This window comes from Streptomyces sp. ID05-39B, from assembly GCF_033794725.1.
GTDB classification, from domain to species: domain Bacteria; phylum Actinomycetota; class Actinomycetes; order Streptomycetales; family Streptomycetaceae; genus Streptomyces; species Streptomyces bobili.
Genome location: NZ_JARGEF010000033.1, coordinates 1 through 47,412 on the forward strand (window position 1 = coordinate 1; position 47,412 = coordinate 47,412).

The window sequence follows — 47,412 nt, forward strand, 5'->3', positions numbered from 1 at the left end:
CCCGGGGATGCCGCGGGCGGGGTGGGCCGCAGCCGGGCCTGGGCGGTGGCGGCGGCCTGCTCAGCGGCGCGCCGCGCCTCCTCGGCCCGCAGCAGCGCCTCCTCGGCCTTGCGCTGCTTGTCCAGGCGCCGCGCCTCGGCCTCGGCGCGCAGCCGCGCCTCTTCCTCGGCCTGCTTGCGGCGCCGCTCCTCCTCCGCCTTGCGGCGGGCCTCCTCCTCGGCGCGGGCCTTCTCCTCGGCGAGGAGCCGCACCCGCTCCTCCTCCGCACGCCTGCGTGCCTCCTCGGCACGCTGGCGGGCCTCCTCCGCCTGCCGCTCGGCCTCGCGGCGCTGCGCCTCCTCCAGCTCGCGGCGCTTACGCTCCTCCTCCTCGGCGCGCAGCTTGGCGAGCTGTTCCTGGCGCTCCCGCTCCAGGCGCTCTTCCTCGGCCTTGCGGGCGGCCTCCTCCTCGGCCTTGCGGCGGGCCTCCTCCTCGGCCTTCTTCCGCGCCTCCTCCTGGGCCCTGACCTCGGCCTCGGAGAGCGGCAGCATCCGGTCGAGCCGGTGGCGGACGACGGTGGTCACGGCCTCCGGTTCCTGGCCGGCGTCGACGACGAGGTAGCGGCCGGGGTCGGCGGCGGCCAGCGTGAGGAATCCGGAACGCACGCGCGTGTGGAACTCGGCGGGCTCCGACTCCAGGCGGTCCGGCGCCTCGGTGAACCGCTCGCGGGCGGTCTCGGGGGAGACGTCCAGCAGGATCGTCAGGTGCGGTACGAGCCCGTTCGTCGCCCAGCGCGAGATCCTCGCGATCTCGGTCGGGGAGAGGTCTCGGCCGGCGCCCTGGTAGGCCACGGACGAGTCGATGTACCGGTCGGTGATGACGACCGCGCCGCGCTCCAGGGCGGGCCGCACGACGGTGTCGACGTGCTCCGCGCGGTCCGCGGCGTACAGCAGCGCCTCCGCGCGGTGCGACAGACCGGCGCTGGAGACGTCGAGCAGGATCGAGCGCAGCCGCTTGCCCACGGGCGTGGCCCCCGGCTCGCGGGTGAGGACGACCTCGTGGCCCTTGGCCCTGATCCAGTCGGCGAGCGCCTCTGCCTGGGTGGACTTCCCGGCGCCGTCGCCGCCCTCCAGGGCGATGAAGAAGCCGGTCGGCATCGGCGCCTGCTCCGGGTCGTCGCCACCGAGCAGCGCGTCCCGCAGGTCGTTGCGCAGGGGAACGCCGGAACGGTCGTCGACCTTGGCGAGCACCAGCGCGGCCACCGGCAGCAGCAGCGCGCCGACCAGCATCAGCGTGAACGCGGCGCCGCCGTGGGCGAAGACGAACTTGCCGCTCTCCAGGCGGTGCGGTCCGATGAGCGCCGCCACCAGCGGGGCGATCAGCGCGCCGAGCGCCACCAGGATCCGTACGACCGCGTGCAGGTGTTCCGTCATGCGCGTGCGGCGCTGGTCCTCGGTCTCCTGGTCGAGCAGCGCGTGCCCGGTGTTGGCGGCGACGCCCGCGCCGACGCCGGCCAGGGCCGTGATCAGCAGCACGGTGGTGACGTCCGGGACCAGCCCGGCCGCGAGCAGGGCCACGCCGGTGAAGGCGATGGCCAGCGCGAGCAGCCGGCGCCGCGACAGCGTCACCAGCACCTTCGGTGCCGTACGGACGCCGACGGCGACTCCGCCGGTCAGCGCGAGCACCAGCAGGCCGTACGTCACCGGGCCGCCGCCGAGGTCCTTGGCGTGCAGCACCGCCACGGCGACGGCGGCGGCGATCGCCCCGGCCACGGCCGCGCAGGCGAGCACCAGCACCGGGATGACGCCCGTGCGGCCCGTTTCGACACCGGCGGCCGTGCGCGGGCGGCGCAGGCCCTCGAGCGGGGACCGCGCGCGCGGGGTGCGGGTGCCGGGCAGCTCCAGGAAGACCACGACGGACAGGGATCCGGCGAACAGCCCGCCCGCCACGTACGAGGCGAGGGCCGCCTGGTGCTGGCCGAACCAGTCGATGCCGGCACCCAGGAGGTTGTTGAACAGGGCCGCGACGACCAGGGTGGCGGCCGCCAGCGGGATCGCGAGGAAGTTCGTCCGCAGGGACAGCCGGCGCAGGGCGTCGATGTGATCGGGCAGCGGCCGTACGGTCGCGCCCTCCAGGGGCGGGGCCGGCAGCAGTGCGGGGGCCGCGCTCTCGCGGGCGACCGTCCAGAACCGCTCGGCTACGCCGGTCACGAAGACGGTGACCAGCAGCAGCGCCAGGGCATCGTCCGGCATCCAGTCGATCCACAGGGGCGCCACGAGCAGCAGGGCGGCCCGCACACCGTCCGCGCCGACCATGGTCCAACGGCGGTCCAGCGGGCCGTCCGGCGAGGTCAGTGAGGTCAGCGGACCAAGGAGGACGGCACCGAAGAGCACGGTGGCGAGCACCCGGACCGCGAAGACGATCGCGACCGCGAACGCCACGCCCCGGTAGCCGCCTCCGAAGGAGCCCTCGGCGATGGCCGCCTGGAGGGCGAGGAGGACCAGCACCAGGAGGGCGAGGGCGTCGCCGACGCCGCTCACCAACTGTGCGCTCCACAGGCGCCTCAGCTGGGGCTCACGCAACAGGGCGCGCACGGCGCGCTCGCGGGAGTCCACCACCAGGGCGTCGTCCGGGGCCGGGTGGTGGGCCGTTGGCTGCTCGGCTCGCGTCATGCTTTCAGCCTATCGGCAGCGACTGACAGCCCGGAGCGCCCGTCCATACGTACGCACGCCCCGACATCAAAGTGATGCCGGGGCGTGCGTTTTGTGATCCGGTACCGGGGAACCGCGGCGCGGCTCAGTCCTCGGCAGCCGCCTTCGAAGCGGTCGCCTTCTTCGTCGCGGACTTGGTCGCGGTCTTGGTCGCGGTCTTCTTCGCGGCCGTGGTCGTCTTCGCGGCGGTCTTCTTGGCAGCCGTCTTCTTGGCCGGCGCGGCCTTCTTCGCCGCCGCCTTCTTCGCGGGTGCCTTCTTCGCCGTCTTCTTGGCGGGCGACTTCGCCCGCTTCTCGGCGAGCAGCTCGTAGCCGCGCTCGGGGGTGATCTCCTCGACGCTGTCGTCGGAGCGCAACGTCGCGTTGGTCTCCCCGTCGGTGACGTACGGCCCGAAGCGGCCGTCCTTGACGACGACCGGCTTCTGGCTGACCGGGTCCTCGCCCAGCTCCTTCAGCGGCGGCTTGGCCGCGGCCCGGCCGCGCTGCTTGGGCTGGGAGTAGATCTCCAGCGCCTCTTCGAGCGTGATCGTGAAGAGCTGGTCCTCGGTCTGGAGGGACCGCGAGTCCGTGCCCTTCTTCAGGTACGGGCCGTAGCGGCCGTTCTGCGCGGTGATCTCCACGCCCTCGGCGTCCGTGCCGACGACGCGCGGCAGCGACATCAGCTTGAGGGCGTCCTCGAGCGTGACCGTGTCCAAGGACATCGACTTGAACAGCGAGGCCGTACGCGGCTTGACGGCGTTCTTGCCGGTCTTCGGGGTGCCCTCGGGGAGCACCTCGGTGACGTAGGGGCCGTAGCGGCCGTCCCGGGCGATGATCTGGTGGCCCGTCGACGGATCGGCGCCCAGCTCGAAGTCGCCGCTCGGCTTGGCGAGCAGTTCCTCCGCGTACTCGACGGACAGCTCGTCGGGAGCCAGGTCCTCCGGCACGTCCGCGCGCTGGTGGTTCTCCGAGTCCTTCTCGCCGCGTTCGACATAGGGGCCGTAGCGGCCGACGCGCAGCATGATGTCGTTGCCCACCGGGAACGACGAGACCTCGCGCGCGTCGATCGCGCCCAGGTCGGTCACCAGTTCCTTGAGGCCACCGAGGTGGTCCCCGTCGCCGTTGCCCGCCTCGGCGGCTCCGCCGACGGCCGGACCCGCGGCGCCCTCGCCGAAGTAGAACCGCTTCAGCCACGGCACGGCCTTCGCCTCACCGCGGGCGATGCGGTCGAGATCGTCCTCCATCCTGGCGGTGAAGTCGTAGTCGACGAGCCGCCCGAAGTGCTTCTCCAGGAGGTTGACCACGGCGAAGGAGAGGAACGACGGGACGAGCGCCGTGCCCTTCTTGAAGACGTAACCGCGGTCGAGGATGGTGCCGATGATCGACGCGTACGTCGACGGGCGGCCGATCTCGCGCTCTTCCAGCTCCTTGACCAGCGAGGCCTCGGTGTAGCGGGCCGGGGGCTTGGTGGCGTGCCCGTCGACCGTGATCTCCTCGACGCCGAGCGCGTCGCCCTCGGCGACCTGGGGGAGACGGCGCTCGCGGTCGTCCAGCTCGGCGTTCGGGTCGTCGGCGCCTTCGACGTAGGCCTTCAGGAAGCCGTGGAAGGTGATCGTCTTGCCGGAGGCGCTGAACTCGGCGTCCCGGCCGTCGGAGGCGGTGCCGCCGATCTTCACCGTGACGCTGTTACCGGTCGCATCCTTCATCTGGGAGGCGACGGTCCGCTTCCAGATCAGCTCGTACAGACGGAACTGGTCGCCGGTCAGGCCGGTCTCGGCGGGGGTGCGGAAACGATCACCCGAGGGGCGGATCGCCTCGTGCGCCTCCTGCGCGTTCTTGACCTTCCCGGCGTACGTGCGCGGCTGCGGCGGCAGGTAGTCGGCGCCGTAGAGCTGCGTGACCTGGGCACGGGCGGCGGTGATCGCCGTCTCCGACAGGGTCGTGGAGTCCGTACGCATATAGGTGATGAAGCCGTTCTCGTACAGCTTCTGAGCCACCTGCATGGTCGCCTTCGCACCGAAGCCGAGCTTGCGCGAGGCCTCCTGCTGGAGCGTCGTCGTACGGAACGGGGCGTACGGCGAGCGGCGGTACGGCTTCGACTCGACGGACCGCACCGAGAACCGGGTGCTGTCCAGGGCGGCGGCCAGCGCGCGGGCGCCGGCCTCGTCGAGGTGGAGGGTGTTCGCGCTCTTGATCTGTCCCAGGGAGTCGAAGTCGCGGCCCTGCGCGACCCGCCTGCCGTCGACGGTCTGGAGGCGGGCGACCAGCGACGACGGGTCCGACGCGTCCCCCGCGCGGCCGGACGGGGATCCCCCCGCTCGAGCGAAGTCGAGAGTGGGGGAGAAGGTGCCCGTCAGGTCCCAGTACTCAGCGGAACGGAAAGCGATGCGCTCGCGTTCCCGCTCCACGACGAGCCGGGTGGCGACCGACTGGACGCGGCCGGCCGACAGGCGGGGCATGACCTTCTTCCACAGGACCGGCGAGACCTCGTAGCCGTAGAGGCGGTCGAGGATGCGGCGGGTCTCCTGGGCGTCGACCAGCTTCTGGTTCAGCTCGCGCGGGTTGGCGACGGCGGCCTGGATCGCGGCCTTGGTGATCTCGTGGAAGACCATCCGCTTGACCGGGACCTTGGGCTTGAGCACCTCCTGGAGATGCCAGGCGATCGCCTCGCCCTCGCGGTCCTCATCGGTGGCGAGGAAGAGTTCGTCGGAATCCTTCAGCAGGTCCTTGAGCTTCTTGACCTGGGCCCTCTTGTCGGCGTTGACGACGTAGACGGGCTGGAAGTCGTTGTCGACGTCCACCCCGAGGCGGCGCACCTCGCCGGTGTACTTCTCGGGCACCTCCGCGGCGCCGTTGGGGAGGTCGCGGATGTGCCCGACGCTCGCTTCGACGACGTAGCCGGGGCCGAGATAGCCCTTGATCGTCTTCGCCTTGGCAGGCGACTCGACGATGACGAGTCGGCGGCCGCCGTGTGCGGTGTCGCTGGTCGGGGACAACTTCGCTCTTCTCTCCGGTCGACGCTGGGGTGTCTCCCCAGGCCTTGGCTCCCGGGGTCGGGTCATGCTGACGCTGCGGAGTGTGACGGTACATCCCGCCCCCGTGTCAAACGGGAAAAGCCCGCAACGGCCACTCGAACGGTAACCCGACTACCGCCATTCCTGCCGCCCGGAGTGTCCACCGGCTCTTTTTCGCCCCACCGGAGCGGCGCCTCTCAATTATCCGCCCCGATCCCCGGGCGCAGTTCTCACAGGCTTCCGGCAAGATCCCGGACGCAGTTCAGAGGCGGGTGAAGCACCACGCGCCGACGGTCAGCGCGACCACCGCGACGAGTGTCGCGACGGTCGCCGATGCGACAGGGCTCACACCGAGCGCGACGGGCTGCCGCTGCCGCACGCGTACCGCGGTCCATGCCAGCAGACCGCCTCCGAACAGCGCGAACATCATTCCGGCGAAGACCGCCGGCCCACTCTCCATGATCGCCCGCGCCCCTTGTCTCCACCCGCGCGTGTCCCGTCGCCGGGAGACTGGCACGCACGGGCGGCGACCGGACGAACCCGAGGTGAACGCCGGACCTACGAGCGGGGTCGGCGGGCCACCGGCAGGTGATACGGCGCCGGGCGCTGCCGTCCGGCACGAGCGGCCCGTGCGACGGGCCTCACACCACGTCTGGCGCGCGGCCCTGGTCGCCGTCCGGCGAAACGGTCGGCGAAACGGTCGGCGAAACGGTCGGCGTCACATCCGGAACGGGGTGAGCGCCCGCACGACGTCGAATTCGGCGCCGCGGATCCCGGTCGTCCGGTGACTCCGTTCTCCCCCGCGGTTCCTCTCCCGTCGTTCTTCTCCCACATCCTTCTCTCGCATCCGCTCTCACCGCTCTCACCCGCCTTTTCGCAATGCGTGCGGGCGGCTTTTCGGGCGTGCTGCTGTGAGGCCACCGGTAAGAGAAGGATGTTGGCCTGTTTCGCTCTCAGGCCGGCTCCAGGAACCCCTGCTCCACCAGCAACCGGATCTGCGCGGGCGTACGGTCACGCAGCAGGACCGGGTCCTCGCCGACGAGCTGCGCGATGGCGTCCAGGATCCGGCCCGCGCTCAGCGAGCCGTCGCACACGCCGGCGAATCCCGCCCCGATCGTGTCCACCTTGGTCGCGCGGCGCATGCCACGGTTCTGGCGCAGCACCACGTGCTCCGGGTCCTCGGCTCCGGGCAGCCCGACCTGCTCCTGCACGACCTCCGCCGCGAGCCTGAAGCTCTCCGCGAGCAGGGCCGCGTCATCGTGCTCGCGGAGATGGTCGACGCGCTCGAAGTGGGCCCTCACCGTGTCGCCGAGCGGCTGCTCGACGGGGTGCGGCCACTCCTCCACGGTGATCGTGGGCTCGTCGGACGCGGTCCTGCGCAGGGTGATCCAGCCGAAGCCGACGGCCTTCACCTTGCGTGCCTCGAACTCGTCGAGCCACGCGTCGTACCGCGCGCGGTACTCCGCCGGGTCGCCCTGGTGGTCACCGGCGTCCCTGAGCCACAACTCGGCGTACTGGGTGATGTCCTGTACCTCGCGCTGCACGATCCACGCGTCGCAGCCGCGCGGCACCCAGGACCTGAGTCTGTCCTGCCAGTCCTCCCCCTCGACGTGCTGCCAGTTGGCGAGGAACTGTGCGAACCCGCCCACGTTCAGCCGTTCCCCCGCTCCTTGAACGAGCGAGCGGCACAGATCGTCCCCGCCCATTCCGCCGTCGCGGTACGTCAGCCGAGCGCTGGGCGAGATGACGAACGGCGGGTTGGACACGATCAGGTCGAACGTCTCGTCGTCCCGGACGGGTTCGAACAGCGAGCCCTCGCGCAGATCGGCGGCTGGCGCGCCGGACAGGGACAAGGTGAGCGCGGTGATGTGCAGGGCGCGCGGGTTGAGGTCGGTCGCCGTCACGCGCGTGGCGTGCCGAGCGGCGTGCAGTGCCTGGATCCCGGAGCCGGTGCCGAGGTCCAGGGCGGTGGAGACAGGGGTGCGGACGGTGATCCCGGCGAGTGTCGTGGACGCCCCGCCGACGCCCAGGACGACGCCCTCGGCGCTGCTGCCGATTCCGCCGGCCCCGCCGACGGCGCAGCCCAGGTCGGACACGATGAACCAGTCCTCGCCGTCCGGCCCGCCGAAGGGCCGGACGTCCACGGTGGCGGCGACGTCGTCCGTGCCGGAGCGCGTCAGCCAACCGGCCTCCACGCACGCGTGCACGGGCAGGACGTGCTCCACGCGCGCGTGGGGAACCGGCTGCTGGAGCAGGAAGAGACGGACGAGCGTCTCCAGCGGCGTGTCCCCGCGGGTGGCGCGCAGCGCCGGCACGGTCTCGCTGCGCGCGAGGGCCGCGTACGCGGGAGCGCCGAGCAGGTCGAGGAGGCCGTCGGCGGTGAAGGAGGCCGCGAGCAGGGCCTCGCGCAGCCTGGCGGTGACGTCCGGGTGGCCGACGGAGGGCAGGGGGGGCTGGGTGGCGTTACTCACGCCCCCATTGTGTCCCTCCGTGACCGGCTCAGCTGTCGGTGGCCGACGCGGACGCGGCGGCCTTCTTGCAGCCGGCCTGCTTGGCCACGGCCTCCTTGACGTCGCCCTGCTCCAGGCTCCGCAGTGCGGCGACCGCGCCCTTGTACTGCTGGGAGACGTCCTTCATCTGCTTCGAGACGTCGTCCAGACCGGTGGCGAACTTCCCCTGGTCCTTCGTGTCGAGCGCGTCGACCTGCTTCTTCAGATCGGCGTAGGACTCGGACAGGACGGTGAGCTTCTGGACGGCGTCCTGCTGCTTCTTCTCGCTGCCCTCGACGCCCGGAGGCGCACCAGCGCTCTTGAGGGCGCTCGCGCGCCCCTTGAAGCCGTCGGACAGGTCCTGGAATGCCTGGGAGTCGGTCTTCTGGAGGTCTTCCGGCGCGCCGTTCTTGGCGACCTTGGCCAGCGCGTCGTAGGCAGCCACGATCTTCGCCTGCTGGGCCGGGACCGTCTGGCAGACCTGCTTGGCCCAGGCGTCCAGCTCCTTGTTGTCCTTCTCCTCGCTGCATCCCGACAGCGCCACCACGAGTACCGCACCGCCGGACAGTGCGGCCGCGAGCTTCTTGTTCACCGGTTTGGCCCCTTCCATGGCTCTCGGCCCCGGAACATACACGCCGACCAGGTGACAACCCAGACTCGATATCCGCTTTACATATATATATGACTGTTTGAGCCAAGAGAGAGAAGGCTCACGGCCAGGGCGCACACACAGCAGGCGGGCGGCCGACGCGTCAACACGCGCCGTCCGCCCGCCCTTTGATCCGCGAGCTCGATCCCGGCTCCTACGAAACCACCGCAGGATCCGTCGACTTGGCCGACTCGTCGGCGTCGCCCTCGTCCCCCATGGCGATGCCGCGCCGCTTGGAGACGTAGACCGCCCCGACGATCACCGCGAGCGCGAGCACCGCGATCGCGATCCGTACGCCGAGGCTCTCGTCCTCGCCGTAACTGAACTGGATCACCGCGGGCGCGATGAGCAGCGCCACCAGGTTCATGACCTTCAGCAGCGGGTTGATCGCGGGTCCCGCGGTGTCCTTGAAGGGGTCGCCGACGGTGTCGCCGATGACGGTCGCCGCATGTGCCTCGCTGCCCTTCCCGCCGTGGTGGCCGTCCTCCACGAGCTTCTTGGCGTTGTCCCAGGCGCCGCCGGAGTTGGCGAGGAACACGGCCATCAGCGTGCCCGTGCCGATAGCGCCGGCGAGGAACGAGCCGAGCGCGCCGACGCCGAGCGTGAACCCGACGAAGACCGGCGCCAGCACCGCGAGCAGTCCGGGCGTGGCCAGCTCCCGCAGAGCGTCCCTGGTGCAGATGTCGACGACCTTGCCGTACTCCGGCGTCTCGCTGTAGTCCATGATCCCGGGCCGCTCCCGGAACTGCCGCCGCACCTCGTAGACCACCGAACCCGCCGACCGCGACACCGCGTTGATCGCCAGCCCCGAGAACAGGAAGACGACCGCCGCGCCCGCGATCAGGCCGACCAGGTTGTTGGGCTGCGAGATGTCCATCATCAGCGTCATCGGCGCGCCGTCCCCGGAGAGCTTCTCGCCGACGTCGCGCGCACCGGTGGTGATGGCGTCGCGGTACGACCCGAAGAGCGCCGACGCCGCCAGCACGGCCGTGGCGATGGCGATGCCCTTGGTGATGGCCTTGGTGGTGTTGCCGACGGCGTCGAGGTCGGTGAGCACCTGAGCTCCGGCCCCCTGCACGTCCCCGGACATCTCGGCGATGCCCTGAGCGTTGTCCGAGACGGGTCCGAAGGTGTCCATCGCGACGATCACGCCGACCGTGGTGAGCAGGCCGGTGCCGGCCAGGGCCACCGCGAACAGCGCCAGCATGATGGACGTGCCGCCGAGCAGGAACGCCCCGTACACGCTCAGGCCGATCAACAGGGCCGTGTAGACGGCCGATTCGAGGCCGATGGAGATTCCGGCGAGGACGACGGTGGCCGGGCCGGTGAGCGAGGACTTGCCGATGTCGCGCACCGGGCGGCGCGTGGTCTCGGTGAAGTAGCCGGTGAGTTGCTGGATGACGGCGGCCAGGAGGATGCCGATCACCACCGCGACGAGGGCGAGGATGCGCGGGTCGCCGCTCTTGCCCTGGATCGCCGCGTCGGTGACGCCGTCGAGGTCGGCGTACTTCCCGGGGAGGTAGACGAACACGGCCACGGCGACCAGCACGAGCGAGATCACCGCGGAGATGAAGAAGCCCCGGTTGATCGCGGACATGCCGCTGCGGTCGGAGCGGCGCGGCGCGACCGCGAAGATGCCGATCATGGCCGTGATCACACCGATGGCGGGCACGAGCAGCGGAAACGCGAGGCCGGCGTCGCCGAAGGCCACCTTGCCGAGGATCAGCGCGGCGACCAGCGTCACGGCGTACGACTCGAAGAGGTCGGCCGCCATGCCCGCGCAGTCGCCGACATTGTCGCCCACGTTGTCGGCGATGGTCGCGGCATTGCGCGGATCGTCCTCCGGGATGCCCTTCTCGACCTTGCCGACCAGGTCGGCGCCGACGTCGGCGGCCTTGGTGAAGATGCCGCCGCCGACCCTCATGAACATCGCGATGAGCGCCGCGCCGAGACCGAAGCCCTCCAGGACCTTCGGCGCGTCGGCCGCGTACACCAGCACCACACAGGAGGCGCCGAGCAGACCGAGCCCCACCGTGAACATGCCGACCACGCCGCCCGTGCGAAATGCGATCTTCATCGCCTTGTGCGAAACGGCGGTGAGATCCTTTTCCGGTTCGCCTTCCGCCGGAGTCGCTTCCCGGGCCGCCGCGGCGACACGCACATTGCTGCGCACGGCGAGCCACATGCCGATATAGCCGGTGCCCGCCGAGAACGCCGCGCCTACCAGGAAGAAGATCGATCGTCCGGCGCGTAGATTCCAGTCGTCCGCGGGCAGCAGCATGAGCAGGAAGAACACCACGACGGCGAATACGCCGAGTGTGCGCAACTGCCGGGTGAGATAGGCGTTGGCGCCCTCCTGGATCGCCGCCGCGATCTTCTTCATGCCGTCGGTGCCCTCGCCCGCCGCGAGCACCTGGCGCAGCAGCACGCCCGCGACCACGAGCGCGGCCAGTGCGACGATCCCGATGACCACCACGAGGAGTCGGTTGCCGTCGGTCAGCACTGCGGCCGCGAAGGTTGTGGAGTGGTCCAACCGATGAGGGGTAGAAAGCCCCGCCATTCGTCCTCCTTGACGCTTGGGCTGAGCTCAAGATGTGGACGGATTGTAGGTACCGGAACCTGATCAAAACAGTGTGCGGTAAACGGAATTTGCCTTCGCACGCAAATCGTCACAGTAATGCCTTCGAAGCATTGTTGTTCGTGAACGAATTCACGAATTCGCGGCAAGATTCACTTCTCCGCGCAAGCAAGATTCACTTCTTCAAGATTCACTTCCTGGGACCACTGTAAGCGCGCCCTCGTACCTGCGCACATGCCGAAGGGCCCCACCGGAGTGGGGCCCTTCGGGTACGTGTCTGTCCAGTGGGGCCGGACGGGTGACGCCGGGGTCAGCCGAGCGCGGTGGCCGGCGGAGCCGTCGGCCAGGTCATACGGATCAGCCCGCCGTGTTCGCCGGCGGTGACCTCCACGTCGTCAACGAGGCCGCTGATGACCGCGAGGCCCATCTCGTCCTCCTCGGCGTCCACGTCGATGTCGCCGGAACCCGGCACCCGGTCACCGGGCGCGATCCTCGGGGCCTCGTCCCCCACCTCGATGGAGAACTGCTTCTCCTCCTCGATGAGCGACACCTTCACCGGTGCGGTGATGCCGCCGCTCTGATGGAGTCCGACGGCACGAGTGCAGGCCTCGCCGACGGCGAGCCTGACCTCGTCGAGCACGGCCTCGTCCACTCCGGACCTGCGCGCCACCGCCGCCGCCACCAGTCGGGCGGTCCTGACGTGCTCGGGCAGCGCGCTGAAGCGGAGTTCAACGGTGGCCATGCATCCCCCTCGGAACTACGGGCGTGCTGTCGGGGGGCCGGGCTGCCGAAAGCCCGGTACCCCGGAGTTCAACTGGGCCGTCCGGGCCACAAGGGCCCGGACGGAGTGGTCAGTCGGTGGCTGCGACCGCTTCGTCGACCGAGGTGTGAATCGGGAACACCTTGGTCAGACCGGTGATGCGGAAGATCTTCAGAATGCGCTCCTGGTTGCACACCAGGCGCAGCGAGCCCTCATGGGCACGCACCCGCTTCAAGCCACCGACCAGCACGCCGAGTCCGGTGGAGTCGAGGAAGTCCACGCCCTCCATATCGACGACAAGGTGGAAATTGCCATCGTTCACCAGCTCGACCAGCTGCTCGCGCAACTTGGGCGCGGTATATACGTCGATTTCGCCACCGACCTCGACGACCGTACGATCGCCGACGGTACGGGTCGACAGGGACAGGTCCACGGATCCTCCAGCACCTTGCTATCGAGCGGTCGTCCCTCGGAACACCTGGGCAGGAGCCCCCGGGACGGTACGCCAGCCGCGATGGCATTCAATCACTTACCGGCAGGCGTGCACGACGCCTTGGCTCCATTGTCCGTCACGCCAGTGACACACTCGGTGCCGATGGCCAAGAATCACCGATCCGATCGACCCTCTGCACAGCCCGCGTCCCGCCTGTCTCCGGGCCAGATCCTGGACCGGCTCGCCCCGGGACCGAGCCGGGCGTCGCGCATCACTCATACGGAGCATGTGCCCCCGCGCGCGGGTCGCCATGCCGTTTGGCCTGACCGGATTCGTTCGGAAGTCATCGCGGCCGTGCAGGCCCGCGGCATCGAGCACCCCTGGGCACACCAGGCCGCCGCCGCCGAGCACGCCCTGGACGGCCAGTCGGTGGTCGTCGCGACCGGCACGGCCTCCGGCAAGTCGCTGGCATACCTCGTGCCGGTCCTGTCGGCCCTCCTGGACGGCTCACAGGCCCCGAACGGCCGCGGCGCCACCGCGCTCTACCTCGCGCCCACCAAGGCCCTGGCAGCGGACCAGTGCCGATCCGTGAAGGAACTTTCACACCCGCTGGGCACCGCGGTACGCCCGGCCGTGTACGACGGCGACACCCCGGTCGAGGCACGCGACTGGATCCGCCAGTACGCCAACTACGTCCTCACCAACCCCGACATGCTGCACCGCGGCATTCTCCCGTCCCACCCGCGCTGGTCCTCCTTCCTGAAATCCCTGAAGTACGTCGTCATCGACGAGTGCCACACCTACCGCGGTGTGTTCGGCTCCCACGTGGCCCAGGTGCTGCGCCGCCTGCGCCGCCTGTGCGCCCGCTACGGCGCCTCCCCCGTCTTCCTGCTGGCCTCCGCGACGGCCGCCGAGCCCTCGGTGGCCGCCGGCCGCCTCACCGGCCTCCCCGTGGTCGAGGTGGCGGACGACGCCTCACCCCGGGGTGAACTGGTGTTCGCCCTCTGGGAGCCCCCGCTCACCGAGATGCGCGGCGAGAAGGGCGCTCCCGTCCGCCGCACCGCCACCGCCGAGACCGCCGACCTGCTCACCGACCTCGCCGTCCAGGGCGTCCGCACGGTCGCCTTCGTCCGCTCCCGGCGCGGCGCCGAGCTGATCTCCCTCATCGCCCAGGAGCGCCTCGCCGAGGTCGACCGCTCGCTGGCCCGGCGTGTCGCGGCCTACCGGGGCGGCTACCTCCCCGAGGAACGCCGCGCCCTCGAACAGGCGCTGCATTCCGGCGAACTCCTCGGCCTGGCCGCCACGACCGCCCTCGAACTCGGCATCGACGTCTCCGGCCTGGACGCCGTCCTCATCGCCGGATACCCGGGCACCCGCGCCTCACTGTGGCAGCAGGCGGGACGGGCGGGACGGTCAGGACAGGGCGCGCTGGCCGTGCTGATCGCCCGCGACGACCCGCTGGACACCTTCCTCGTCCACCACCCGGAGGCCCTGTTCGACCGCCCGGTGGAATCGACCGTCCTCGACCCCGACAACCCCTACGTCCTCGCCCCGCACCTGTGCGCGGCCGCCGCCGAAATCCCCCTCACCGAGGACGACCTGGCGCTCTTCGGACCCGAGACCGAGACCCTGCTCCCTCAACTGGAGGCCGCGAAGCTGCTGCGCCGCCGCACGAAGGCCTGGCACTGGACCCGCCGCGAGCGTGCCGCCGACCTCACCGACATCCGCGGCGGGGGCGGCCGGCCGGTCCAGATCGTGGAGTCCGGCACCGGCCGGCTGCTCGGCACGGTCGACGAGGGTGCCGCGCACTCGACCGTCCACGAGGGAGCGGTCCATCTGCACCAGGGCCGCACCTACCTGGTGCGGTCGCTGGACCTGGAGGACTCGGTGGCTCTCGTCGAGGAGGCCGGCCCGCCGTATTCGACGGTCGCCCGCGACACGACAGCGATCACCGTCCTGGAGACGGACGTCGAAATTTTGTGGGGCGACGGCCGGTTGTGCTATGGCTCCGTCGAAGTCACCAACCAGGTGGTCTCCTTCCTGCGTCGACGCGTCATCACCGGTGAAGTACTGGGCGAGTCGAAGCTCGACCTCCCTCCTCGTACGCTGCGCACCCGTGCCGTGTGGTGGACGGTCACCGAGGACCAACTGGACGCCGCCCGCATCAACCCCGAGATCCTCGGCGGAGCCCTGCACGCCGCGGAACACGCGTCGATCGGCATGCTGCCCCTCTTCGCCACCTGCGACCGCTGGGACATCGGGGGCGTCTCGATCCCCCTGCACCCCGACACCCTCCTCCCCACGGTCTTCGTCTACGACGGCCATCCCGGCGGCGCGGGCTTCGCGGAACGCGCCTTCCACACGGCTGGCTCCTGGCTGACCGCCACCCGTCAGGCCATCGCCTCCTGCGAGTGCGAGGCCGGCTGCCCGTCCTGCATCCAGTCCCCCAAGTGCGGCAACGGCAACGACCCCTTGCACAAGAGAGGCGCGATCAGGCTCCTCACCGAGTTGCTGCGGGGGGCGCCGGAGGAGGACGACGGCATGGCGGCGGGCGTCGGGACGGTGGACGCGGGGGAGTCGGAGGAGCGGAGGAAGTAGGCGGAGGAAGTAGAGGGCTGAAGGTGGCGGGAGATGCGCAGCAGGAGGCTGCGAGGGCGCAGGAGCGGGTGTTGGGGGAAGACCGGGCCCCCCGGGTGCTGGAGGGGCACTGTGGGGCTCTGGGGACGTGGCAAGCGGCTTACAGGGATGCGGTCCGGCCGGGGCGCCGGGTCGTCCCGGGAAAACCTGGCCAACGGGTCGACGGCGAGGACCAGCTGGGGCAGGAAGGGGCCGCCCGCCCCAGGTGAGCCATAGGCGGGCGAGGCTCCGCAAACGCTTGGCCCTGGGCTCGGCTGACGGAGAGGCGACCCCGGTCAGCCGCCCGTCTCCGGCACCGCCGATGGTGCGTCCGCCACCACCGGTGGCATCGGTGCCGCCGGTCCAGCAGGCCCAGCCCGTGCCCTCACCTCGACCGTGAACGGTCCTCGCCCGGCCGCGGCCGTCACGTCCGACACCTCCCCCACGACCACGCACCGCACCAGCCGTGCACCCTGCGCCCGAGCCAGCCGGTCCGCACGGGCGCAGGCCGCCTCGCCACCGTCCGTCCAGTGGTCCGCGGCGGCGAGTGCCGCGAGGTCGGCGCCACCGGCGGCCCGGTGCCGCGCCAGGACGGCCTGTCCGAGGGCGAGCGCGGCTCCGAAGACCACACACATCACGGCGATCACAGCGAGGGTCCAGACAGTCGCGGACCCTCGGTCGGCCTGACACCGGCTCCGGTACCGGCTCACGAGGCCGTCCCGCCGGCGGCCGAGCCCCGCACGCCGGGCCGGCCGCGCACGCACCACACCTCCCCAACGCCCACGAACCCTCATGGCCCCGACTCCTGTCCAGCCGCAACCCCACCGCCCCCGTCCTCCACGCTCCCGACGTCCTCCTCCGCCGCCGCCACGGCCTCCTCCCGCACCTCGAAAGGCAGCCCGCTCAGAATCGGTGCCTCGGCCACGACCACCACCCTGACCTGATCGCCCTCCCTGGTGACCGTCACCCGCGCCCCACGCGGTGCCGTCGCCCGCGCGACCTCCACGACCGCGTCTGCCGGGTCCTGCCGGGCGGCGGCGCGGGCGCCGGCCCTGGCCGCGTCCACGCACTGGATCTGGGCGGTCATGACCAGCAACCCCCACACCAGGGCCATCGCGAACGCCACCAGCACCGGCAGCACCACGGCCGCCTCCGCCGTCACGAACCCTCGGTCCGCGCCTCGCGCCCGGCCCCAGTCACGTCCCCGCACTGAGCGCCCGCTTCACGATGCCCTGCAACTCCGCCGCGACCGCCCCGCTCGTCACGACCTGGTAGAGCGCCACGGCGAAGGCCACCGCCGCAACGATTCCCATCGCGTATTCGGAGGTCACCATCCCCGCGTCCCTCCGCCCCGCCCGCACACGCACCCGACAAACCAGGAAACGCAACCTCGCTCGTACCGCCTTGCTCATGTCGACCCCCGTGAGTCTCGATCCCATCGCCCGCACCGGTCCCGCTGACCGGCCGGACTGCTTGACCTGCTTGATCTGTCTGGCTGCCTGGCCTGCCTGGCCTGCCTGGCTTGTCCTGTCTGACCTGTCTGGGACTTGCTCGCCTGTCGAAACCGTCTGCCGGCTGTCCGGTCAGACATCCCTCACAGCCCACCCCCTTCCAGCGCCCCGCCGGCCAGCCCGATCACGACGGGCACGATGCCCACCGCGATGAAGGCAGGCAGAAAACACAGCCCTACCGGTGCGGCGATCAGGACTGCCGCCCGTCTGGCCCGAGTTGTGCCGGTGCGGGCCCAGTCGGCGCGGGCGTCGGCCGCGATCCGGGCCACCGGCACCGCCGCCGGGAGACCGGACACGTCAGCCCTCTCCAGCAGGCGGGCCAGCGCGCCCGCCCCGCGCACCGAGGCCAACGTCCGCCAGGCGTCGAAGGGTTCGCCACCCAGCCGCACCTCGGCGGCACCGCGCGCCAAGGCCCCTCCGACGGGACCGTCCAGCGCCTCACCCACGGCCTGTGCCGCGATCACCGGCCCCGCGCCCGCCGCGATGCACGCGGCCAGCAGATCGGCCGCGAGCGGAAGCTGCCGGGCCGCGGCCCGCGCGTCGGCCTCGCTCATCGCGTCCGTCGCCTGCTGTCTGCGACGCCACCACCACAGCGCCGCCACCCCTGCCAGCCCCAGGCCGAGCCCGACAACTCCACCGCCGACCGTCCACCCGGCGCACACCACCGCCGCCTCGGGCAGCCACCTCCGCAGGACTTCCCGCACCCGCGGTCGCGAGATGTCCGCTTTCACCGGCCTGGCCAGCACCTCGGAGAGTCGCTGCCTCGCGCGCCGCCGACGCCGCACCGTGTCCAGCCACCGCGCCACCGATCCCAGGGCCACCACGATCCCCATGGCCGCCCCCAGCCTGTGGACAACTTCCGCACTCATGCCGCCTCCTACTCCCTCACTCGCCCTGCACCCGTCTCAGTCGGCCGAATCGCCTCACACCCCCTCCGCACCTCGCACGATCCGCAGCGCCCACCACATCCCCAGCCCCTCCAGCACCCCGCCGACGAACAGGCAGCCCAGACCGGCCCCGGTGTGCAGCAGGACGTGCAGCGGGTCCGCGCCGAGCGCGGTGCCCAGGAGGAGCCCCAGGACCGGCAGGCCGGCGAGCATCACCGCCGTGGAGCGCGCTCCCGCCAACTGGGCGCGCAGATCAGCACGTTGATCTCGCTCGGCGCGAAGTGCACCTTCGAGGCGATCGAGTCCGGCAGCGAGTCCGGCGCCCTGGTCGACGGCCACCCGCCAGCACGCCGCGAGCCCCGACAAGCCGCCGGCCCCCGGCTGTCGTGCCGCACCTACCAGAGCGCCGGGTACGTCTCCTCCGAACCGGGCGGCAGCCAGCACAGCCGCCTGGGCCTCGCCGAGCCCTCCCGAATCGCGTGCTGCGCGCTGCAAGGCCTCGCCGGGTTGCCTCCCCGAACGCACCTCCCCGGCGAGCGACGCACACAGCGCGATCACCGCGTCAGCCCGGCGCTCGCCCGCCCGCCGTGCCGAGCGCGCCCGCCGCATCCGGCGCAGCAGGGGTACTCCGGCCGCCCCCGCGGCGACCGGCAGGACCGAGCTGCCCAGCACACCCACCACCAGTCCGACGACCGGTGACCACCATTCGGGCCGCCATCGCGCACGCAGGCGCCGCAGGTCGTGTGTCAGGTCCTGCCAGGACGGTGGCCCGCTGCCTGCCACCGCGCCCCCGGCCAGCAGCAACTGTGCCCGCCGGACCGCCGAGTACGGTCCGCCCCACAGCAGTACCGCCACGCCGGCACAGGCAACGGCGGCGTTCATCGGCCCTTCACCCACCACACCGGTCACGCCCATGGTTCGCTCCTCTCACTTCGCAGCAACTCCCTCAGCCGCTCCCAGCCGCGCTCGTACACGAACGCGTCCGCCTGCCACCTCAGCGCCGGGACGGTCCGCACCAAGCCCGACGGGTCCCGCTCCAGCACATGCACCTCGGCGATCCGTCGCCGTCCGGCCGGATCGCGCACGAGGTGCAGGACCACGGACAGCGCGGCCGCCAACTGGCTGTGCAGAGCGGCCCGGTCGAGCCCGGCCGCCGTGCCGAGCGCTTCCAGCCTGGCCGGGACGTCGGCCGCGGCGTTGGCGTGGACGGTCCCGCACCCGCCTTCGTGACCGGTGTTGAGCGCGGCCAGCAGGTGGACGACCTCAGGCCCTCGCACCTCGCCCACGACCAGCCGGTCCGGCCGCATCCTCAACGCCTGCCGCACAAGGTCCTCGAGCGTGACCAGACCGGCGCCCTCCTGGTTGGCGGGCCTGGTCTCCAGCCGGACGACGTGCGGATGATCCGGGCGCAGTTCCGCCGAGTCCTCCGCCAGCACGATCCGCTCCCCCGCCCCGACCAGCCCCAGAAGGGCGCTGAGCAGCGTGGTCTTACCGCTGCCGGTGCCCCCACTGATCAGGAACGACAGGCGGGCCCGCAGCAGTTCTCGCAGCACCTTGTCCCCGCCCGGCGGCACGGTGCCCGCCGCCATGAGCTCGTCGAGGGTGAATGCCCGCGGCCGTACCACTCGCAGCGCCAGGCAGGTGCAGCCGACGGCCACCGGGGGCAGCACCGCGTGCAGCCTGGTTCCGTCCGGCAGCCGGGCGTCGGCCCAGGGCCGGGCGTCGTCCAGGCGCCGACCGGCCACCGCGGCCAGGCGCTGGGCGAGGCGCCGTACGGCTGCCGCGTCCGGGAAGGCCACGGCGGTCAGCTCCAGGCCGCCGCCGCGGTCGACCCAGACCCGGTCGGGGGCCGAGACCAGTACGTCGGTCACCGACGGGTCGGCGAGCAGCGGCTCCAGCGGTCCGCTGCCGACCAGCTCGGAGCGCAACTGCTCGGCCGCTCCGAGGACTTCCGCGTCCCCGAGCACGCGTCCCTGTTCCCGCAGCGCCTGGGCCACGCGTGCCGGTGTCGGTTCCGCGCCGCTCTCGGCGAGCCACTGCCGTACGCCGTCGAGGAGTGCGCCCGATCCTGGCGGCCGGTCGAGCCGGGGCGCCGTGCTCATGCGGTGCCCGCCTCGGTCATGGACCGCTCCCAGAACTCCTTGCAGAAGCGGGCGAGCGGTCCCCGCGCGGACGCGCCGGGCGGGGCTTTGCCGCCGTCGGGGCGCAGCAGACCCGACTCGACGGGCACCTCGCCGACCAGGGGCAGTCCGAGGAGCCGGGCCACCTCACGGTCGTCGAGCCCAGGGGCGTACGGGCCGCGTACCGCCACCCTCAGGTCGCGCAGGACCATGCCGACGGCGGAGGCCATCCGTCCGGACGCGGCGACGGCGCGCAGTTCGGCGGGGACCACGAGCAGCCCGACGTCGAGCTGGGCGAGGACCTCGGCGATCCCGTCGTCGATGCGGCGAGGAAGGTCGACGATCACGGTGCCACCGCGGCGCCGTGCTGCGGCGAGCACCGCACGCACGGCCTGTGGCGGGATGGCGACGCAGTCGCCGCGGTCCCAGCTGAGTAACCGCAGTCGATGCAGTTCGGGCAGCGACTCCTCCAGGGCACCGCCGCCGACGCGTCCGCGTGAGGCGGCGAACGCGGGCCAGCGCAGGCCTTCGACGGTCTCGCCGCCGAGGAGCACGTCGAGTCCGCCGCCCAGGGGATCCGCGTCCACAAGCAGGGTGCGCAGTCCCTCACGCGCGGAGGTGACGGCGAGGGCGCACGCGAGCGTGGACGCTCCGGCCCCACCGCGCCCGCCGACGACTCCGACGGTGAGGGCCGGACGTCCGACTCCCTCGGCGACGTCGGCGATCCGGTCGACGAGCCACTGCTCACCGTCGGGCAGCACCAGGACGTGGTCGGCACCGATCTCGACGGCCCGGCGCCAGACTCCCGAGTCGTCCTGGTCGCGTCCGACGAGGACCACTCCGCGGCGACGTGCGGCACCGCGGACACGGCGGGCGGCGTCGTCGCCGACCAGGACGAGCGGTGCGGACTCCCAGCCGCCCCGCTGTGCGGGCACCGAGTGGTGCACCTCGGGTGTGGCACCGGCGGCGGCGCACAGCCGCAGCAGGTCGTCGAGGAGCACCGCGTCCTCAGTGACGATCAGCGGCCTGCCCTGCCGCCCTCCGGCGGCGTGCGGCGGGTCGTGTGTGACGGTTCCGGTCACGGTTTCCATCCCCCTTCGCCGCGTGGCACGCAGTCCTCTGCGGCCCCGCGATTCCCTTACGTGTGAAGAACCGGCTCCCGGTCTCCATATGCGCTTCCGACGGAAACCGACTCGGGTGACCGGCAAACAGAACCGGTCCCGAACTCGGCACGAGCGAACGTGTGGGAATCACGGTGCAGCGAACCCGGAAATCGTGTGGATCTTGGTGGATAACTGTGGACGCGTGGGGAGTTGTGAATATCGTCATCACCCGTACAGGTGAGCCCTGTCCGTCCTGTGTGCGACGCCCGCAGGGCAGTCCGACGACTACACCCCGTGACGAGCTGCGGGCATGCCGAAGAGGCGACCTCAGTCGCCCAGGCACGGCACCACGGCCACGCAGAATGGGGGAAAACGCGTCCGGACATGCGACGACCCCCGCCGGGGGGGAGAGCGGGGGTCGTCTTCCACGGCCGACTCGGGGGGGGAGGAGTCGGACCGGGTTAGCACGGTCGCGAACGATCCGTGACTTCCATGGTGTACCCGAGAGCCTTCTCAGGCAAACCCACACGCCGTCCTTACGCCGAATGAGCTGCCCCTATGCTCAAGGGTGTGGAAAACCACTCCTTGCCCCGCACAGCGGCCTTCTTCGACCTGGACAAGACGGTCATTGCGAAGTCGAGCACGCTCACCTTCAGCAAGTCCTTCTACCAAGGCGGGCTGATCAACCGCAGGGCGGCCCTGCGCACCGCATACGCCCAGTTCGTCTTCCTCGTCGGCGGTATGGACCACGATCAGATGGAGCGGACTCGCGAGTACCTCTCCGCGATGGTCCGCGGCTGGAACGTCCAGCAGGTGAAGGAGATCGTCGCCGAGACCCTTCACGACCTGATCGACCCGCTCATCTACGACGAGGCGGCCTCCCTCATCGAGGAACACCACACCGCCGGCCGCGACGTCGTGATCGTGTCCACGTCGGGTGCGGAGGTCGTCGAGCCGATCGGCGAACTGCTCGGCGCGGACCGCGTGGTGGCCACCCGGATGGTCGTGGGCGAGGACGGCTGCTTCACCGGCGAGGTGGAGTACTACGCGTACGGCCCGACCAAGGCCGAGGCGGTCAGGGAGCTGGCGGAGTCCGAGGGGTACGACCTCTCGCGCTGTTACGCCTACAGCGACTCGGCGACCGATCTGCCGATGCTGGAGGTGGTCGGCCATCCGCACGCCGTGAACCCGGACCGCACGCTGCGCCGAGAGGCAGTCGCCCGCGGGTGGCCGATTCTGGACTTCCACCGCCCGGTGCGGCTCAAGCAGCGGATTCCGAGGTTCTCGGTCCCGCCCCGTCCGGCGCTCGTCGCCATGGCGGCGGTAGGCGCTGCGGCGGCCACGGCGGGCCTCGTCTGGTACGCCAGCCGGCGGCGGGCGGCGACCGCCTGAGTCGCGCTCCCACCCCACCTGCGCCGTTTCCCACCTGTTTGAGAGTAAAAGTAAAAAACCGGCGCCAGCACTTCCGCTTACCCGGGTCCTGGAGTACAAAGGATTTAACGGCCCGCGAGACCAAGGACATCCGAGAGGATTACCTGAATACCGCATTTGGCCCACGGACCGAAGCATGAGCATCGAGCACCCACGCGACGTCGACCCGTCGATTACGGGCCAGCCGCACCAGGTGACGGGCGAAGTTCCCGACCTGATGGGCATATATCGAGGACGCTTGGTAACCCGGTGAGCATGCCAGCGGCGGTACGAGAACTCGTACCGCCGCAACCCTGTTCAGGCTCCCTTCGGGGAGCCTTCTTCCGTTACGCCGCCCCGCGCTGGAGCGCCTCGCACACCGCTGTCGACTCGCGGGCCCCCAGTTCGACCGCCCTGCCGCAGTGGGCGATCCAGGCCGCCATGCCCTCCGGGGTGCCGGAGACATAGCCGTCGAGAGCCGCGAGGTAGGCCGCCCGGCCAAGTTCCGCGTGGCCCACTTCGGCGGGGCAGACCGACTTGGGGTCGAGGCCGCTGCCGATCAGGACGATGCGCTGCGCGGCACGCGCCACCAGGCCGTTGTGCGAGACGAAGGGACGCAGGGCGAGAAGCTCGCCGTGCACGACGGCGGCCGTGACCAGGGCGGGGGCGGAACTTCCCGTGACGATCAGCTCGGACAGCCCCTCCAGCCGGCCGGAGACCTCGTCCGCGCTCGGCGGCGGCAGCTCGACGAGCGGCTCGTCGACCGCCTCTCCGGCCTGCCGCGGCCGGCCCACCTCGTCGCCGTCCGTCGCGGCGGCCACCAGGTGGAGCCGTGCCAGCACACGCAGGGGCGACTGCCGCCAGATGGACAGCAACTGGCCCGCCTCGGCGGTCAGCCGCAGGGCCGCGCCGACGACACGCGCCTCGTCGTCGGCACCGAAGTCGCTGCGCCGACGCACCTCCTCCAGGGCCCAGTCCGCCCCGGACAGCGCCGCGGAGCCGCGGGAGCCGCGCAGGGCGGCCTCGGAGGTGATCGCGGTGCTGCGGCGTCGCATGATGCGGTGCCCGTAGACCCGGTCCACGGCCTTGCGCACGGTTTCGACGGAGTCGGCCACCCCGGGCAGCGATCCCAGGGCTGCGAGCGGATCGGCGGTAGCGCCTGTCGTACTCATGAGTACGACACTACGCAACGGAGCCGCGGACCCCACGAAGGAGTGGTCTTCTTCACGCGCGTGCGCCGAGCAGCCCGTTCGTCGCACTACGCTTGCTGAACATGAAAACTGCTTTCGTTGGGAAGGGCGGCAGCGGCAAGACCACCCTGTCGTCCCTGTTCATCCGCCATCTCGCGACCGTCGGCGTGCCGGTGATGGCGATCGACGCGGACATCAACCAACACCTGGGCGCGGCCCTCGGACTCGACGAGGCCGAGGCCGCCGCACTGCCCGCGATGGGCGACCGGCTGGCGCTGATCAAGGAGTATCTGCGCGGCACCAACCCCCGCATCGCCTCCGCCGAGACGATGATCAAGACGACCCCGCCCGGCGAGGGCTCGCGGCTGCTGCGGGTGTCGGAGGACAACCCGGTGTACGAGGCCTGCGCACGGCCGGTGGAACTCGACGGTGGCGCCGTCCGTTTGATGGTCACGGGCCCCTTCACGGACGCCGACCTCGGGGTCGCCTGCTACCACTCCAAGACGGGAGCGGTGGAGCTGTGCCTGAACCACCTGGTGGACGGCCGCGACGAGTACGTGGTGGTCGACATGACAGCGGGCTCGGACTCCTTCGCCTCCGGCATGTTCACCCGCTTCGACATCACGTTCCTCGTCGCCGAGCCGACCCGGAAGGGGGTCTCCGTCTACCGCCAGTACAAGGAGTACGCCCGTGACTACGGCGTCGAGCTCAAGGTCGTCGGCAACAAGGTGCAGGGGCAGGACGACCTCGACTTCCTCCGCGCCGAGGTGGGGGACGACCTGCTCGTGACGGTCGGGCACTCGGACTGGGTGCGCTCCATGGAGAAGGGCCGGCCGCCCCGGTTCGACTCCCTGGAGGACACCAACCGCCGCGCCCTCGACCTGCTGCGGACTGCCGCCGACTCGGCGTACGAGCGGCGCGACCGGGAGCGCTACACGCGCCAGACGGTTCACTTCCACCTGAAGAACGCCCAGTCGTGGGGGAACGAGCGCACCGGGGCTGACCTGGCCGCGCAGGTCGACCCCGGTTTCGTCCTCGGCGAGAGCATGACCGCCTCGGTGTGACGGTCGCGCGGGCCTGCCCCGCGCGACAGCCGCCACCTACGACCGACCGCTACCGCTTGACCGCCGGCGCCCCGGGTACGCCCTTCGGGGCCGGGGCCGGGCTGCCGGAGAGGAAGGACGTCCAGCCCTGCTTCGGGGCCTCGCCGACTCCGAGGCCGCGCAGTTTGGCCAGGGTCTGCGGATCCTGGGCGTCCAGCCAGTCCGCGAGCTGCCGGAAGGAGACGCAGCGCACCTCTTCCTTGGTGCACACGGTCTCCACGACCTCCTCGATGGCGCGCATGTACGTGCCGCCGTTCCAGGACTCGAAGTGGTTGCCGATGATCAGCGGTGCGCGGTTGCCGTCATAGGCCCGCTGAAAGCCCCTGAGCAGGCCGTCACGCATCTGGTCGCCCCAGTACTCGTGTTTGGCGGGGTCGCCCTGGGTCGCGGTGCCGGACTGGTTGACCATGAAGTTGTAGTCCATGGTGAGTTGCTCGAAGGAGTGGCCCGGGAAGGGCACGAGCTGCATGGACAGATCCCACAGGCCTTCCTTCTTGCCGGGCCAGACCTGGTTGTTGACACCACTGGTGTCGTAGCGGAAGCCCAGTTCCCGGCCGGCCTTACGGAAGTTCTCCTGGCCCTCCAGGCAGGGGGTGCGGGCGCCGATGAGTTCCTTGTCGTAGTCGAAGGGCAGCGGGGCCGCCTTCGCCATGCCGGTGTTGGTCTTCCAGGTCTTCACGAACTGCTTGGCCTGGGCGATCTCCTCCTTCCACTCCTCGACCGACCACTCGCCGACACCACCGCCCTTGCCACAGAAGTGTCCGTTGAAGTGGGTGCCGACCTCGTTGCCCTCGAGCCACGCCTGGCGCAGTTGCTTCACGGTGTCGGCGATGCCCTGCTCGTCGTTGAAGCCGATGTCGGAGCGGCCCGGCGAGTGCTGGGGGGGCTTGTAGAGGTCGCGTTTGTGCTCCGGCAGCAGGTACACGCCGCTGAGGAAGTAGGTCATGGTGGCGTTGTTCTCCTTGGCCACCTTGCGGAAGTGGGAGAACAGCCGCTGGCTGTCCTCGCCCGCGCCGTCCCACGAGAAGACGACGAACTGCGGCGGCTTCTGCCCCGGCTTCAGGCGCTCAGGCCTGGGCAGGTGGGGCTGGGCCCCGGTGAACGCGGTGGAGCCGTCGCCGATGAGGCGGACGGCGCTCTTGGGAGCCGGGGCCGCCGGCTCCGCCTTCCGAAGCCCCGACACCCCTCCTTCAGAACCCTGGGAACCACCGGTTCCCGTAGCGCAGCCGGCGAGCGATGCGGCGACCGCCGTGGCGATCACGGCGCCCGTGGCGATCCTCTGGGTGGCGGCCATGTTCCGCCCACCTTCTTCCTTCTCCGGGCCAACAACGGCGCCGCCAACGTCACACAGGACCCGAAAAGGAATTAATACGACAAGCCGATGAAATGCCCACTTCACTCATCGGGGTGATCGATTGACCTATTTGCCCGAAACATCCATGCTTAGCCTTTACTCTGCATTACGATTCGTTTACTGAGAGTTGATCCATCCCGCCGCTGTACGCCCGTGACCCACGGCCGCAAGATGCGACCGCGCAGCCCCGGAGGAGACGGGAAACATGTCAGCCTGCGTCCCCACTCGTACGACGGACTCGCCGCACGCCGAGCGCGTCCACCGACCCCACAGTCCCCCGCGCGCCCCGCACCGCCGCTTCCGCGTCGCCGGCGCCGATGTGTCCGCCTCGATCGCGGTCTTCCTCATCGCCCTGCCCCTGTCGCTGGGCATCGCCCTCGCCACCGGTGCACCTCTCCAGGCGGGCCTCGTCGCCGCCGCCGTGGGCGGGCTCGTCGCCGGACGGCTCGGCGGCTCGCCCCTCCAGGTCAGCGGGCCCGCCGCGGGCCTGACCGTCGTCACCGCCGACCTCATCCACCGCTACGGCTGGCGCACGACCTGCGCCATCACTGTCCTGGCCGGGCTCGTCCAACTCGGTCTCGGCTGCCTGCGCGTGGCTCGCAGCGCGCTCGCCGTCAGCCCCGCCATCGTGCACGGCATGCTCGCGGGTATCGGCGTCACCATCGCCGTCGCCCAGATGCACATCGTCCTCGGCGGCAGCCCGCAAAGCGCCGTCCTCGACAACCTCCGCTCCCTGCCCGCCCAGTTGGCCGATCTGCACCCCGCCGCGGTGGCCGTCAGCGCCCTCACCCTGATCCTGCTGCTGCTCTGGCCTCGCCTGCCCGGCCGCATGGGCCGCCTGTTGCGCAAGGTGCCCGCCGCCCTCGTCGCCGTCACCGGGGCCACCGCGACCGCCGTGTTCGCCGGGCTGACCCAGCCCAGGGTCGAGCTGCCGTCCTGGAGCAGTCATGCCCTCGCCGGGCTGCCCGAGGGCCCGATGCTCGGCCTCGTCGCCGCTGTCCTCACCGTCACGCTGGTGTGCAGCGTGCAGTCTCTGCTCGGCGCGGTCGCCGTCGACAAGCTGATCGCCGCCCGCCCCGGTCTGCCGGCCCAGGTCAGCCGCTCCGACCTCGACCGGGAACTCCTCGGGCAGGGCGCCACCAACATGGTCTCCGGCGCGCTGGGCGGACTGCCCGTCGCGGGAGTGGCGGTGCGCAGTGCCGCGAATGTGCAAGCCGGGGCCGTCAGCAGGAACTCCACGATGCTGCACGGCGTTCTCGTAGTGGTCGCCGCGCTGTTGATGGTCCCGGTCCTGGAGCTGATCCCGCTCGCCTCGCTCGCAGCCCTGGTCATGGCCGTCGGCATCCAGATGGTGTCCCTGCACCACATTCGCACGGTGACCCGCCACCGAGAGGTGCCGGTGTACGCCGTCACCACCCTCGGCGTGGTCTTCCTCGGCGTCCTGGAGGGCGTCACTCTGGGGATCGCCGTGGCCGTCGCCGTCTCCATGCACCGCCTCGCCCGCACCCGCATCACCCACGACGAGAAGGAAGGAGTCCATCACGTACATGTACGAGGGCAGTTGACGTTCCTGGCGGTGCCACGCCTCAGCCGCGCCCTGCATCACGTGCCACACGGCTCCTGTGTCGTCGTCGAGTTGGACGGTTCCTTCATGGACCATGCGGCATACGAGACACTGCAGGACTGGCAGAGAACGCACACCGCACAGGGCGGCTCCGTCGAGCTGACCGGCCGCCGCGCCGGCACGGGGACCGACGCCGGCAGCGGCACCGGCTCCGGTGGCGAGGGCGTCGTGCCTGCCACCTTCACCGTCCAAACCGTCGTCCCCGTCAACGGCGCGGCGGACAACCCCCTCGCCGGCTGCCGTTGCCGACCCTGGACACCCTGGCGCAACCACCAGTGCGACAGCCCTCCGCCGGCAGCGCCGCACGGCGGTCGTGCCGCGGAGCACCAGGCGGGGCCGCCGAAGGAGCCGTCCGGCGCGGAACCAGGCGGACGCACCGGCCCTGCCCTCGCGCAGGCTGCCGAGTCGGCCGTCGCGAGCGGGCCCGCCAGGTCCGCCGCAGTCTCGGCGCCCACCGAGCCCACCACGCACACCGAACCGGTCCAGCAGGCCGAACAGACGGACACGACCGAGACGAGCGAATCGACCGGTCCCCGCGAGCGCGCCGAGTCCACCGGTGCCACCTCCGCCGCAGGCGCCGGGCCGAGTGGGCGTCAACTGGTCAGGGGGATCAGCGCGTTCCAGCGCAACACCGCGCCGCTGGTGCGGGGGGAACTGGCGCGGCTGGCGCGGGAGGGACAGCAGCCGTCCCAGCTGTTCCTCACCTGCGCCGACTCGCGGCTGGTCACGTCGATGATCACCTCCAGCGGTCCCGGGGACCTGTTCGTAGTCCGCAATGTGGGCAACCTTGTGCCGCCGCCCGGCGAGGAGAGCAGGGACGACTCGGTCGCGGCCGCGATCGAGTACGCGGTGGACGTGCTGAAGGTGCGGTCCATCACGGTCTGCGGGCACTCCGGATGTGGGGCCATGCAAGCGCTGTTCGACGCCGAACCGGGGGGTGCGCAGACGCCGTTGAAGCGGTGGCTCCGGCACGGGCTGCCGAGTCTGGAGCGGATGGCCGACCCCGGGCGGCCCTGGGCGCGACTGGCCGGGCGGACGGCGGCCGACGCGGTCGAGCAGCTCTGCCTGACCAATGTGGTCGAGCAGTTGGATCATCTGCGGGCCTACACGTCGGTGGCTCGGGCGCTGGGGGCCGGGGAGCTCGAACTGCACGGGATGTACTTCCACGTGGGCGAGGCCCAGGCGTATCTGCTGAGCGAGGCCGGTGAGGGCAAGGGTGAGGTGTTCGACCATGTGGGGGTGGCGGATCTGAGCGCGTGAGGGATAGCGGCGGGCCCGCTCCGGGCCCGCCCCGAGCCCCGGAGCAGGCCCGGACGTCTCCCCTGCGCCTCTCCTGAATGTGAGAGCCGCTACACCAACTGAACTCTGCCTGGTCGGGGTCCGTGGATACGGATGAATCCGGGCCACAGAAAGGGTGCCGAACCGCACGGCTCCGACAGGTCTAAACCAATTTCCTGTCGGCCCTTGTCACCGACCTCCGGGTCTGATGAGCTGTGACTCCGGGACACAACGGACACCCTTGGAAAGGGAGATGTCGTGAGCAACGAAAGCCTGGCCAACCTGCTGAGGGAGGGGAGGGTCGGATGAGCGAGAATTCCTCCCTTTCCAACCTGCTTAAGGAAGAACGCAGGTTCGAGCCGCCCGCCGACCTGGCCGCGAACGCCAACGTCACGGCGGAGGCGTACGAGCAGGCCAAGGCTGACAGGCTCGGCTTCTGGGCCGAGCAGGCCCGCCGGCTGGCCTGGGCCAAGGAGCCGACCGAGACACTGGACTGGTCGAACCCGCCGTTCGCCAAGTGGTTCAAGGACGGCGAGCTGAACGTCGCGTACAACTGCGTGGACCGGCACGTGGAGGCCGGGAACGGCGACCGCGTGGCGATCCACTTCGAGGGCGAGCCGGGCGACAGCCGCGCCATCACCTACGCCGAGCTGAAGGACGAGGTCTCCAAGGCGGCCAACGCCCTGCTGGAGCTGGGCGTGCGCAAGGGCGACCGGGTCGCCGTCTACATGCCGATGATCCCCGAGACGGCCGTCGCGATGCTGGCGTGTGCCCGGATCGGTGCCGCGCACTCCGTGGTCTTCGGCGGCTTCTCGGCGGACGCGCTCGCCACGCGCATCCAGGACGCCGACGCCAAGGTCGTCATCACCTCGGACGGCGGGTACCGGCGCGGAAAGCCGTCGGCGCTGAAGCCGGCCGTCGACGACGCGGTCGCGCGCGTGGACAACGTCGAGCACGTCCTCGTGGTCCGGCGTACCGGCCAGGAGGTCGCCTGGGACGACAGCCGTGACGTGTGGTGGCACGAGATCGTCGAGCGGCAGCCGGCCGAGCACACGCCCGAGGCGTTCGAGGCCGAGCACCCGCTGTTCATCCTCTACACCTCCGGTACGACGGGGAAGCCGAAGGGCATCCTGCACACCTCCGGCGGCTACCTCACCCAGACCGCGTACACCCACCACGCCGTGTTCGACCTCAAGCCCGAGACCGACGTGTACTGGTGCACCGCCGACGTCGGCTGGGTCACCGGCCACTCGTACATCGTGTACGGGCCGCTGGCGAACGGCGCGACGCAGGTCATGTACGAGGGCACCCCCGACACCCCGCACCAGGGCCGGTTCTGGGAGATCGTGCAGAAGTACGGGGTGACGATCCTGTACACGGCGCCGACCGCGATCCGTACGTTCATGAAGTGGGGCGACGACATCCCCGCGAAGTTCGACCTCTCCAGCCTCCGGATCCTGGGGTCCGTCGGGGAGCCGATCAACCCCGAGGCCTGGATCTGGTACCGCAAGCACATCGGCGCGGACCGCACGCCCGTCGTCGACACCTGGTGGCAGACCGAGACCGGCGCGATGATGATCTCGCCGCTGCCGGGAGTCACCGCGGCCAAGCCCGGTTCCGCCCAGACGCCGCTGCCCGGCATCTGCGCCACCGTCGTCGACGACGAGGCGAACGAGGTGCCCGACGGCGGAGGCGGCTACCTCGTCCTGACCGAGCCGTGGCCGTCCATGCTGCGCACCATCTGGGGCGACGACCAGCGCTTCCTCGACACGTACTGGTCGCGCTTCGAGGGCAAGTACTTCGCCGGTGACGGCGCCAAGAAGGACGACGACGGCGATATCTGGCTGCTCGGCCGGGTCGACGACGTGATGCTCGTGTCGGGCCACAACATCTCCACGACCGAGGTGGAGTCGGCGCTCGTCTCGCACCCCTCCGTCGCCGAGGCGGCCGTGGTGGGCGCCGCCGACGAGACGACCGGGCAGGCGATCGTCGCCTTCGTGATCCTGCGCGGCACGGCGAACGCCGAGGACGAGAACCTCGTCGCCGACCTGCGCAACCATGTCGGCACCGCGCTCGGCCCGATCGCCAAGCCGAAGCGGATCCTGCCGGTGGCCGAACTGCCCAAGACCCGCTCCGGCAAGATCATGCGCCGTCTGCTGCGGGACGTGGCGGAGAACCGACAGCTGGGTGACGTCACCACGCTGACCGACTCGACCGTCATGGACCTCATCCAGACGAAGCTTCCCGCCGCGCCCAGCGAGGACTGAGAACCACCATCGAGGGCACCCCGCACCAGTGCGCGGGGTGCCCTTTTTGCCCCTAACGTGAGTATCGCCGGAACGCCCCAGGGCTCACCTTAGGTAAGCTGAACAAAGGTGAGCCGGGAAGTCTGGTCGGCACGAGTTCTGTGCTGCCCACTCACCGGAGGTCCTGCCGTGACCGCGCCCCGCGCCACCAGCCCGCGTAAGGTCTTCGGACGTCTCCCCCTGCCCGAGCGGAACCACGTCGCGGACGCGCTGCGCACGGAGACCGTCGGCGGTGTGCTGCTGCTGGTCGCCGCCGTCACCGCGCTGATCTGGGCGAACATACCCGCGCTGCATGACAGCTACGAGAGCGTCAGCCACTTCCACCTCGGCCCCGGGGCGCTCGGGCTGAACCTGTCGATCGAGCACTGGGCGGCCGACGGGCTCCTCGCCGTCTTCTTCTTCGTCGCCGGCATCGAACTCAAGCGGGAACTCGTCGCGGGTGAACTCAAGGATCCGCGGGCCGCCGCACTGCCCGTCGTCGCCGCCCTGTGCGGCATGGCCGCACCGGCACTGGTCTACGTGGTGACCAACCTCACGGGCGGCGGTTCCCTGGGCGGCTGGGCCGTGCCCACCGCGACCGACATCGCCTTCGCGCTCGCCGTACTCGCCGTCATCGGCACCTCCCTGCCCAATGCCCTGCGCGCCTTCCTCCTCACGCTCGCCGTCGTCGACGACCTGTTCGCGATCCTGATCATCGCCGTCTTCTTCACCGAGAGCATCGACTTCGCCGCGCTCGGCGGCGCGGCCGTCGGCCTCGTCGTGTTCTGGCTGTTGCTGCGCAAGGGCGTGCGCGGCTGGTACGTGTACGTGCCGCTCGCGCTGGTCATCTGGGCGCTGATGTACAACAGCGGCGTCCACGCCACGATCGCGGGTGTCGCGATGGGCCTGATGCTGCGCTGCAGCACTCGCGAGGGCGAGAAGCACTCCCCCGGCGAGCAGATCGAACACCTCGTGCGCCCGCTGTCGGCGGGCCTCGCGGTTCCGCTGTTCGCCCTGTTCAGTGCCGGTGTGTCGATCTCCGGCGGCGCGGTCGCGGATGTCTTCACCCAGCCGGAGACGCTGGGGGTCGTGCTGGGCCTGGTCGTCGGCAAGACGGTCGGCATCTTCGGCGGGACGTGGCTGACCGTCCGCTTCACCCGGGCCTCGCTCAGCGAGGATCTCGCCTGGGCGGACGTCTTCGCCGTCGCCTCGCTCGCCGGTATCGGCTTCACCGTCTCGCTGCTGATCGGGGAGCTGGCCTTCGAGGGCGACGCGGTCCTCACCGACGAGATCAAGGCGGCCGTCCTGATCGGTTCGGTGATCGCGGCGGCTCTGGCCACCGTCCTGCTGAAGCTGCGCAACGCCAAGTACCGCCGGATGCATGAGGACGAGGAGCGCGACGAGGACCTCGACGGCATCCCGGACATCTACGAGGAGGACGATCCGGCCTACCACCTGCGGATGGCGGACATCCACGAACGCAAGGCCGCCGAGCACCGCCGGATGGCCACGGAGAAGGCCGCCGCGCGCCACGGGCTTGCCGAAGTACCGGGCGGGGCGGGCAACGAGGGCGACCGTCCGGCATGATCTGACGGGACGGTACAAAAGACGGGACCGCACGCAGTCAGGCAGAGGACGGCGGAACCGTACAAGACGAGGGAGACCGCGATGAGCGCACCCGACGGCAGCCCGGTCGGCTCCGAACGCAGCATCGGCCAGCTGTTCGCCTCCGCGACGACCGAGATGTCGTCGCTGGTGCACGACGAGATCGCGCTGGCGAAGGCACAGCTGAAGCAGGACGTGAAGCGCGGCGCGACGAGCGGCGGGGCGTTCACGGTGGCCGCGGCGATCCTGCTGTTCTCGCTGCCGATGCTGAATTTCGCCCTCGCGTACGGCATCCGTACCTGGAGCGACTGGAATCTCGCCATCTGCTTCCTGCTGTCCTTCGCGGCCAACGTCCTCATGGCCGTGGTCCTGGCGCTGATCGGTGTCCTCTTCGCCAAGAAGGCCAAGAAGAGCAAGGGCCCGCAGAAGGTCGCCGCCTCGATGAAGGAGACGGCGGGCGTCCTGCAGAACGCCAAGCCGCACCCGCGGCCCGAGCTCGGCCAGGACCGGGAGCGGAAAGCCGTCGAGGCTGTGGCACGCTCGTCGTCATGACGGACCCCGCCACCCCTTCGGCTCAGCCGGCCTCAGTCGTACGGCCCGAGTTCGTCGGCGAGACCAAGGTGACCCACCGGGAAGTCGCCGCCAACGGCGCGCGCTTCCACATCGCCGAGCTGGGCGACGGCCCCCTCGTGATGCTCGTGCACGGCTTCCCCCAGTTCTGGTGGACGTGGCGGCATCAGCTGACCGCGCTGGCCGACGCCGGCTTCCGGGCCGTCGCCATGGACCTGCGGGGCGTCGGCGGCAGTGACCGCACACCCCGCGGCTACGACCCGGCCAACCTCGCCCTCGACATCACCGGCGTCATCCGCTCCCTCGGCGAGTCGGACGCCGCGCTGGTCGGCCACGACCTGGGCGGCTATCTCGCCTGGACGGCGGCGGTCATGCGCCCCAAGCTCGTACGGCGGCTCGCGGTCTCCTCGATGCCGCATCCGAGGCGCTGGCGCTCGGCGATGCTCGCCGACGTCCGGCAGACCACCGCCGGTTCCCACATCTGGGGGTTCCAGCGGCCCTGGATTCCGGAGCGGCAGCTGACCGCCGACGACGGGGAGCTGGTGGGCCGGCTGATCCGCGAGTGGTCCGGGCCGCGCCCGCTGGAGGACGAGGCGATCGAGACGTACCGGCGGGCGATGTGCATCCCCTCCACCGCGCACTGCTCGGTGGAGCCGTACCGGTGGCTGGTGCGATCGCTGGCCCGGCCGGACGGGATCCAGTTCTACCGGCGCATGAAGCGGCCCGTGCGCGTGCCGACGCTGCATCTGCACGGCTCCCTGGACCCGGTCATGCGTACGCGCAGCGCCGCAGGTTCGGGCGAGTACGTCGAAGCGCCGTACCGCTGGCGCCTGTTCGACGGGCTCGGGCACTTCCCGCACGAAGAGGACCCGGTCGCTTTCTCCACCGAACTGGTCAACTGGCTACAGGATCCCGAACCCGATCGGTGACCGGGCCGTCGCGCCCGGTATCCGGTGTCGGACACCTGTCCTACGAACAGCCAATTGCCTGGCGCATAGGCCAATTGGCGGTCTCCCGCGCGGTTATCGACCTTGGGGCAGGGGCAGACGTCGGGGTATGGGCTGGACGCACGACTACAGTGACGCAGCACGCGACCGCCGCTCGGCCGGTGGTCTTGACTCCCACCAGCGAGGTAGCGGCCCGCAGTTGCAGGGCAGCGACCCGCGTGTGGGCATTCCGCGCATCCTGCGCCGCCGGGCCCGCTGGGTCTCGGTACGCCTCCGTCACCCGCGCGACTGACCGCCTCGCGCGGGCCTCTTCCGGGGCGCAGCCCGCCGGCTGACCGACAGCACCCGTCTCACAGGGCGCAGTCGTCGCTGTCCACCTGCTGGTTCGCGGTGCGTCCCCGGGCGATGTCCTGCTGGATCTCGTCCGCGGTGAGCGCGTAGCCGGTGTCAGCGTCGTCGAGGGACTTCGCGAAGACCACGCCGTACACCTTCCCTTCGGGGGTGAGCAGCGGGCCGCCGGAGTTGCCCTGGCGGACCGTCGCGTACAGGGAGTACACGTCGCGGCGGACGGTGCCGCGGTGGTAGATGTCGGGGCCGTTGGCCGTGATACGGCCCCGCACGCGCGCCGCCCGGACGTCGTACCCACCGTTCTCCGGGAAGCCGGCAACGATCGCGCCGTCCCCGCTCTCGCCGTCCCCGCTGGTGAACCGGAGTACGGGCGCGTCGATGTCGGGTACGTCGAGGACGGCGATGTCGCGCTTCCAGTCGTACAGCACGACGGTGGCGTCGTACTTGCGGCCCTCACCGCCTATCTGGACGGTCGGTTCGTCGACGCCGCCCACCACGTGCGCGTTGGTCATGACGCGGCGCTCGTCGAAGACGAAGCCGGTGCCCTCCAGGACCTTGCCGCAGCTCTCCGCGGTGCCCATCACCTTGACGATGGAGCGCTGCGCGCGGACCGCGACGGCACTGGTGGCCAGCGCGGGGTCGGGGGGCTGGACGTCGGTGATCGGCTCGTTGGCGAACGGGCTGAAGACCTGCGGGAAGCCGTTCTGCGCGAGGACCGAGGAGAAGTCGGCGAACCAGGTGTCGGCCTGGGCGGGCAGCGCTTCGGACACGCCGTGCAGCACCGTGGAGCTGCGGACCTCCTTGCCCAGCGTGGGCAGGGTGGTACCGGCGAGCGCGGACCCGATCAGCCAGGCCACCAGCAGCATCGCGACCACGTTGACCAGGGCACCGCCGGTCGCGTCCAGCGCGCGGGCCGGGGACCAGGTGATGTAGCGGCGCAGCTTGTTGCCCAGGTGGGTGGTGAGGGCCTGCCCCACGGAGGCACAGACGATCACGACGACCACCGCGACGACCGCGGCCGTCGTGCTGACCTCGGAGTTGTCGGTCAGCCAGTCCCAGAGGACCGGGAGCAGATAGACGGCGACGAGGCCGCCGCCCAGGAAGCCGATCACCGACAGGATGCCGACGACGAAGCCCTGGCGGTAGCCGACGACGGCGAACCAGACGGCCGCGACCAGCAACAGGATGTCCAGCACGTTCACCGTTTCAGGCCTCGCCTCGTTCTACCCGGCCACGGCAGGCCGGCCGGGGTCCGGAGGGTCGTCCCCCGGGTACACACAGCACGAACGACACCCTGTCACGACCGCCAGTCGAGTGGCACCAGCTTCTCGCGGTCCCAGGGGCGCTCCCAGCCCGCGTAGTGCAGGAGGCGGTCGATCACGCCGGCGGTGAAACCCCACACAAGGGCGGATTCGACCAGGAATGCCGGGCCTCGGTGGCCGCTGGGGTGGTAGGTCATGGCGCGGTTGGCGGGATCCGTGAGATCCGCCACGGGGACGGTGAACACCCGGGCGGTCTCGTTCGGATCGACCGCGCCGACCGGGCTCGGCTCGCGCCACCAGCCCAGTACGGGGGTCACGACGAACTCGCTGACCGGGATGTACAGCTTGGGCAGCACACCGAACAGCTGGACGCCCGCCGGGTCGAGGCCGGTCTCCTCCTCGGCCTCGCGCAGCGCTGCCCTCAGCGGGCCGTCGCCCTGCGGATCGCCGTCCTGCGGGTCGAGGGCCCCGCCGGGGAAGGAGGGCTGCCCGGCGTGAGAGCGCAGGGAGCTGGCGCGCTCCATGAGCAGCAGCTCGGGGCCGCGCTCGCCCTCACCGAAGAGGATGAGGACGGCCGACTGCCGCCCCCCGCCGTCCTCCGGGGGCAGGAAGCGGCTCAGCTGGAGCGGCTGCACCGTCTCCCCGGCCTCCGCCACCGGCCGGAGCCAGGCCGGCAGTCCCTCCTTGCTGAGGGCCACCGCCCCGCCCTGCGTGTCACTCGCGCGCACCATCGCCACACCACCCCCCGTTCTGCCTGTTCCAACGCCCGAGGGCGCGGGGATCGTTCCGGTTCGGCGGGGCTTCACCCTGCCTCATCCGGCCCCCAGCGGGGGAGCGGGCCGGCCGCCCGCGTCCAGGTAGGCCTGGGGCGGGTTCAGCCGCTGTCCGGGGAAGCCGCCCTTCTCGTACTTCAGGAGCTTCTTCGCCTTCTCCGGGTCCGTCTCCCCCTCGCCGTACGCCGGGCAGAGCGGGGCGATGGGGCAGGCGCCGCAGGCGGGCTTGCGGGCGTGGCAGATGCGGCGGCCGTGGAAGATCACGTGGTGCGAGAGCATCGTCCACTCGCTCTTGGGGAAGAGCGCGCCGACGTCGGCCTCGATCTTGTCCGGCTCGGTCGCCTCGGTCCACCGCCAGCGCCGTACGAGCCTCTGGAAGTGCGTGTCCACGGTGATTCCCGGTCGTCCGAACGCGTTGCCCAGGACCACGAAGGCGGTCTTGCGGCCGACGCCGGGGAGCTTGACCAGGTCTTCGAGACGCCCGGGGACCTCGCCGTCGAACTGCTCGACCAGGGCCTTGGAAAGCCCTATCACCGACTTGGTCTTGGCGCGGAAGAAGCCGGTCGGGCGCAGGATCTCCTCGACGTCCTCCGGGTCGGCGGCGGCCAGGTCCTCGGGGGTGGGGTACTTCGCGAAGAGGCCGGGGGTGGTCTGGTTGACGCGGAGGTCGGTGGTCTGCGCGGACAGGACCGTGGCGACCACCAGCTGGAAGGGGTTCTCGAAGTCCAGTTCGGGGTGGGCGTAGGGATACACCTCGGCCAGTTCACGGTTGATCCGGCGGGCCCGGCGGACGAGGGCGGTGCGGGACTCGTCGCGGGGCGGCTTCGGCGGCTTGAGAGCCGTCACGGCGGTGGCCTCGGCCCTCTTCGACTTCGACGGGGGCACCTTCTTGACGGCCGCCTTCTTCGCCGCCGCCGGCTTCACGATGGCCGTACTCTTCGCAGCCGCGGTCGCCTTCTTCACGGCTTTCGTCCTCTTCTCCTCACCACCGGAGCCCTGTTCGCCCACAGCGGAATCCCGACGTACAACCACCCGCCCAGCCCCCTCGGCCTGTGCTCTCACTGGCGTTTTGGACACCCGGCCAGCCTAAAGCCCGACACCGGCATCCGCCCCGGACCCGGAAGATCAGCCCCCAATTGGACCCCTGCCGCTTACCTCGGGACACGTGTGCGGCATCCTTGTGACAGATCACACTGTTTGGACCGTCCGGCAAAATGGGGAACACGGACCCCTGGCACACGGGGGAGCAAGATCCCCTGAGCAGGTCGACAAGGAGAGAACTCGTGGACGACGTCCTCCGGCGCAACCCGCTCTTCGCGGCACTCGACGACGAGCAGGCCGCGGAGCTCCGCGCCTCCATGAGCGAGGTGACGCTCGCCCGTGGCGACTCCCTGTTCCACGAGGGAGACCCCGGTGACCGGCTCTACGTGGTCACCGAGGGCAAGGTCAAGCTGCACCGCACGTCTCCGGACGGCCGCGAGAACATGCTGGCGGTGGTCGGTCCCAGCGAGCTGATCGGCGAACTGTCGCTGTTCGACCCGGGCCCGCGGACGGCGACCGCCACCGCGCTGACCGAGGTCAAGCTGCTCGGTCTCGGCCACGGCGATCTCCAGCCCTGGCTGAACGCCCGCCCCGAGGTGGCCACCGCGCTCCTGCGCGCCGTCGCCCGGCGTCTGCGCAAGACCAACGACGCCATGTCCGACCTGGTGTTCTCCGATGTTCCGGGCCGTGTCGCGCGCGCCCTGCTGGACCTCTCCCGCCGCTTCGGCGTGCAGTCCGAGGAAGGCATCCACGTCGTCCACGACCTCACGCAGGAGGAGCTGGCCCAACTGGTCGGCGCGTCCCGCGAGACCGTGAACAAGGCGCTGGCGGACTTCGCGCAGCGCGGGTGGCTCCGCCTGGAGGCCCGCGCGGTCATCCTGCTGGACGTGGAGCGCCTGGCGAAGCGGTCCCGCTAACCGCTGGGCTTGGCCGACGGGTGCTGGAGTGCGCGTTCGTCGGTGGGCTTGCGGTGTTGGGGTGGGCGTCGCGGGGGCCGGCGCCCCCAGACCCCCGCTTTCGGCCTGGACGGCCTCGAACGCCGGACGGGCGGTGTGCTCACCGGCGTCGGAAATGGTGAGCCCGCTCGACGCCACTCGTTGCACAGTGGCCCCATGACCGAACGCCGACCAGGGCTCGATGCCCAGGGGTACCTCGCACGCGAAGGCTCTCTCACGCGCGTGCAGCCTGTCTTCCGCCCGGTCGTGGCCGCGGCACGTGACCGGTTGCCGGAGGTGTTCGGGGCGCGGCTGCACAGCGCCTATCTGTACGGGTCGCTTCCGCGTGGCACCGCGCGCGTGGGACGCAGCGACCTGGACCTCCTGGTCGCGCTGCACGAGGAACCCACCGAGGCGGACCGGGCGGGCGCCCGCGCCCTGGGCGAGGCGCTCGACAAGGAGTACCCGCAGATCGACGGGGTCGGCACGCTGCTCTACTGCCGTGCCCGGCTGCTGAGTGACCTGGAGACGCACGACCTGGGCTGGTTCGTGGCGTGTCTGTGCACGCCGCTGCTCGGTGAGGACCTGGCCGGGCACCTGCCCCGCTACCGGCCCGACTCCCTGCTCGCCCGGGAGACCAACGGCGACCTCGCGCTGCTCCTCGCCCGCTGGCGTACCCGCATCGCCGAGGCCGAGGACGCCGACGCGGCCCGGCTGCCACTGGTGCGGTACATGTCCCGGCACCTGGTGCGCACGGCCTTCACCCTGGTCATGCCCCGCTGGAACGGCTGGACCAGCGACCTGCACGAGATGGCGGAGGCCTTCGCCGCGTACTACCCCCCGCGCGCGGAACAGCTCCGAACGGCGGCCGTACGCGGCTACGAGCCGACCGGGGACGCGGGCGTCCTGCGCGCGTACGTCGACGATCTCGGGCCCTGGCTCGCGCAGGAGTACGCGCGCGTGCACGGCGTGAAGGCACCCCGGCCGGACTGACGGACGCGGCCTAGATGAGGCCGTGCTCCTGGAGGTACTCCAACTGGGCGCGTACCGACAGTTCCGCCGCCGGCCACAGGGAGCGGTCCACGTCGGCGTAGACGTGGGCCACGACCTCGGCGGGCTCGCGGAAGCCGTCCTCCACGGCCGTCTCGACCTGGGCGAGGCGGTGGGCCCGGTGGGCGAGGTAGAACTCGACGACGCCTTGGGCGTCCTCCAGGACGGGTCCGTGGCCCGGCAGGACCGTGTGGACGCCGTCGTCGACCGTGAGGGACCTGAGCCGCCGCAGGGAGTCCAGGTAGTCGCCCAGCCGGCCGTCGGGGTGCGCCACGAGCGTCGTACCGCGGCCGAGGACCGTGTCGCCGGTCAGGACGGCACGATCGGCCGGCAGGTGGAAGCAGAGCGAGTCGGCGGTGTGGCCAGGCGTCGGCACGACCCTCAGTTCGAGGCCGCCGACCGTGATGACGTCACCGGCGGCCAGGCCCTCGTCGCCCAGCCGCAGCGCCGGGTCCAGGGCCCGCACCTTCGTGCCGGTCAGCTCGGCGAAGCGGGCGGCACCCTCGGCATGGTCGGGGTGGCCGTGGGTGAGCAGGGTCAGGGCGACGCGCTTGCCGGCCTTCTCGGCGGTGTCGACGACCGCGCGCAGGTGGACCTCGTCCAGAGGGCCCGGGTCGATCACGACGGCCAGGTCCGAATCGGGCTCGGAGACGAGCCAGGTGTTCGTGCCGTCCAGGGTCATCGCGGAGGCGTTGGGCGCGAGGACGTTGACCGCCCGCGCAGTGGCGGGGCCCGACAGGACTCCGCCCCGGGGCTGGCCGGGCAGGGCTGCCGCGTCGGTCATGCGAGGCCTCCACCGGCCGGAACGTGCTTGGTGAACTCGTCGTGTCCCGGCCAGGACAGCTCGACCTCGCCGTCCACGAGGCGAGCCCGCGCCAGAACCGGGGTGAGATCGCGCGCGGGTGCTGCGGCCAGGGCCTCGTCGGCCGAACCGTACGGGAGCAGTTGGCGCAGCGTCGCGATCGTGGGCGGCATCATCAGCAGCTCGCCCTCGTCGTACGAGGCCGCCGCGTCGGCGGGGCGGATCCAGACCGTGCGGTCGGCCTCGGTGGAGGCGTTGCGGGTGCGCTGGCCCTCGGGGAGGGCGGCGACGAAGAACCAGGTGTCGTAGCGGCGGGGCTCGAACTCCGGGGTGATCCAGCGCGTCCAGGCGCCCAGAAGGTCGGAGCGCAGCACCAGTCCTCGTCGGTCCAGGAACTCCGCGAAGGACGTCTCACGGGCGACGAGGGCGGCCCGGTCGGCCTCCCAGTCGTCGCCGGTGGTGTCGCCGACGACGGAGTCGGGAGTCGGCCCGGCGAGCAGCACCCCGGCCTCCTCGTACGTCTCCCGTACGGCGGCGCAGACGATCGCCTGGGCCGCCGTCTCGCCGACGCCGAGCCGCTCGGCCCACCACGCGCGCGTGGGGCCCGCCCAGCGCACGTGCCGGTCGTCGTCGCGCGGGTCGACTCCGCCGCCCGGATACGCGTACGCGCCTCCGGCGAAGGCCATGGAGGCGCGTCTGCGCAGCATGTGGACGACGGGGCCGCTGCCCGCGTCCTTCAGGAGCATCACGGTGGCCGCGCGTTTCGGGGCGACCGGGGTGAGTGTGCCGTCCGCGAGCGCACGGATGCGCTGCGGCCAGTCCGGTGGAAACCACTGCCCATTCGCCATGGCCGGAGGCTATCCCGTGATGCGCGAATGTTCGAGAGGTGCCCGAGGTCAGGGGGCACGCCCCTGGCCCCCGGCGTCCACCGGCCCGTCGGCTACTCGGCCAGCTCGACCTGGATCTCCACCTCGACGGGCGAGTCCAGCGGCAGTACGGCGACGCCCACCGCGCTGCGCGCGTGCACGCCCTTGTCGCCGAGGACCTCGCCCAGCAGCTCGCTCGCGCCGTTGAGGACGGCGGGCTGGCCGGTGAAGTCCGAGGCCGACGCCACGAAGCCGACGACCTTCACCACGCGGGCGATGCGGTCCAGGTCGCCCGCGACCGACTTGACGGCGGCCAGGGCGTTCAGCGCGCAGGTGCGGGCCAGGTCCTTGGCCTCGTCGGGGGTGACCTCGGCGCCGACCTTGCCGGTGACGGGGAGCTTGCCGTCCACCATCGGCAGCTGGCCGGACGTGTACACGTACCGGCCGGACTGCACGGCCGGCTGGTAGGCCGCGAGGGGCGGGACCACCGCGGGCAGGGTCAGGCCCAGCTCGGCGAGCCTCTCCTCGACCGCGCTCACGCCTTTTCCCGCTTCAGGTAGGCGACGAGCTGCTCGGGGTTGTTCGGGCCGGGCACGACCTGGACGAGCTCCCAGCCGTCCTCGCCCCAGGTGTCCAGAATCTGCTTCGTGGCATGGACGAGCAGCGGCACGGTTGCGTATTCCCACTTGGTCATGGGCCGACTTTATCCGCTGTGACGGCGAGGGTCCGTCCCCGGCCATGTGGCCGATCGGACACCGGTTATCCACAGCCTGCCGGTTGGCTCGCGCGGCGACTGGTTACGCTCGAAGACGTGAGCAGGCTCCAGGTCGTCAGCGGCAAGGGCGGGACCGGAAAGACCACGGTCGCCGCCGCTCTCGCGTTGGCTCTCGCGACCGAGGGGAAGCGGACGCTTCTCGTCGAGGTCGAGGGACGCCAGGGCATCGCGCAGCTCTTCGAGACGGAAGCGCTGCCTTACGAGGAGCGGAAGATCGCCGTCGCTCCCGGGGGCGGGGAGGTGTATGCCCTGGCTATCGACCCCGAACTGGCCCTTCTGGACTACCTCCAGATGTTCTACAAACTGGGCAGCGCGGGCCGGGCCCTGAAGAAGCTCGGCGCGATCGACTTCGCCACCACCATCGCGCCCGGCCTGAGGGACGTACTCCTCACCGGCAAGGCGTGCGAGGCGGTGCGCAGGAAGGACAGGAGCGGGCGGTTCGTATACGACTACGTCGTCATGGACGCCCCGCCCACGGGCCGCGTCACCCGCTTCCTGAACGTGAACGACGAGGTCGCGGGCCTCGCCAAGATCGGTCCGATACACAATCAGGCGCAGGCCGTGATGCGGGTGCTGAAGTCCCCCGAGACGGCCGTGCACCTGGTGACGCTGCTGGAGGAGATGCCCGTCCAGGAGACCGCCGACGGCATCGCGGAACTGCGGGCCGCGAGGCTGCCGGTGGGGCGTGTCGTCGTCAACATGGTCCGGCCCGAGGTGTTGGACCCGGACGGGCTGGAACTCGTCAAGGCCGTGGCGCGTTCCTCTGTTGCGCGGTCGCTGTCCGCCGCGGGACTCGGCGGAGCGCGCCGGGGCGGGCACGCCGAGCGGCTGGTGGGCCCCCTGCTGACCCAGGCCGACGAGTACGCCGAGCGGTATGCGCTGGAGCACGAGCAGCGAGCCGTACTGGGCGAGCTGGGTCTGCCGTTGCACGAACTGCCGCTGCTCGCCGAGGGCGTAGACCTCGCGGGCCTGTACGAACTCGCCAGCGAGCTGCGGAAGCAGGGGATGTCATGAGTGCGGACAAGGCTCCGGCCCAGGAGGGCACTCGCCGCCTCTCCCCCGTGCGCGTGCTGGACGTCGATCCGCTGCTCGACGATCCGGGCATCCGCATCGTGGTGTGCTGCGGTTCCGGCGGGGTCGGCAAGACGACGACGGCGGCGGCGCTGGGCCTCAGGGCGGCCGAGCGTGGCCGCAAGGTGGTCGTCCTCACCATCGACCCTGCGCGACGCCTCGCGCAGTCCATGGGCATCGACTCCCTCGACAACACGCCCCGCCGTGTGAAGGGCGTCGAGGGGGACGGCGAGCTGCACGCGATGATGCTCGACATGAAGCGCACCTTCGACGAGATCGTCGAGGCGCACGCGGACGCCGAGCGGGCGGCCACGATCCTGTCGAACCCCTTCTACCAGTCGCTCTCCGCGGGCTTCGCCGGCACGCAGGAGTACATGGCGATGGAGAAGCTGGGCCAGTTGCGGGCGCGGGACGAGTGGGACCTGATCGTCGTCGACACCCCGCCGTCCCGCTCCGCGCTCGACTTCCTGGACGCGCCCAAGCGGCTCGGGTCGTTCCTCGACGGGCGGCTGATCCGGCTGCTGACAGCCCCGGCCAAGCTGGGTGGTCGCGCCGGGATGAAGTTCCTCAACGTCGGGATGTCGATGATGACCGGCACCATCGGCAAACTCCTCGGCGGCCAACTGCTCAAGGACGTCCAGACGTTCGTGGCCGCGATGGACACGACCTTCGGTGGCTTCCGCACGCGCGCGGACGCCACGTACAGGCTCCTCCAGGCGCCCGGGACGTCCTTCCTCGTGGTGGCGGCGCCCGAGCGGGACGCGTTGCGCGAGGCGGCGTACTTCGTGGAGCGGCTGGCCGCCGAGGAGATGCCGCTGGCCGGGCTGGTCCTCAACCGGGTCCACGGCAGCGGCGCCGCCCAGCTGTCCGCCGAGCGGGCACTCGCCGCCGCCGAAAATCTTGAAGAAACCCGCATTGTGGATCAGGACGGCGGGAAAGCTGGACTTCGTAACTCTCCCGACACGTATGGCAGTTCAGAAACAACCGCTCCTGGAACACCGGCCGACGACAGGGACACCGCCGGGGGCTCCCCCACCGGCCCCGACCCGGAGCGGTCCGCCGACCAGCTCACCGCGGGCCTGTTGAGGCTCCACGCCGATCGTATGCACCTGCTCTCCCGCGAGCAGCGCACACGGGACCGCTTCGCCTCGCTGCACCCCGAGGTGGCCGTGGCCGAAGTGGCCGCGCTGCCCGGTGACGTACATGACCTGGCGGGGTTGCGGGACATCGGCAACCGGCTCGCGGCCAACCGGCCGGAGCTGCCCGAGGCGGAGGCCTGAGGCGACGGACCCCCTCAGCTCACCGCCGCGTAGTTCTCGTACACCTGGTCGTCGTCGAGCGGCACGATGCCCGCTCCGCGCTCGTACTCCGAGCGCGCGGTCTCCAGGAGCCGGCGCCAGGACGTCACGGTCGGCCGCCTGCGCAGCAGTGCGCGGCGCTCGCGCTCCGTCATGCCTCCCCACACGCCGAACTCGACGCGGTTGTCGAGCGCGTCAGCGAGGCACTCGGTCCGCACCGGGCATCCGGTGCACACCGCCTTGGCCCTGTTCTGCGCTGCTCCCTGAACAAACAGTTCATCCGGATCGGTAGTGCGGCAGGCGGCCTGCGCACTCCAGTCGGTTACCCAGCCCATACCGGCGCCGTCCTCTCCCGAATCGAGGCTCCCCCACGGCGGCAGCGGCATATTCACCGCCGCCAGTTGAGGACGTTACGGAAGGTGGGCACAGCGCAACACCCCCGTCGGGCCCAATCTTGAATGGCCCGAACGGACTATGCGTAAGCGGCAGATCACCCGGGGGAGTGAGCCTGCGACATGTACGACCATCCCGGCAAATCGGGACGGTTCCCTTGAGTCACAACGGACACCGGGTGACACACAAGGCGGATTCGGACACGCTCTCACCAAGAAAGTGAGGAACCTCCGGAACGATTCGGGGTCGCCGGACGTATTGATACGTAGCCCTGCTGCTGTGACAGTTGAGAGCAGCTTAGGCCAAGGCATTGACGCGTGTCCGGCGAATGAGAACGTAGGCTGCCCCCATGCCTAAGAAGAGCTCCGGCGGTGGTCTGACTGCTACCCAGCAGGCCGCCAAGTTCCTCGGTGTCAGTGTGCTCGCGGGAGCCGTGCTGGCCGGCATCGCGCTGCCCGCGGTCGGTGTGCTGGGCTTGGCCGCGAAGGGTTCGGTGGAGTCCTTCGACGAACTCCCCGCCAACCTCAAGACGCCGCCGCTGAGCCAGCGCACCACGATCCTCGACGCCGACGGCGACCAGATCGCCACGGTCTACTCGCGGGACCGGACGGTCGTCGACCTCAAGAACATCTCGCCGTACCTGCAGAAGGCGATCGTCGCGATCGAGGACTCGCGCTTCTACCAGCACGGCGCGGTGGACCTGAAGGGCGTCCTGCGCGCCCTGAACAAGAACGCGCAGAGCGGTGGCGTCTCCGAGGGCGCCTCGACGCTCACGCAGCAGTACGTGAAGAACGTCTTCGTCGAGGAGGCCGGTGACGACCCGACGAAGGTCGCGCAGGCCACCCAGCAGACCATCGGCCGCAAGATCCGCGAACTGAAGTACGCGATCCAGGTCGAGGAGGAGCTGGGCAAGAAGAAGATCCTCGAGAACTACCTGAACATCACCTTCTTCGGCCAGCAGGCCTACGGCGTCGAGGCCGCCTCGCAGCGGTACTTCTCCAAGCACGCCAAGGACCTGACCCTCGCCGAATCGGCCCTGCTGGCCGGCATCGTCCAGTCGCCCAGCCGGTACGACCCCGTCAATGACGAGGCGGAGGCCGTCAAGCGCCGCAACGTCGTGCTGGAACGCATGGCGGAGGTCGGCGACGTCTCGCAGGCCGAGGCGGACAAGGCGAAGGTGGCCCCGCTGGGGCTGAAGGTCACCCAGCCGAAGAACGGCTGCATCACGGCCGTGCGGGGTGCCAGCTTTTTCTGCAAGTACGTCGAGCGCGTCTTCCTCAGTGACCCGGTCTTCGGCAAGACGAAGGAAGAGCGCGCCAAGGTCTGGAACCAGGGCGGCCTGACCATCAGGACGACGCTCGACCCGCAGGCGCAGGCGTCCGTGCAGGACTCGCTGAAGGACCACGTCTACAAGTCGGACAAGGTGGCCGCGGCCACCACGCTCGTCGAGCCCGGCACCGGCAAGATCCTGGGAATGGGCCAGTCGAAGCCGTACGGCTACGGCAAGAACGAGACCGAGTACAACTTCTCGGTCAACTCCGCGATGGGCGGCTCGAACTTCGGCTTCCCGACCGGTTCGACGTTCAAGCCGTTCGTGGCCGCGGCGGCGCTGGAGCAGGGCAAGCCGCCGACGCAGTCGTATCCGGCACCGTTCAAGATGCCGTACCCGGAGCAGGTGCAGACGTGCAGCGGTAAGCCGTGGGTCAACCTCAGGGGCGAGACGCTGGAGAACGAGGCGGAGTCCGAGGTCGGTCCGTACGCGCTGCGGGAGGCCATGGAGCTGTCGGTCAACACCTACTTCGTGCAGATGCTCGGCGACATCGGCATGTGCCCTGTGGTGAAGATGAGCGACGCTCTCGGCGTCGTCCAGGGCAACGGCGACAAGGTGCCCGAGGTGCCGTCCTCGATGACCCTCGGTTCGACCGGCCTCTCGCCGCTGACGATGGCGAGCGCGTACGCCGCCTTCGCCAGCCGCGGCATGTACTGCACGCCGGTCGCCATCGAGTCGATCACCCAGACCGTCGGCGGCGAGAAGAAGTCGCTGGAGGTCCCGAAGTCGACCTGCTCGCGCGCGATGAGCGAGAAGACCGCCGACAGCATCAACACCCTCCTGAGCGGAGTGGTCGACTCCGGTACGGGCAAGCAGGCCGGTCTGTCCGGCCGTGCGAACGCCGGTAAGACGGGTACGACGGACGAACGCAAGAACGCCTGGTTCGTCGGCTACACCCCGAACCTCTCCGGTGCCGTCTGGGTCGGCAGCGCCTCCCAGAAGGTGAAGATGACCAACATCCGCATCGGCGGTAGGTACCACGCCCAGGTCTACGGCGGTGACACGCCCGGCCCGATCTGGCGGGACGCCATGACAGGCGCGCTGGAGGGCAAGGAGGCTCCTCCCTTCAACATCATCAGCATCCCGAGCGGCGAGAAGGACCCCAAGGAAGACGACCGCGACAACGGCCGCGGCAACGACGACGGCAACAACGGCGACGAGGGCTTCATCGGCGGCCTCATCGACGGCGGCACGACAGGCGACACCAACGGCGGCATCACCCTCCCGGACAACCTGTTCCAGGGGCAGGGCAATGGGGGCAGCGGCAACGGGGG

39 protein-coding genes are annotated in these 47,412 nt (G+C 70.8%); 14 read left to right on the forward strand and 25 right to left on the reverse strand.

Annotated elements, in window-relative coordinates; translation table 11 throughout:
* The 8 genes from tmk to bldG all read right to left on the reverse strand — a co-directional run.
* The coding region (gene tmk / locus P1P75_RS10635; RefSeq protein WP_319253918.1) for a dTMP kinase at window positions 1-2,651 on the reverse strand (2,651 nt) is incomplete at its 3' end.
* A 124-nt stretch (window positions 2,652-2,775) separates the two neighbouring features.
* Window positions 2,776-5,664, reverse strand: a complete 2,889-nt coding sequence (topA, locus tag P1P75_RS10640) for a type I DNA topoisomerase (protein ID WP_319253921.1) — start codon at window positions 5,662-5,664, stop codon at window positions 2,776-2,778.
* 280 nt (window positions 5,665-5,944) lie between these two features.
* A complete protein-coding gene (locus tag P1P75_RS10645; RefSeq protein ID WP_319253923.1) occupies window positions 5,945-6,142 on the reverse strand; it encodes a hypothetical protein in 198 nt (65 codons plus the stop codon).
* 493 nt (window positions 6,143-6,635) lie between these two features.
* Window positions 6,636-8,153: a methyltransferase gene (locus tag P1P75_RS10650; RefSeq protein WP_319253925.1), complete on the reverse strand. Its 1,518-nt coding sequence runs from the start codon at window positions 8,151-8,153 to the stop codon at window positions 6,636-6,638.
* Window positions 8,154-8,181: 28 nt separating this feature from the next.
* Entirely contained in the window at window positions 8,182-8,781 is a 600-nt protein-coding gene (locus P1P75_RS10655) for a small secreted protein (RefSeq protein ID WP_319253927.1), read from the reverse strand.
* Window positions 8,782-8,974: 193 nt separating this feature from the next.
* Window positions 8,975-11,380, reverse strand: a complete 2,406-nt coding sequence (locus P1P75_RS10660) for a sodium-translocating pyrophosphatase (protein ID WP_319253929.1) — start codon at window positions 11,378-11,380, stop codon at window positions 8,975-8,977.
* 328 nt (window positions 11,381-11,708) lie between these two features.
* Window positions 11,709-12,140, reverse strand: coding sequence for an ATP-binding protein (locus tag P1P75_RS10665; protein ID WP_319253931.1), 432 nt, complete (start codon window positions 12,138-12,140; stop codon window positions 11,709-11,711).
* A gap of 109 nt (window positions 12,141-12,249) precedes the next feature.
* On the reverse strand, window positions 12,250-12,591 hold the full coding sequence (gene bldG / locus P1P75_RS10670) for an anti-sigma factor antagonist BldG (RefSeq protein ID WP_009189842.1): 342 nt from the start codon (window positions 12,589-12,591) through the stop codon (window positions 12,250-12,252).
* Window positions 12,592-12,672: 81 nt separating this feature from the next.
* Between bldG and P1P75_RS10675 the strand changes: the two genes are divergently transcribed.
* Window positions 12,673-15,189 (forward strand): DEAD/DEAH box helicase, encoded by a 2,517-nt coding sequence (locus tag P1P75_RS10675; protein ID WP_319253932.1) that lies wholly within the window; start codon window positions 12,673-12,675, stop codon window positions 15,187-15,189.
* Between the two features lie 314 nt (window positions 15,190-15,503).
* Here the strand turns inward: P1P75_RS10675 and P1P75_RS10680 are convergent, their stop codons facing one another.
* The 7 genes from P1P75_RS10680 to ssd form a co-directional block, all read right to left on the reverse strand.
* The gene (locus P1P75_RS10680; RefSeq protein WP_319253934.1) at window positions 15,504-15,917 is read right to left on the reverse strand and encodes an Rv3654c family TadE-like protein; all 414 of its coding nucleotides are present in this window, start codon (window positions 15,915-15,917) and stop codon (window positions 15,504-15,506) included.
* Window positions 15,918-15,997: 80 nt separating this feature from the next.
* The gene (locus P1P75_RS10685; RefSeq protein ID WP_319253936.1) at window positions 15,998-16,369 is read right to left on the reverse strand and encodes a TadE family type IV pilus minor pilin; all 372 of its coding nucleotides are present in this window, start codon (window positions 16,367-16,369) and stop codon (window positions 15,998-16,000) included.
* Between the two features lie 34 nt (window positions 16,370-16,403).
* Window positions 16,404-16,619, reverse strand: a complete 216-nt coding sequence (locus P1P75_RS10690) for a DUF4244 domain-containing protein (RefSeq protein WP_319253938.1) — start codon at window positions 16,617-16,619, stop codon at window positions 16,404-16,406.
* A 182-nt stretch (window positions 16,620-16,801) separates the two neighbouring features.
* On the reverse strand, window positions 16,802-17,587 hold the full coding sequence (locus P1P75_RS10695) for a type II secretion system F family protein (protein WP_319253940.1): 786 nt from the start codon (window positions 17,585-17,587) through the stop codon (window positions 16,802-16,804).
* A 54-nt stretch (window positions 17,588-17,641) separates the two neighbouring features.
* Window positions 17,642-18,520 carry a type II secretion system F family protein gene (locus tag P1P75_RS10700; RefSeq protein ID WP_319253941.1) on the reverse strand — a complete coding sequence of 293 codons (879 nt, stop codon included), beginning with the start codon at window positions 18,518-18,520 and terminating at the stop codon, window positions 17,642-17,644.
* On the reverse strand, window positions 18,511-19,707 hold the full coding sequence (locus P1P75_RS10705; protein WP_319253943.1) for a TadA family conjugal transfer-associated ATPase: 1,197 nt from the start codon (window positions 19,705-19,707) through the stop codon (window positions 18,511-18,513). The genes P1P75_RS10700 and P1P75_RS10705 overlap by 10 nt, the downstream gene beginning before the upstream one ends.
* Window positions 19,704-20,816: a septum site-determining protein Ssd gene (ssd, locus tag P1P75_RS10710; RefSeq protein ID WP_319253945.1), complete on the reverse strand. Its 1,113-nt coding sequence runs from the start codon at window positions 20,814-20,816 to the stop codon at window positions 19,704-19,706. Before ssd ends, P1P75_RS10705 begins: the two co-directional genes overlap by 4 nt.
* A gap of 570 nt (window positions 20,817-21,386) precedes the next feature.
* Between ssd and P1P75_RS10715 the strand changes: the two genes are divergently transcribed.
* Window positions 21,387-22,220, forward strand: coding sequence for an HAD family hydrolase (locus tag P1P75_RS10715; protein ID WP_319253947.1), 834 nt, complete (start codon window positions 21,387-21,389; stop codon window positions 22,218-22,220).
* 365 nt (window positions 22,221-22,585) lie between these two features.
* Here P1P75_RS10715 and P1P75_RS10720 read toward each other — a convergent pair whose 3' ends face one another.
* The gene (locus P1P75_RS10720) at window positions 22,586-23,410 is read right to left on the reverse strand and encodes a Fic family protein (RefSeq protein WP_319253949.1); all 825 of its coding nucleotides are present in this window, start codon (window positions 23,408-23,410) and stop codon (window positions 22,586-22,588) included.
* A 101-nt stretch (window positions 23,411-23,511) separates the two neighbouring features.
* Here P1P75_RS10720 and P1P75_RS10725 point away from each other — a divergent pair, with 101 nt between their 5' ends.
* Window positions 23,512-24,492, forward strand: a complete 981-nt coding sequence (locus P1P75_RS10725; RefSeq protein WP_319253951.1) for an ATP-binding protein — start codon at window positions 23,512-23,514, stop codon at window positions 24,490-24,492.
* Between the two features lie 49 nt (window positions 24,493-24,541).
* On the opposite strand, the gene P1P75_RS10730 is transcribed toward P1P75_RS10725, so the two are convergent.
* The gene (locus tag P1P75_RS10730) at window positions 24,542-25,825 is read right to left on the reverse strand and encodes a hypothetical protein (protein ID WP_319253953.1); all 1,284 of its coding nucleotides are present in this window, start codon (window positions 25,823-25,825) and stop codon (window positions 24,542-24,544) included.
* Between the two features lie 265 nt (window positions 25,826-26,090).
* Between P1P75_RS10730 and P1P75_RS10735 the strand changes: the two genes are divergently transcribed.
* The 6 genes from P1P75_RS10735 to P1P75_RS10760 all read left to right on the forward strand — a co-directional run bounded on the left by P1P75_RS10735 (window position 26,091) and on the right by P1P75_RS10760 (window position 34,486).
* Window positions 26,091-28,769: a SulP family inorganic anion transporter gene (locus P1P75_RS10735; protein ID WP_319253955.1), complete on the forward strand. Its 2,679-nt coding sequence runs from the start codon at window positions 26,091-26,093 to the stop codon at window positions 28,767-28,769.
* A 323-nt stretch (window positions 28,770-29,092) separates the two neighbouring features.
* On the forward strand, window positions 29,093-31,054 hold the full coding sequence (gene acs / locus P1P75_RS10740) for an acetate--CoA ligase (protein WP_319253957.1): 1,962 nt from the start codon (window positions 29,093-29,095) through the stop codon (window positions 31,052-31,054).
* Window positions 31,055-31,222: 168 nt separating this feature from the next.
* Complete coding sequence (gene nhaA / locus P1P75_RS10745; protein WP_319253959.1) at window positions 31,223-32,659, forward strand: Na+/H+ antiporter NhaA; 1,437 nt, start codon at window positions 31,223-31,225, stop codon at window positions 32,657-32,659.
* Between the two features lie 81 nt (window positions 32,660-32,740).
* The gene (locus P1P75_RS10750; RefSeq protein ID WP_319253961.1) at window positions 32,741-33,229 is read left to right on the forward strand and encodes a phage holin family protein; all 489 of its coding nucleotides are present in this window, start codon (window positions 32,741-32,743) and stop codon (window positions 33,227-33,229) included.
* Window positions 33,226-34,176 carry an alpha/beta hydrolase gene (locus tag P1P75_RS10755; protein WP_319253963.1) on the forward strand — a complete coding sequence of 317 codons (951 nt, stop codon included), beginning with the start codon at window positions 33,226-33,228 and terminating at the stop codon, window positions 34,174-34,176. The genes P1P75_RS10750 and P1P75_RS10755 overlap by 4 nt, the downstream gene beginning before the upstream one ends.
* A gap of 127 nt (window positions 34,177-34,303) precedes the next feature.
* Window positions 34,304-34,486, forward strand: coding sequence for a hypothetical protein (locus P1P75_RS10760; protein WP_086770108.1), 183 nt, complete (start codon window positions 34,304-34,306; stop codon window positions 34,484-34,486).
* Between the two features lie 58 nt (window positions 34,487-34,544).
* Here the strand turns inward: P1P75_RS10760 and P1P75_RS10765 are convergent, their stop codons facing one another.
* The 3 genes from P1P75_RS10765 to nth all read right to left on the reverse strand — a co-directional run bounded on the left by P1P75_RS10765 (window position 34,545) and on the right by nth (window position 37,540).
* A complete protein-coding gene (locus P1P75_RS10765) occupies window positions 34,545-35,744 on the reverse strand; it encodes a MarP family serine protease (RefSeq protein WP_319253965.1) in 1,200 nt (399 codons plus the stop codon).
* A gap of 95 nt (window positions 35,745-35,839) precedes the next feature.
* Window positions 35,840-36,535: a CoA pyrophosphatase gene (locus P1P75_RS10770; RefSeq protein WP_319253968.1), complete on the reverse strand. Its 696-nt coding sequence runs from the start codon at window positions 36,533-36,535 to the stop codon at window positions 35,840-35,842.
* An 81-nt stretch (window positions 36,536-36,616) separates the two neighbouring features.
* Window positions 36,617-37,540 (reverse strand): endonuclease III, encoded by a 924-nt coding sequence (nth, locus tag P1P75_RS10775; RefSeq protein WP_319253970.1) that lies wholly within the window; start codon window positions 37,538-37,540, stop codon window positions 36,617-36,619.
* A 320-nt stretch (window positions 37,541-37,860) separates the two neighbouring features.
* On the opposite strand from nth, the gene P1P75_RS10780 reads away from it, so the two are divergent.
* Together P1P75_RS10780 and P1P75_RS10785 are read left to right on the forward strand one after the other, a co-directional pair.
* Window positions 37,861-38,535 carry a Crp/Fnr family transcriptional regulator gene (locus P1P75_RS10780; RefSeq protein WP_020129286.1) on the forward strand — a complete coding sequence of 225 codons (675 nt, stop codon included), beginning with the start codon at window positions 37,861-37,863 and terminating at the stop codon, window positions 38,533-38,535.
* 195 nt (window positions 38,536-38,730) lie between these two features.
* Entirely contained in the window at window positions 38,731-39,546 is an 816-nt protein-coding gene (locus P1P75_RS10785; protein ID WP_319253972.1) for a nucleotidyltransferase domain-containing protein, read from the forward strand.
* 10 nt (window positions 39,547-39,556) lie between these two features.
* Here P1P75_RS10785 and P1P75_RS10790 read toward each other — a convergent pair whose 3' ends face one another.
* The 4 genes from P1P75_RS10790 to P1P75_RS10805 all read right to left on the reverse strand — a co-directional run bounded on the left by P1P75_RS10790 (window position 39,557) and on the right by P1P75_RS10805 (window position 41,965).
* Window positions 39,557-40,387 (reverse strand): MBL fold metallo-hydrolase, encoded by an 831-nt coding sequence (locus P1P75_RS10790; RefSeq protein ID WP_319253974.1) that lies wholly within the window; start codon window positions 40,385-40,387, stop codon window positions 39,557-39,559.
* The gene (locus tag P1P75_RS10795; protein WP_319253976.1) at window positions 40,384-41,253 is read right to left on the reverse strand and encodes an NUDIX hydrolase; all 870 of its coding nucleotides are present in this window, start codon (window positions 41,251-41,253) and stop codon (window positions 40,384-40,386) included. Before P1P75_RS10795 ends, P1P75_RS10790 begins: the two co-directional genes overlap by 4 nt.
* A 92-nt stretch (window positions 41,254-41,345) precedes the next feature.
* On the reverse strand, window positions 41,346-41,810 hold the full coding sequence (locus P1P75_RS10800) for a RidA family protein (protein ID WP_319253978.1): 465 nt from the start codon (window positions 41,808-41,810) through the stop codon (window positions 41,346-41,348).
* Window positions 41,807-41,965, reverse strand: coding sequence for a DUF4177 domain-containing protein (locus P1P75_RS10805; RefSeq protein WP_003967454.1), 159 nt, complete (start codon window positions 41,963-41,965; stop codon window positions 41,807-41,809). Before P1P75_RS10805 ends, P1P75_RS10800 begins: the two co-directional genes overlap by 4 nt.
* A gap of 117 nt (window positions 41,966-42,082) precedes the next feature.
* Between P1P75_RS10805 and P1P75_RS10810 the strand changes: the two genes are divergently transcribed.
* Together P1P75_RS10810 and P1P75_RS10815 are read left to right on the forward strand one after the other, a co-directional pair.
* The gene (locus tag P1P75_RS10810) at window positions 42,083-43,060 is read left to right on the forward strand and encodes an ArsA-related P-loop ATPase (RefSeq protein WP_319253980.1); all 978 of its coding nucleotides are present in this window, start codon (window positions 42,083-42,085) and stop codon (window positions 43,058-43,060) included.
* Window positions 43,057-44,397, forward strand: coding sequence for an ArsA family ATPase (locus P1P75_RS10815; protein ID WP_319253982.1), 1,341 nt, complete (start codon window positions 43,057-43,059; stop codon window positions 44,395-44,397). Before P1P75_RS10810 ends, P1P75_RS10815 begins: the two co-directional genes overlap by 4 nt.
* 14 nt (window positions 44,398-44,411) lie before the next feature.
* On the opposite strand, the gene wblA is transcribed toward P1P75_RS10815, so the two are convergent.
* A complete protein-coding gene (gene wblA / locus P1P75_RS10820; RefSeq protein WP_190046553.1) occupies window positions 44,412-44,750 on the reverse strand; it encodes a transcriptional regulator WblA in 339 nt (112 codons plus the stop codon).
* 407 nt (window positions 44,751-45,157) lie between these two features.
* Between wblA and P1P75_RS10825 the strand changes: the two genes are divergently transcribed.
* The coding region (locus P1P75_RS10825; RefSeq protein ID WP_319253984.1) for a transglycosylase domain-containing protein at window positions 45,158-47,412 on the forward strand (2,255 nt) is incomplete at its 3' end.

Bases quoted from the DNA above. Each gene is read 5' to 3' on its own strand.
- P1P75_RS10645 (WP_319253923.1), bottom strand. From the start codon at position 6,142: ATGGAGAGTGGGCCGGCGGTCTTCGCCGGAATGATGTTCGCGCTGTTC.
- P1P75_RS10655 (WP_319253927.1), bottom strand. From the start codon at position 8,781: ATGGAAGGGGCCAAACCGGTGAACAAGAAGCTCGCGGCCGCACTGTCC.
- P1P75_RS10660 (WP_319253929.1), bottom strand. From the start codon at position 11,380: ATGGCGGGGCTTTCTACCCCTCATCGGTTGGACCACTCCACAACCTTC.
- P1P75_RS10665 (WP_319253931.1), bottom strand. From the start codon at position 12,140: ATGGCCACCGTTGAACTCCGCTTCAGCGCGCTGCCCGAGCACGTCAGG.
- P1P75_RS10675 (WP_319253932.1), top strand. From the start codon at position 12,673: ATGGCATTCAATCACTTACCGGCAGGCGTGCACGACGCCTTGGCTCCA.
- P1P75_RS10690 (WP_319253938.1), bottom strand. From the start codon at position 16,619: ATGAGCAAGGCGGTACGAGCGAGGTTGCGTTTCCTGGTTTGTCGGGTG.
- P1P75_RS10695 (WP_319253940.1), bottom strand. From the start codon at position 17,587: ATGAGTGCGGAAGTTGTCCACAGGCTGGGGGCGGCCATGGGGATCGTG.
- P1P75_RS10700 (WP_319253941.1), bottom strand. From the start codon at position 18,520: ATGGGCGTGACCGGTGTGGTGGGTGAAGGGCCGATGAACGCCGCCGTT.
- P1P75_RS10705 (WP_319253943.1), bottom strand. From the start codon at position 19,707: ATGAGCACGGCGCCCCGGCTCGACCGGCCGCCAGGATCGGGCGCACTC.
- ssd (WP_319253945.1), bottom strand. From the start codon at position 20,816: ATGGAAACCGTGACCGGAACCGTCACACACGACCCGCCGCACGCCGCC.
- P1P75_RS10715 (WP_319253947.1), top strand. From the start codon at position 21,387: ATGCTCAAGGGTGTGGAAAACCACTCCTTGCCCCGCACAGCGGCCTTC.
- P1P75_RS10720 (WP_319253949.1), bottom strand. From the start codon at position 23,410: ATGAGTACGACAGGCGCTACCGCCGATCCGCTCGCAGCCCTGGGATCG.
- P1P75_RS10725 (WP_319253951.1), top strand. From the start codon at position 23,512: ATGAAAACTGCTTTCGTTGGGAAGGGCGGCAGCGGCAAGACCACCCTG.
- P1P75_RS10730 (WP_319253953.1), bottom strand. From the start codon at position 25,825: ATGGCCGCCACCCAGAGGATCGCCACGGGCGCCGTGATCGCCACGGCG.
- P1P75_RS10735 (WP_319253955.1), top strand. From the start codon at position 26,091: ATGTCAGCCTGCGTCCCCACTCGTACGACGGACTCGCCGCACGCCGAG.
- acs (WP_319253957.1), top strand. From the start codon at position 29,093: ATGAGCGAGAATTCCTCCCTTTCCAACCTGCTTAAGGAAGAACGCAGG.
- P1P75_RS10750 (WP_319253961.1), top strand. From the start codon at position 32,741: ATGAGCGCACCCGACGGCAGCCCGGTCGGCTCCGAACGCAGCATCGGC.
- P1P75_RS10755 (WP_319253963.1), top strand. From the start codon at position 33,226: ATGACGGACCCCGCCACCCCTTCGGCTCAGCCGGCCTCAGTCGTACGG.
- P1P75_RS10760 (WP_086770108.1), top strand. From the start codon at position 34,304: ATGGGCTGGACGCACGACTACAGTGACGCAGCACGCGACCGCCGCTCG.
- P1P75_RS10770 (WP_319253968.1), bottom strand. From the start codon at position 36,535: ATGGTGCGCGCGAGTGACACGCAGGGCGGGGCGGTGGCCCTCAGCAAG.
- P1P75_RS10785 (WP_319253972.1), top strand. From the start codon at position 38,731: ATGACCGAACGCCGACCAGGGCTCGATGCCCAGGGGTACCTCGCACGC.
- P1P75_RS10790 (WP_319253974.1), bottom strand. From the start codon at position 40,387: ATGACCGACGCGGCAGCCCTGCCCGGCCAGCCCCGGGGCGGAGTCCTG.
- P1P75_RS10795 (WP_319253976.1), bottom strand. From the start codon at position 41,253: ATGGCGAATGGGCAGTGGTTTCCACCGGACTGGCCGCAGCGCATCCGT.
- P1P75_RS10805 (WP_003967454.1), bottom strand. From the start codon at position 41,965: ATGACCAAGTGGGAATACGCAACCGTGCCGCTGCTCGTCCATGCCACG.
- P1P75_RS10815 (WP_319253982.1), top strand. From the start codon at position 43,057: ATGAGTGCGGACAAGGCTCCGGCCCAGGAGGGCACTCGCCGCCTCTCC.
- wblA (WP_190046553.1), bottom strand. From the start codon at position 44,750: ATGGGCTGGGTAACCGACTGGAGTGCGCAGGCCGCCTGCCGCACTACC.